We start from the raw sequence: 57,671 nt of genomic DNA on the forward strand, positions 1-57,671 counted from the left end.
CCGATGACATTCGAGAGTCGCCAGCGCTCTCCATCGTCCAGGCACTACTCGACAAGGGAGCGCATCTGCAGGCATATGATCCGGAAGGCATACCCGCTGCACGCCAGATGATGCCGGAGCTGGATTACAAGTCCGACGTTGATTCCGTTGCTGAAGGGGCCGACGCTCTGGTGATCATCACCGAGTGGAAGCAATTCCAGCACCTGGATTTCGACAAGCTCAAGTCGCTGATGGCCTCTCCGGTACTAATTGATCTCAGAAACATCTACAAAGCGGAAGATGTGCGTGCCAAGGGTTTTGTTTATGATGGCGTGGGGCATGGGTGATGAATAAACTGAATGCAGCCTTATTGGTGGGCAAATGAAGCGGATTGTTGCGGTATCATCATCTGGTGGCCATTGGGAGCAGTTAATGCTCCTCAGCGGGAGTTTCGAGGGACATGATGTCACTTATCTGACTACCATGGCGGGCCTAGCCGAGCGTAATAGCATTACTGACGCGCTTTTGGTTCCGGACTGCAATCGCAATACACCATTCCAAACTGTGGTAAGTGCCTGGAAGATCTTTAAGATCATCGCCAGGGTTCGACCGCAAGTGATAGTGACCACCGGAGCCGCACCTGGAATAATTGCCATCGCGATCGGGAGACTGTTCAAGGCGAAGACGATATGGATCGAAAGCGTTGCCAATTCGGAACAACTTTCGATGAGCGGCAGAATTGCGGGCTATCTGGCGCATGAGCAATTTACTCAATGGGAACACCTGGCCCGCGAGAATGGTCCGAAATATGTAGGAGCTGTACTGTGATCCTCGTTTCTGTTGGTACACAACTGCCATTTGACCGGTTGATCAAAGCGATGGACGATATTGCGCCGCAGTTAGACGAACCCGTGATTGCTCAGATCGGTGTTTCCTCGTACAAACCAAAGAACATCGCCTTTCACACAGCAATCGCACCAATAGCCTACGATGCGTTGGTCCGGTCTGCGCGAGTACTGGTAAGCCATGCGGGTATAGGGACGATTTTAGGTGCTCAAAAACACGAAAAGCCTATTATTGTATTCCCTCGCCAAGCACGCTTCGGTGAGCACCGCAATGATCACCAGCTTGCGACCTGTGAGCAGCTCAAAGACCATCCAGGAATTTACATCGCATATTCTGATACCGAATTACTTCAGTTCGCGAGCCGAACCACCTTAATACCTACAAGTTCTGCAGCCTCTGCATTCCGTCGTTCCGCTTTTGTAGCCAAGTTAGCTTCACTCTTGGCTGAACCGAATTAAATCGGTTGTAGAAATTTAACGGTGCTGCAGCCGTGTACCCAAATGTCGCTGCTCTTTCGAGATAATGCCGAATCTAACCTATGTTTAAGCCTTTTAACCTATGACGAAAGTCCGGCTGAGAAGGGTGGCTGTTCCGCCTTCCCGTTGCTTAGACCAAAGCTTCCGTGAGAAAAAAGAGGCAGTCCTGTAAACGCATTCTTTCAGACAAACAGACGAATGTTAACTATATTTGATATGATGTGCATCATGGACGTTAAATATTACTCATATTAATTTGATATCGCGTAGCAAACACGCTGTGAGAAATCAGAGACCTGAAGCGGATTTACAGAGTCTTTGTTTCCTGAGTCACTGAATTGCAAATGCGGAGAAGTAGTGGCTGTGAATAAATATATGTAGAGCGCGGGAAGCCCATCCACAGCCACCGAAAACTAGGAGTGAATGCGATATGGTAAAGTCCTATTTATCAAGGTTTTTGGCTTCGCTAAGTCAATCAAAGCAATGCAGATCCCGTATCTTTTATCCTCAACTAATTGTTTTTCTGTCATTTTTTGCCTATGGAAATAGTGCTCTAGCGTCGGAGTGTGACCCATTTGAAGTGGCCCTATCAACGACGCCCGTGCCGCCCCAGTATGTTCACTCATTAAAACAAACTGCAAAAATCAGGGAAACTCTTGCGGATGCCAATCCAGATGTATTGCTGGTCGGAGACTCACTGATTCAAAAATGGCCTGCGAACGACTTGAAAAATCAATTCAAAGGTATCAGCGTTTATAATGCAGGAGTCGGATCAGATCGCGTTCAGAATGTAAATTGGCGACTTAAGGACGATGTCTTCACAAAAGTTTCGCCGAATTTCGTTGTATATCTTGCTGGAACAAATAATCTTTCCTCCCAAAAATCTTGCGCAATTATTGAGGGAATAAGGATTACCCTAGTTGAGATAAGGACACTATGGCCAAATGCCACCGTCGTTATCTTAACAATTCCACCGCGAGGTGATGAACTAGAAGAGTACGCGAGCATTATCGAGGAAGTGAATTATGGTATACGCACTGAGATGCCAGACAAAAAGATAATTGCTTTAGACTTGCATAAGGCATTCTTGGAAGCATGCCAAGCTACGACCTTTTCCAAGCTGCTATATCTTGTTGGTATAGGGTCCAGGTGCGAATTGTTGAGTTCAGACATGCTGCACTTTAGTCCTGCCGGCTATGCATTAATAGCGGAAAAACTAACTCTTTACTTCGGCTCCGGACAAAATGCGTCAAATTAGAAAGCTGCTCGTTTTGAGATCATCGGATAGATTGGCGGCCATTTTCGAGCAGGGTGTATTTTCAGTTGTCGCCCTGTCTCAGTCGGTGCTCTATGCGCGGAGTTTTGATTCCACTGAATTCGGTCTGTTCGCGCTGATCGTAAGCTTGGTTCTGGTTATCCTGGGAATTCAGCGCTCAATAATAATCCTGCCCATGATGCTATCCGAACACAATCATGATGGGCGAGAAGATATTGCATGGCTTCTTCTGAACTTGATCTATTGCGTTTCGGTTTCAACTTTACTTGTTGTGGTTGCCTTGATTTTCATAGCTGAAGAGGGGGTATGGCGGAAAGCTTTAATTCTGTCCGCCATTCTTAGTCCATGCATGTTATTAAACGAATTTAATCGTCGTCGGCTTTTCATGCAGCGCCGGCCTCTTTCAGCCGCAGCAGCCTCGGTGGTTTACGCTGCTACACTACTCTGTGGTCTGGCGTATACGCTCGCGTTCAGGCCCGAAATTGAACTGGCGATAGCGACTTGGGCGGGAGCGGCAGTTGTCAGCGCAGTTGCATCGACATTGCTGGCGAATAAATACTCAAGCTTCCACAAAATCTCCAACCAGCGAGAAAGATTGTTATTCGCGACCTGGAGCTTTCTGTCTTATCTTCCCTATGCAGCCTACAACAACGCAACAGCTCTAATTCTGGGGTTGGTTTCGACTATTCAAGATGTGGCAACTTTTGCGACGGCTCGTATTTTCATTACTCCGATAATTGCCTTGATTCAAGCGGTCGATAGTGTGGATAAGCCAGCCTCCAGGAGGGCCATGTCTCAGGAGGGGTTACCCGGCTTAACAAAGTCGATCAGCTCTAGCCGTTATTTCTTGCTCGGACTTGGCCTGCCTTATGTACTGGTAGTTCTGGGTACTTCTGGTGTCCTCCCTTCCTTGTTGTTTCCAAAACATGGTGAGGATCTTATGCTGCCGGTCATTCTTTGGGCTTCGGTTGGAATTTCAATGATGATGGCTCAGCCTAGTGAGACCGGACTGCTGATTTTAGGTGAATCTAAAACAGTTTTTTTGTTAAGGGTACTTGTTCTCTTGCTAGCTGCTCTAACATTCAATTCATTCCGCGATGGCAATAATGTGCAAGCGGCGATTGCTGGCCTCACTATTGGCTGGGCTTCTTCATGTGCGCTTGCGTACGCGCGGTTACGGTATCTAGGGGTTAAGAAGTGAAGCAAATTTATCTGGCTTGGACGAAGTTTCAGCGACGCCCGGAATCTATGCAGGATTACTTTGGGTACGAACTGATTTACGTACCACCGACAGGCTCATCTATATATACAAAGCCATTTTCATATATCTCGCAATGGATCAAAACTCTGGAGCATATAAAGCGGAGTGATCCGGATGTTGTGTGGATACAAACACCGCCAACATTTCTGCCTCATATTTTGCTTTCATATCGCTTTTATTCACGGCGAAAATTCAGAATAGTATTTGATTGTCATAACAGCACGTTTTATGAACCTTGGGTGAGGATCCCAGGCCTTTCTTGGGCGCTGAGAAGAGGCGATGCTGTCCTCGTCCACAATAGTGAAATTGCTCGGACAACGCGTCATATTGGCTTAGGAGACGAGAGGCTTGTTTTGCTGGAGACGCGACCTGCACAAGTCAACCTGCTGGAGAGTGCTAATCATTCGTCGCGAGAAGTTCTGGTCCCGTGTTCTTTCAAGAGCGATGAACCGGTTGAAGCAATAATTGATGCCGCGAAACTGAGCCCTGACATCACATACATACTCACCGGTAATTATCGGAGGTACTCCCAAGCCTGGCGCTTTGAGGAAGGCCTTCCGCCCAACCTAAAGCTGACCAGCTACATTAGCACGGCCGAATTCAACCGTCTTCTTTCTACTTGTTCAGTAGTATTGGGCTTAACGACAAGGGAAGGTGTGCAGCTTTCTGTTGCCAATGAAGCGGTAGGCGCAGGTAAGCCGATGGTTTTAAGCGATACAAAAATATTGCGCGATCTATTCGGAGAGGCAGCGTTGTTCTGCAATAATACGGGGGTGTCAATCGCGCAGGCTCTGCAAGAGGCGCTATCGGCCCGAAGTCTGCTGGCCAACAGATCCGTGCAACTCAGATCAGTCCGTGAGGTGCGCTGGACCGCTCAAGCCAATGCGTTGAAACTAAGTTTAGATGTTCTGGATAGAAAATCGAAAGAATGCTGATGCGTAATAGCGGGAAAATAGAAGGTTTAGAATTACTTCGTTTCATTCTCGCTGCCGGCGTGATGTTCTATCATTATCTGTATTACGCACCAGCCACAAATTTACTTCCTGTCAGCGCTGAACCCGTTAGCGGTTTGCTTTATGCACGTTTTGGCGTGTCTGCATTCTTTATCTTGAGCGGTTTTGTTATTGCAATGTCTGCGACGTCGAGAACGGCGTATGAATTCGGCGCGGCGCGCGTGTCACGTCTGTGGCCGGCTCTCGTTGTGTGTGCAACGGTCACATTTGCTTGCACATATTTTTGGCCAGGTCCGCGACCGGCGCCTGAGGTCATTTCTTACCTAAGATCCGCGTTTTTGCTTCCTATGCTGGCAGGGGGGGAGATGGTTGACGGGTCCTATTGGTCGATTGTGATTGAGATGAGATTCTATTTGGTTGTCTTCGCAATCATGCTCGTTATGCGAGGATTAAAAAAACTAAGGCTTCTGATTGTATTGTGGATGTCCGCATCATACCTGTCTCTTTTAGTGAACTCCGAGATGTTACGGATTCTGGTAATGTCGCCCCACAGTGGCAATTTCATAATCGGCGCCACGTTCTATATATGGAAGATACGCTCAGAAGCGAAATCTGCAGCAATTTTGATTGGCCCAGCGATAATTCTAACGATAGTCCAGACGCATATCGAATTCGAGACAATTGACATGCTGGACGGAGAACGGGCCTCGATCCTGCAGTCAATTGCCATAGTTCTAATATGCATCTCTCTGTTTATTGCCGCATTCTTCGAGATTAAAGGGAAGCGTCTTGCGAAAATCGCACGGCGTCTCGGCGCAATGAGCTATCCGTTGTACCTTATTCACCAAGAGCTTGGATATTGGCTGATATTTCATTTAGGTAATTCGGTTCACGTTCTCTCTTATACTACTCTGTCTTTCATAACTGGCGCTTTCATGATAATTTTCTCCTACGTAGTGGCGAAATTTGCCGAACCCGCCGGTAAGCGCCTATTGACAAGCTTTTTGGGGGGCACGGCGAGGGTTATGGCGTCAAAGGTAGCTAAATGACCACCATTATGGCTCAGCGACGTAGCACCCAAACCAGTCCGGCAATAATCCTCTCGCTAGCTTACCTAGTATGGTTGCTCTCAGCATCTCTGACCGCCTATACATTTTGCACGGTGGCGCTAGTTGCGGTAGTTTCAGTATCGGTTATAAAAGGATGGGCTGACTGGCCTGCTGCCGGTTTTTCGGACACCGAGTTAGGCTAATCCCACTTTGTTTTCAAATTCCATAGGGCTGAGGTAGCCCAGTGTCGAATGGCGACGCTTTGGATTGTAGAAGCGCTCGATGTAATCGAACACGTCCGCCTTTGCATCGTCCCTGGTCCTGTAGACCTTGCGAGCTGTCCTTTCCGTTTTGAGTGATGAGAAGAAGCTTTCCATCGCGGCATTGTCCCAGACATTGCCGGATCGGCTCATCGAGCATGTGATGCCGTGGTCGGCCATGAGACGCTGGAACTGCTCGCTTGTGTATTGGCTACCCTGGTCCGAATGGTGGAGGAGCGCATCTGGCTTGCCTCTGCGCCAGATGGCCATGATCAACGCATCTGTAACGAGCTGGGCTGTCATATTGGTGCTCATCGACCAGCCAACAACACGTCGCGAGAACAGGTCGATGACGACGGCCACATAGAGCCAGCCCTCAGCCGTCCATAGATAGGTAAAATCGGCCACCCACTTCTGGTTCGGTCTTGCTGCCGCGAACTGTCGGTCTAGCACATTCGGCATGATGACAGGGCGCTCACCGTCGTCTTTCGGCAAGCCACGCCGTCTCGGCCTTGCTCTCAATGCATTTTCCCGCATGAGACGCTCGACGCGATGCAGGCCACAGGAGAGGCCTTCGGCGAGGAGGTCGTGCCAGACACGCCGCGCGCCATAGGTGCGGTCGCTATCCTTGAAGCTGTCCTTGATCTTGTCGAGCAGAGCCTCGTCATACCGGGCATGCTGGCTCGGAGACCGGTTTAACCAGGCATGAAAGCCGGAACGCGATACACCCAGCGCTTCGCAGAGCCATGCCACCGGCCAGATCGAACGGTGCTTTGCAATGAACGCGAACTTCATATCACGTCCTTCGCAAAGTAGGCGGCGGCCTTTTTTAAGATGTCACGCTCCGCCTTCAGCTTGGCCACTTCTTTCCGAAGCCTCTCGATCTCAAGCTGCTCAGGCTTCATCTGTCCCTGACCAGGAAACGCCTGTGCTGGGTCCGAACCATATTCCCTGACCCACTTGCGCAGGACATTCTCATGAACATCCAGATCGCGGGATGCCTGCGCAACGCCGACCCCACGCTCTCGAACCAATCTCACCGCCTCAAGCTTGTACTCGCGGCTGAACTTCCTTCGTTGCATTAATGCACTCCAGTTTCATTGGAAGCACCTTAACTCGGTGTCCAAGAAACCGGCAGCAGGCCAGACAGAGATTTTGTTCGGCCATCCACATTAATGCCGTTGATGTTAGGTAGCTATGTGCTTCTTGGAGCCGGCGACTTTTCTACATATCGAGGAACGATCTCTCTAGAGACCTTAAGTTACATGACGTTCTCCGTTCTAGCATTTTGGCTGGGAGCACTACTTTCTGAGGGCGGCGGTGTTGCGTCCAAGTTCGGTAACGTTGTCAAGGTCGAGTGCGCTGAAGTTAATGAAGTCTCCAAAGTTCAGATCGCCATTTCTGCGTTGCCTGGCTTGATTGGGGTCTTTTGGATAGTCGCCTCGGTTGGCATACCACTCTTCGACCAAAAGATGCGATTCTACGCGCCCTTCAAGGCCACTTTTCTGGCGGAGTTCTTGAGCGTACCAATCATGCTAATCTACTCTAACATTTCGCAACGCGCTCGGTTTAAGATATGGGAAATCACGTCTATCTTCTTACTGCTCGTTTTAATTGCCGTCCCTGGATATCGAAATTTTCCGGTAATGGTTGCTCTATTGCTTCTAGTCTCCAGCGTAATGACGGGGCAGCTTAAACTTACGCTTGTGCGGATGCTCGCGTTTGGGGCGCTTGCCGGCGGCTTCTTCGGCTTAGTTAATATTTATCGGAGAAGTTCAATAGAAGAGCTATTAAGTGCGGAAGCAGCCGCTAGCGCATTTAACACCCAGCTTCCATCTGTATTGGCTCAGCTTCACTACAATCTCCGCGAACCAATCGGAATTGGACAGATTCTTACAAGACATATACCGGAGGGATCTGCCCCTGGATTTATCTGGACAGATCTCCTCTCAATATTGCCATGGTATAGCGACACTGCCGGCAAGATTATATCCGGACTTATTGGCAGCTCTCTAACTGGGGGTCTCAATATGTCATTTCCGCATGTTTTATACTTTGAATATGGTGCTAACTTTTCTTATTTTACGATGGCCTCCATCGGGCTTTTAATTGGCTTGATATGGAGAAACGCCACGGAGGGCGGCAATATAAAGCATATTATAATTTATGGATACTCCGTTGTGGCATTCGTTTTGCTATTTCAACGAGGAGTACCAAAAGCTTCGATTTTTTTAGTTCCAACGTTTTTTATCATAATGTTCCGATACAGGATTAAGTTGTGAATCGGCAGCAACACCTGCTCTGCTCTGATCCCGATGATTTTGAGGGGGTGCGGACAAAAACTTGGACTGCTTCAAAAGTTCAGGCCGAGGCTCTTACGGTATTTGACCGGGCTTAGCGAGCCCAGCGATATCTTGATGCGCTTCTCGTTTTACCAGCGGATGTAAGCATCAGAGCTGGCTCGGTTTGTGGAGTGCACCCCGTTTCACCGGACATGTCGGCTAGTTTGATTTAGCCCTGATGAACTGCCGAGGGGAATGAACCGCACCGGGTTTGCCGGAGGCTCCAACTTCTGAGAAAGTGGAGCCTATATGAGCAAGATGACTTGAGACCCTGAACTTCCTCCAGAATTTGGTAGAGTCCGTCACATCAAGGAGACGGACGGATGAAGCGTTCACGGTTCACGGAAGAACGTGAGCGTCCGGCGAACGCATTTCCGGATGTGGAGAGATGGAGGCTATAGCCCGCGTTTCATCTCATCGACCATGATGCGGTCGATTATTTCAGGATCGCATTGTGTCTCGATGAGGAACTCGCGGATACCGCCGTCCCACGTTCTGATGTCGGCAAGTAGGCTTTGAAGCTCTTCGATTCCGTTCTCGGTCAGACCCTTCGTGCCATCCTCACTGCCATCACTGACATAAACCAGTTCGCCTTCGGAGATGTTGTCCGAGTTCGCGGTGATTTCCTCGATCAGTTCGAGGTTCTCGCTGATCATGCCGGCGACTTGGCTGAGTGTGTAGATGAACCGCGAGCGAGCCATCAGGCGGCGGCATCCTGTCGAGCTTCTGCCGGCGTCCAATGCCAAGGCAGCAGGTCTTCAAGTCGATCCTTAGGGTGATCCTGGATCCGGGTCAGGACGTCTGTCAGGTATATCTCCGGATTATGGCCTTGCAGTTTGACCGTCTCGATGATGGTCAGGATGTTGGCGATGCGCTCGCCGCCCTTGTCCGAGCCGGCAAACAGCCAGTTCTTCCGGCCAATTCCAAGCGGACGCATGGCTCTTTCGGCGATGTTGTTGTCGATTTCAACCCGGCCATCATCGATGTAGACGCTCAAAGCGGCCCATCGCGACAGCGCATATCGCATTGCCTCGGCCAGCTTCTGCTTTTGTGGCAGCGTAGAAAGCGTGGCTTCAATCCAGCCCTTGAGCTCGTCCAGAACGGGCCGGGCATGGTGTTGGCGCAGGGTACGCCGCTCGGCGGCCGACATGCCGCGGATCCGGTTCTCGATATCGTAGAGCGCTCCAATGCGCGACAGCGCTTCCTCCGCGATCGGTGACGGCTTCAGCTTGATCACATCATGGAACTTGCGGCGCACATGCGCCATGCAGGCGGCCTCAACGATCTGGTTGCCGTAGAGTTTTTTGTAGCGCCCATAACCGTCGGCATGCATGACGCCGCTGAAGCTTGCCAGGTGGTCAGCCGGATGCGCCCCCTTGCGGTCAGGGCTATAGTAATAGGCGATGGCTGCGGGAGCGGCGGATTGATAGCCACTGCCGTCGAAGACGTAGACCCAGACCCTGCCGGTTTTTGTCTTGCCCCGTCCGGGGTCGAGAACATCGACCGGGGTATCGTCCGTATGTATTCGGTCGAGTGCTGCGATATGGGCCCTGATCAACAAGACGAGTGGTGTCAGCAAGGCGGATACGCGGCCGACCCAGTCGGCCATCACGGATCGGGAGATGTCTATCCCTAACCGGTCGTACATCTCGGACAGGCGGTAGAGGGGGATGTGATCGTCGAATTTGGCGATCATGATATGGGCGAGCAGTCCCGGCCCGGGTTTGCCGCGCTCGATCGGCAACGTCGGCATCTCGCCAGCCACCGTCGTGTCGCATTCCCGGCAGATCATGCGCTTTTCGACATGCCGGACAATCTTGACTGACGCCGGCACGTGCTCGAGCACCTGGACCACCCTGTCTGGCGCCTTGAGGAAGGATGTGCCACCGCAGGTCGGGCAATTGCAGGGAGCCGCATAGACCAATTCTTCGGTGGCGAGACCATCGGGCAGAGGTTTACGCTTCGGCTTCTCGGATGCGTCCTCCAACTCCGGCAGAGGAGTTTTCCCGGAGCGCAGTTCAGCCTCGGCACGGGAGGCCTCGATCTCCTCCAGCATCAGCTCGAACTGCTCGATCTTCCTGTCGATCTTTTCCGAAGAGGCGCCATGCTGCCGATGTCGTAGCAGCTCCAGTTGCGCGCGAAGAAGCCCGATTATGGAGTCACGCTTGATGACTTCGGCTTCCTGGCTCTCAAGTTTCGCCGCCTGTTCGGCGACCAGTGCGCGCAAAGCAGTAAGCTCGTCCTGACTGTCTAGCGGCGCTGTTTCCATACCGCAAATCTAGCCGATTTGCCTCTGACGCGCCAGCGTTAAGCCTCGGATGCCCCTGCAAAATATGGCTTTTATCCCGTTCGGGCAGGAGCAGATGTCCATGCTGGGCGGCGCCAATCGATCCCTTCGACGAGCATGGAAAGCTGCGCCTGCGTCAGGTGCGCGGCACCTTCTTTCGCCGTCGGCCAGGGAAAGTACCCGCGCTCCAAAATCTTGTAGAACAGGCAGAACCCCTGACCGTCCCACCACAGGAGCTTGATCCGGTCGGCGCGCTTTCCGCGGAAGCCGAAGATCGCACCGGAGCCCGGCGCCTCCTTCACGACCGTCTCGACCAGCGCGGACAGACCATCAATGCCACGCCGCATGTCGGTCACCCCGCAGGCCAGATAGACCCGCACATTTCCCGATGGCCCGATCATGCCGCCTCCACGCAAGCGACCAGCGGACCAAGCAGCTTTAACTCAACGTCAGCCGGAACCTTCAAGAGCCGACCGTTTCGGAGCAGGATCTCGACGATCGCCGGCCTCGTTGCCGCGGTAGAAGCCTGGCCTACGCCAGCCTCCTGAGTGATCTCCACCGGGAGGAACACCGTCGGCCGATCGGCATAGCTGAATGATTGCCGCCACAAGCGGATCTGCCCCGGATGAATGTCATGCCGGCGCGCCACGTCACCAATGCGAGCACCGGGCTCATCAGCTTCCGCAAGTATCCTCAGCTTCGCCTCGTCCGACCAACGCCGTCTGCGTTCGGTGCCGGACATGATCTCCATGCGAGCCATGAAACCTCTTTGTTCTGGTATTAATGTCAGCATTAATGCTGGTTCGACTGCCAGAACATCGCCTGATTTGCCCGATCAGCAAAAACAGCTCACCGGACGCTCACCCTCAAATGGTGCCAGGAGACCAAGGTCGAATGGCACTACATCGCCCCAGGCAAGCCGATGCAGAACGGCTTCGTCGAAAGCTTCAATGGCAGCTTCCGTGACGAGTGCCTCAACGAGACGCTGTTCTCGACGCTCACTCAGGCCCGCACCGCCATCACTGCATGGAAGGAGGATTACAACAGAAACAGACCGCACTCCTCGCTGGGCAATATCACTCCCAGCGAGTTCGCAATGAAAATGGCTATGGAAAAACAGGCCGCATGAGGCCAGATTGAAAACCCAAGACTCTCCCAAAAATTGGAGGGAAGTCGGGTCTCAGGTCAATCGAGCCGACGTGCAATCGCTGAGACGCTCGAACCAGGCTCAAGTGTCTCTGCCACTGCCCGCGCTTTGAAATCATCCGACCAGCGTCGACGAAGCTGCCGGGGCGCGCCCTCAAAGCGGTCCGCAACAGCCTCGATCATATGGAAAGTTCTAGTTCCAGAGCTGAGCGCAGACATAGAAGCTCACAGCGGTTCATCTTGTCCGCTACCGATACCCGACCGCTAAGCTGCTTCGCCAGATGGGGTCTGCTTGTCGCTTACCCTGAGCACTTAGAACAGTCCAACTTTTTGTCCGCACCCTCCATGAATGGCTCGATCTGTATGTTTTTGCCAGCATAACGGAGGTGCAAGAGATCGGCACGGAATGGCTTTGGACGTATAACCACGAACGGCCCAACATGGGCATTGGCGGCATCATACCCGCTCAGAAACTGAAAATGGCTGCGTGAATTCTACCGCTGAACCCCGTCAAACGGGGAGGATTACCAGAGGACGCACTGCTGCGGTTTCAGTTAAGCGCCCTCTGATCGACCATAGTATGCGGCATAGGCGCTATACTTCCCACCAGACGGCTTTTCCTTCTGGTTTAGAACGAGAACGTGTTTGGTCTCCGGTCCGCTCTGCTCCTTAAGCGCTGCGAGTGCCTTTTTGGCCATGGTCTGGGGTGTGCTTGCCCATTTCAAAACGAATACGACCATATCCGTGAAACGCGCGAGATAAAGCGCATCCACAACGGCACCCACCGGAGGGGTATCTATCACAATGTAGTCGAAATGCCGCCTAGCAGTCCTCAAAATCTGGTTGAAGCGATCGCCCATCAGAAGGTCGTCGGTGGCAATATCGGAGACGCGCGATCCGAAGATCATCGATAGATCACTCAAAGGGTCAGTCAGCGCCTGCTTCGATACAGATGGAGGCAGTTCCTGTCCGCGCAACACTTCGCTCAGCCAAGGCGCGGCGTTGACGCCCGTCAATTTGCTAAGACTTGGCTTGCGAAGGTCGCAGTCGATGATTAGCGTCTTTCTTCCAGACCGTGCCAGAGTACGGGCGAGGGCGAGGGCCGTTGTCGACTTCCCCTCATTCGGCTCTGTCGAAGTGACCATGATGACGAGGCCGCTCTTCTCATCAGCACCCTCCTTCGTCAGGTCTGCCTTACGGCGCTCGACCAGTACGCGCAAGCGCCTGATGCTTTCGGAGAAAACAGATAGTGGCGCGGAGACCACCATGTCGGCGACGCCTATCTTGATCAGGTTCGAGGATCCTGTCTGCCGCGGTATTGTGGTCGCAAGCGGTATCCGCAAGATCTGCTCGACTTGCTCCTCAGAAATGAACCCGCCGATGAAAAGCTCTCGCAACACGGCAATTGCGCCGCCGAGACCCAGCGCGAAGACAGCGGCAATGGCGAGTATCAGGCGCTTGTTCGGAAAAGACGCCGATGTTGGGGTCGAGGCTTCATTGACGATCCGCGCGTCGGCGACTTGCAGTTGGGCCTGAACATCGAGCTCACGGAGACGCTGCAACAGGCTCTGATACTGACTTCTCGCAATTTCCGAGGACTGTTGGAGGGAATAGATCTCGGTCAGCACTTCTGGTGGGAGATTGCTATTGAGCATGGCGGTCCGCATCTCGGTGCGCACCGTATTTCCACGATCCTCGTATGACGCGACCTCCTGCTGAAGCTTGGTCAGCTCGCGCCCTGCCTCCTCGACAATCCTGGTTTGAATCTGTTCAAGTTCCGAGCGGAGATTCGCCGCACGCTGACTGCCTTCTGTCGCCGCCGCCAAGGCAGTGTTCACTTCATTCTGACGCTCCTGCAACTGCCGGATGGCATCCGCCTGTAGATTGCTGGTCAAAGCCGCGATGTCGCCAGCATTGAGACTAAGCTCAACGATTTGCGCAAGCCCGCTTACCCGTTCGCGTTCCCCTTTGATCCGCTCGAATTCAGCGCGAAGCTGGGCGATCCGCGGCGACGCTGATTGTTCTTCGATACGGCCGAGGTTCTCACTTAAGTAGCGATCGAAACCCCGTTCGCTGTCTATCAGAGAATTATTGGCCTGACTGAGCTGAGACTGGATAATGTTGCGAGACGCGAGTGTTCTCGAAATCTTGGACTGCAGCTGCAGGTCAATATAAGTTGAGGCAATAGCGTTGGCGAGCCTCGCAGCCTTTGCTGGATCCTGCGAGGTAACCGAGATCTCCATTATGTATGTCAGCCCCTGGCGCCTAACCGAGACTGCGTCTTGCAGCCGGTCTACCGTTTGACCGAGTAACAGCTCACCGGAGGGCGCCGTGGATGCACTGAGATTGAGATAGGATCTAACCCAGTCGAACCGACCGGGGCGCACACCAAATTCCGGATCCGCGAGAAGGTTTTCCCGCCTGATCACTTCAAGGTAAATATTATCGGAACGCAGAATCGAAACCTCGCTCTCAACGCGGGCATTCGCGTCGCTGACCGAGACATTCATCCGCTCATCAGGCTGTAAAAGATCCTTGTTGGACAAGTCGACCATTATTTTGTTGGTCGCAGTATACTTGGGGGTGAGAGTGTAGAGCACGCCACCGGTGACAACCAAAACGGCCACTACGATCGAAACCATCAGCCATAGCTGGCGCCTGAATAGACCGATGATGGACTTCAGATCGATCTCTTGCTCCATGTAGAACCCCTAGCCATAACAAAAAGTGTTCGTCCATGTACCAGTATGGTACTTTTAGGCAATGCAAAATGGCTGCCTTGGTTAACTTGACAAGATCACATCCAGCTTGTCGTCAAGCATCCTGAGGGCGGCCAGCTGCCCGGTCTCATAAACTTTCAAGTCAAGATTGATCGAGGGCGCCGAGAGATCGACCTCTTGCACAGGTGTGTGGCCATGAATGACAATCTCGCCTCTTGAGTATCTATTCCAGGCAAACTGATGTGGCCTGCTCGTCAACAACACATCATCGAGCTGCTCGTCGAGGGGCAAAGATGGATCTATCCCTGCATGGACGAAGCAATATCTTCCGACACGAAGCATCACAGGAAGTTGGGCCAGGAATTCGATGTGCTCTTGGGGCACCAAAGCGTGTAGTTGCGAAACAAGCGGGTGGTTACCATGATCGGCGAGATAGATCCCGTAGGACGCCAGGGTCTCATCACCGCCCAACCCAAGCCATTGGGCTCTTATGGAGGGGGCGCGCCAGAACTCCAAGAACATTTGATCGTGGTTACCCATCAGGCAGATGCGACGAAACGTCTCCGGTGGCGGTTTGAGCAAGTGCTCGATTACAGACGCTGAGGATGGGCCACGGTCAATGTAATCCCCAAGCATCACAATAAGTTTCTCGCCGCCAAATTTTTGACCGTCGGCGATGATCTTGCGTTCAATAGCGAGCAATTCGTTGAGGCAGCCATGAACATCACCGACTGCGTAGACAGCAGCGAAGTGCGGTTCTGCCGTAACCCGTGCAAGCGGGTTGGGGGACGACGTATGTTTCCTGTCAAACAAGGAGGCAAGCCAGCTCTTCATTGGGATTGCCGCTGATCGAGTGTGAGCCTGGATGCCCCTGTGGCCAGGATGGCAGTAAACAGCAAGGCATAACCTTGGATCTCCAGACTAAAATCAACCAATGCGTGGATCATGGCAATGATTGCGACCACGATGGCTGAGGCTGCCGCGTAGTCAGGCGTCGAGCGAGACAAAAAGCAAATTGCAAGCCTAACGAAGACAATCAGGAGGATCAGCCAAGGCATGGTGCCGAACACCAGCCCGTAGTCTGCCCAAAGGCCCAGATAGGAATTATGCGCCTTTTGCCAAAGGAGATCGACACTCACTTCCGGCTGGTGAAACAAAGGAAAGGCAAGTTCATAGGCACCTCCGCCAAATCCGCTCCAAGGACGTGCCATTATCATGCTCCAGGTCTGCTCGTAGAGCTCAAAACGCACATCGCTGGCTCTTTCAACCGAACCAAGACGCTCGATCGTTTGGCCGCCGTAGCCCCAGAGTATGACGGCCAAAACTGACAGAGCGATAACAACCATGGCCAGAAGTTTGGCGACCGGTCTCCCTGCACCGATTTGTTTTGGTAGCACAATGAAAATGGTGAGGAAGACACCCAGCACACCGACGAACAGGCCCATTCGCGATCCGGTACCGAACAGCACCGCCATAATCAACAACAGACCCATGAGCTTGAATAAAGACGAGGCGATTTTTGCCCCTGTCCTTGGCCCGGAGTCGCTTTTCAGGTCACGGAGGACGAGGGCCGTGCCGACAGCGGCTCCGCTGGCGAGAAAGGTTGCAAAGGTATTGCGGTTGACAAAACCACCGGTCATCGAACCGAGATAGGCCCATTTCGGGCCAATGATCGTCGCATCTTCAAACTCATGAAACAGCACAAAGCCCAGAGCGGCATGAATGACGACGACCCAAAAGAGGAGATTAAGAAACTCGATTGAGCGGGTTTCGTTGCGGGTGAACTGCAAAACCAGATAGCCGAGAATGAAAACGTTCAACCAGGTGAGCAAAAACAGAAACGATTCTGCCGGTGCAACGCTTAGGGTCTGGTTGGCGGGCAAACCATACGCATCAAGTCCAGAGAGATTTCGTAACGGAACTATCTGCAGGACTGCAAAACAGAGAAAAGTGATGATCAGCAGAACTTCCAGCCTAAACGACGCCAGAGATACGGCCGGCTTGGCAGAGATCGCCATCAGCACAGCAGCATTCAAGACCAAGGTCAGGGAAAGGATAGCCAAAACGATTGGCCAGACCAGCGGCCTGTTGCCGCCGAGGGCAAGGGGAGTGCAAACCAGGATAGCAATAGCTACCCACATGGAAATTGAATTGACGAAGGGCCTTGTCATCATGTCCATTAGTTTCTGCGCATCGTTACTTTACTAAATCATCGCGAGCGATGATCCTCAGTTATGTGCCGCTCGTCGTACACTCGACACGAAGCGTCGCTGATCCTCGTTGGGCATCTTCTCCACGACTGCTGTTATGCGCTCACGAAATCCTTCATTGGCCCAGTATCTGCCGGCAATGGCAGAGATACCTTTCCGGCTCAGGACCATCAGTGACAGATCCTGATCGTGTTCAAGCCTGTTGATGTCAGAAAGGGCGGCGAGCGCGTCTTCAGCAAGATTAACCCGGAGCCCGGCAACCCATTGTTCATTGGGTGCTGACCGTCGCGCATATCCAAGATAGCGGTTCAGTCCATCATGGTCGCCGAGAACGAATGACGCGCGTGCGGCCACAGTCCAGGTCAGGGACTCAAGAGGGGTGTTTTCGGCATAGGACAACGCATGGCCAAGACAATTTTCTGCATGCGCCTTACGTTGCTCAGGGGCAGCCAGAGAAAACCAAAAGCCAGTCATGCCCTGCATACAGGCCGCCATCAGGCGTTTTTGTCCGTAGAAAGAGAAGCCGCTCCCAAGCTCTCCTCTTACAATTGCCATCGTTGTCGTCAGGCTCTCCTGATCACCATAAGTCAATACAGGCGCCTCCTTTGCGATGGCATACATCGACAAAGAAAGGGCAGCCAATCCGCCCAAAAGAGGACCAACTGCTCGCATCAGAATCCACTCCCCCCACGAAGGATGACTTGCAAATCAACAAGAAAAAAGGGGGCGCAACACGCCCCCTTTCCAACATAGATCGGGAAAACCTCAGACCGGACTTGCACCAACGCCGCCAATCGGACCAGCAGGCGGCGTCACCGGCGTCACCGGCGTCACCGGCGTCACCGGATCCGGCGCCCCAGGGCCACCAGCACCTCCACCACCCGGCGGCGGCGGAGTAGCGCCGATTGCGGCAGTGGCAACAGTTCCACCACGCACTACGGTCTGCGCAATCTGGCGAATTGCAGCGGCGCGAGCAGGATCAGTAGACGCTGCCGCGACGACACCCAGGCAGTCCGAGACGCTTGCGCGGACCGGCGCGGAAACACCTTCACCAGCAGCCTGCCCCAAGGCAACCGCCAACTGGGTGATGAGATCTTCGTTCAACGCTCCGGAAATCCGGGCCTCGTTCAGAAAACTCGTAACGCCCTGGGTTCCCGCGTTCGGCACGGTGCATGACGCAACAGCACCATCAATACCCGACTGCGCCTGCGCCACTCCGGACAACGCGAACGCGGCAAAAGCTGCACTTAACAGAACTTTTCTCATCTCAACACTCCTTACCTTTACCATTCATATACCAAAGCAATCAGGTCTTCGCAAGTGCAGAATAGACATCTTTTTCGGAGTCGAAATCTCGTCTGTATTGCCCGTGCAGGGATGCGACCTCGAAAAAACAACAATAGCTAGAATTTTACACATCCACTTAAACGGGTTTCAGGAACTGGTCGGTAAGTTGACCCCATCGACGGACTTCCCGGGCGAAGAAGAAAAACAACCAATACCGAACAGGGACAACTGAGATGATGAAGAAGACGATTATGGCAGTGGCCACAATGCTCGCGATCGGGGCGGGGACTGCTGGACAGTCTCATGCTTTCCAGGTTGGCGGCCTCGCACGGCAGTTGGACGTAGAAGCAGCGCGTGCACCAGCCCCCCTGCAAATGCAACTGTTCTGCCTGCAGCACCCGAAAGAATGCAAGCCGTCAAAGGCTAAAGTCGTTACCTATTCTCCCCGCATCGAGAAGATCATTCGCAGCGTCAACGCGTCCGTCAATCGCGAGATAACCCCCACCCGTGAGAAGCGCGACATCTGGTCGGTCAACGTCAAGAAGGGCGACTGTGACGATTATGTCATGACGAAGAGGCAGCGCCTCATCCGCGCCGGCATCCCGTCCTCCGCTTTGAGGATTGCAGTGGTCCGCACGCGCATGGGCGAAGGTCATGCTGTCTTGATTGTCAAGACGACTGAAGGTGATTTCGTCCTCGATAATCTTCGCAAGTCTATCGTCAAGCGCAATGTTACTGGCTACCAGTATGTGAGCGTGTCGAGCGGCAATCCGCTCAAGTGGACGCGTTAACAGCACACGCTGTTGATTGAAAGGGACGATCAGCCGCGAAAAGATCGGCTGATCGGCGCTGAGCAGGCCCCTGACCGGGCAGCAGTACCGACCAATTACGGTTTCCATCGAGGCACGAAAGCCATGCTTGATCTGGCATCTCGGCTCTCGCGTGTTTGATGCACGTGGCCGCCGATCAACGAAAAGGTTCCCACATGACGTTGCGCATGAAGTCGGGTCTGGCGGCACTCGCTTTCTCAGTAGCGTGCTGGTCCGCCATCATAAGCACTGCCCTGCACTTGGTTGAGAGCCCTGAAGCCAATCTGGATCACATAGTGACGGCCAGTACGACGCTCGGCAATAGTCTTTAACGCAAGCTCAGGACCCGTCTGGCAACCCTTGCCGGCTGCTATGATCGTGAGAGAACACGCTGCGCGGATTTACGATCTTGTCTGTAAGTCTCGTCGCATTGTTTGGATCCAATTTCGAGCTTATCCGGCACCAGATTGACGGCGACGGGAATCGAAACATATTCAAAACGGCTATGCTGGTTGGTCACTTCTAAGTTGACGAATTCGCCCCCTGAAATCGCCCCGCTCTTGGTTCGCGCAATGAGCATTATGCAGACCATATCGGTATCGGTGAGATCCTGGTTATCCAGATAAAGTCCAAGCTCAAGTTTCCCCTTCCGCTCGCTGGAGCGCAGGCTGATCGTAAAGAATTGCGGACGCTTCCAATCCCATTTTGAAGTCAAAAGCTTGCAGTCAGACACCCGCTTGCCGCTGCATTGCGCAAGATCGGCGACGTGCCAGACATAACCGGACAGACCAAGCTGCGGGCCTATTGCAGACGGATTACTCGCAAGCAAACCCAGGGCAATTGTCAGCTCTTTTAGTGCGGTCGCCATAAGGCTTGCTCCTTCGACGCCATGATGCGTCGGCCTTCATATCGATGATCATCGACGGACTTCACCCTCTAGCATCAGGGTAACTCTTAGCGTGTTCGAGCGTTTATAAACGCGCCGCGCCCGAATCGTCTTTTATCGCAGCATCTGTTTTGGTCTTGCTCGTTCCGGCCCGCCTGTCAACAAGCCCACAGATCCAAAGCGCCGGACCTTTTTTTTCCGCGTGCGGCATCGGCAACAAGCGACTTCCAGCCAGACGAGAACCTCCCGTCGGGATCAGCACTCGTAACCTCCGAAATCAGGCCATCCAGCGCGTTAATCAAAGACCCGCGTACGAAGCGCCATAATCATCCAATCTGAATTTCTCTTCCGGAGAGCCTGTCGCAAATTTTATGGGGCCAATCACCGGGCAAGCCCACGAGGAAGTACGCTCCGTTCTCCCTGCGGAAAGTTGCCAGTCGGATCGACCTCCTTGATCGGCGAGTGACCCAGCTGGCGCAGCGAAAATAGGGACGCCCGGACCATGAAAGCTGTGAGGCGCCCGCAGCGATCCCACTCAAGCGCAGGCTTTTCCCGTGTCGGACCTTGATCGAATTTGAATAAATACCTTCTAATTCTCTTAATTATCTGTTAATTAAGGATATTAATTCTGTTTTAACATCAAGATTGAAAACAGAACTAGAAACTTTATGTTCGTACCATGTAGAGTAGAAAGGAACGATCATGAGTTTTAGTGAAAAACTCGAAGCAGCACTTGGCTCTCTCAAGGCAGGTCCAGGCGGCGAGGATACCTGGCTACGCCCCCTGGAAGTCGATATGTCGTTGGGATATGCGGTCAGCCTGCTGACACGCCATGCCCTTTCGTCAGGTTATACGCGAGATGAGGTCGCGGCTGTCCTGACGGAGATCGCGGTCAAGGTCTTGAAAGACGCAGGAACCAGTCATTGACGACGTGAGGACGTCCGTTCGAAACGGGATGCGTTGGCAGGCTGCGCGTCTTGGTCCTCATGGATGAGCAAGGCTTAGCTTTCAGCATCACGAGCACAAGCCTGCGGTCCTTTATGTCGACACTCCATGGTCCCCACAGAGTCCGGATCAACACCTGCGCCCGCCCTATACGAACGGGTATGTGCAGTCCAGATGCGACGGCACATAGCAGATGTCAGAATAAGCCGACGTCCAGCAACTGTGCGGTTGCGCCCGATCCTAAGAAAAGGGGCCGGACATTATCAGCCGACCCCCGCTCTGCCTGGATGTAGAGTGCTACTTGACCACCGCGCTTCGGGCGGCGTACCGCGCTCCATCCTTGCGGATGATAGTGCGGCGGGTCACACCTTCCTTGTTGGTTCTCATGCCTCGAACGAAGGCACCCTCTATCTGCATTGTGTCAAAGGTTGTGAAATTGACCTCTTCTCCTCGCGGATGGGAGTTTTTGCACCCCTTTCCAATTGCATAAGCTGTGGTCCTTTTCGACTTACGATTATAGGTCGTCACCAGAGCTTCACCGTTGTAAAGCGCGCCACACTGGCCGGAATACTTAATTCCATAGCTGGCGGCCTGTCCTCCGCCGGTCGATGTGCAGGCTGCAAGCCCCATGGAAACAAATAGCGTTGATACAACAATACGAAAACTCATATTCAACTCCTGACATAAAAGATTTCAGTTTAGTAGATGGCCTCGAGGCGGGCGGACACAACCTTGGCTGCTGCACTGTGAAGGGGCCCCATCCGGCAACGATCGCCAGACGGTCCAGCCTCGCAAATTTCGCGTATGGCTCTGATGGTCGATGCAGTCAGGAGGCCATTGATCGGGCCGTCATAGCGACCAACCTTTTTCAAACCCTTCTGAACCACATAGACATAGGCGTTCTGGTTCGCGGATCGCAGCGCCTCGATGTATCCGCGCCTTTGAGACACGGGCACGCCCGCAATCTTTTCGTCGAGCTGTTCGTACTGAGCAAGACTTGCAGCAATACGAGCGTCGATCAAAAAGGCCTCGCGCGTCTTTTGGGTTTCGTTTAGAAGGGCCGAATATTTCTCCAATGCCGCGCGTGCGCGGGGGGCAGAGGCTGGAAAGCTCTTTCCCTTGCCAGAACGATAGGCCTCGATCAGAGCCCTGGCGGCGGCGGCATTCCCCTTGTCCGCCTCCTCGGTCAGAATCCGGACGGCCTGGCCCGCATCGCGCCCTACACCACGGCCGCGAAAATAGACTTCAGCAAGGGTTGTTGTTGCGGCGGAAATTCCCTCTTGCCGCCCGTCCTGAAGCAATTTCAGACCGAGCCGCGCGTCGGACTGTCTGCCGAAGCTGCCACTCAAATGCGCGTTTGCTAGGGTAACGATACTTGCTTCGTCACCCTTGTCGATCGCGGCGTTGAGGTGATCCCGTGCCCTGATTTTCTGCGCGGCACCATAGACACCCGCCAAGTATAAGCGGGCCAATTGCCGGTGAGCATTTACCTTGCCACCTTCAGCAGCGTTTTCGTAAAGCGTACGTGCCGCTACGAGATCCGCATCTACATAGTCTCCCGCAGCAAGAATATCAGCAAGGTAGATTGAAGCGTCGAGATTTCCCTTGTCAATTTCTGCTCTCAAGATTGAGACAGCCTTGTCAGGATCTGCATCTTCACCAAAACCGCGGAGAGCCGCTTCTGCAACGCGCCTCCAGGCCCGTGAACTGCCGCTTTCTTCTGCAGCTTTAAAAAACTCCAGGGATCGCGGAAGGTCAGCCGGCACGATGATCCCGTCGCGGTAGATTTCGCCCAAGCGGACCAGCGCGTCAGCATCGCCTGCGTCCGCCAGTCGCGTATGGAGCTCGACGAGCCGCCCAGCATCCGCTGAAATCTCACCCCCCGAGTAAATCGAAATCAAGGCCTTGGTGGCTTTCGAATTGCCACCGGCACTCAGCTCTTCAAACATGCTGATACCCTGGGGTAAATCAAGCTCTATCAGTTCTCCGCTCACCAGGAGCTCCGCCAGGCGCATCTTTGCTTTGTCATCGCTTTCAGCCGCCTCTCTCAGGAGTTGAGCACCGCGTTCTGGATCAGCCCTTTCTCCGTCACGCATGAGCAAACCAGCAAGCTCGATCTTTGCTCCCGCATTTCCCTTGGCGACAGACTTCTCCAGGAGTTCAATCGCTCGAGTCTCATCCTGCGGTATCAGCTTCCCATCCGCTAAAAAACTTCCCAAACGGAGTTGAGCGGTCGCATTGCCTGCAGCTGCAGACTTCTCCAGCCAGGAAATCGCGGTTTCAATGTCCTGGTCGACACCATCACCCTTTCGAAGTGTATCCGAAAGGGACAACTGCGCCCACGAGTCGTTCAGCTCTGCCGCACGTCTAGTAAGCGCCAGAGCCTTGCCCCGGTCCAGCTCGACAATATCTCCTGACCTGTAAAGCGAGGCAAGCTTTCGCAAGGCGACCGTAGAGCCATCGGCACCCGCCTCTTCCAAAAGTCTAAGTGCCTTGGCGGCATCGCCATCTACACCTTCACCAACAAGATAAAGCTCAGCGAGCCTGCGTTTTGCGTCCGGATCAGAAATTGCAAGCTGCTCAAGCCTTGTAAGCGCATCAGAACGCTTATCGGCGCTTGCCTCGGATTTGACAATCTTCACCAGCTTCGTCGGGTCCTGATCGGAATCAGTAGACGAAGCCCATGCCATTCCCGTGGCGGGGCCTGCAAGCGAAAGAGCAATCAAGACGGCGGTGCCGCTAAGTAGCTTTGACCGGTTCATGGCAAGTCTCCCGTTTAATGCTTCGGTAAACCTGTTTTCCTCCAGTCAGTGGGCTTGTGTCCAGTCAAAAGCGGAGGCTGGTTTTGCATTGCACAAGCGTAACCAGATCTTTGTCTTTCATAACGATTGAAAACTCAATAATCTTCGCGCTCGATGAAGCGTTCAACTTCCAGTTCACGATTTCGTGAGGCTGGTTGTATTTGGAACTCGACTTAGGGCTAACGGCTGCATCCTGCAAACTTGTATTATTCGGTCCTGGGCTTTATTCGCCTGGTCGATCTCATCGGGAGCAACGATCTTTTTCGGATTTGCCGACTTGCAAACAGCATTCTTGCTGGACGAGTGTGCTCCAGGGTCTGCAATGGAAAAGCGCTATCCCGGTCAAACAGATATTCGGGTCCAAGACTTATCTGGCCCAAGGTCGACTTCCGCCAAACCTAAACAGGGTAAGCCTGCCGCTCGTCCCAGCACACCGTGCTATTTCGCCAAGGCTCTTGTTGCACCAACCCATCGCACCAGCCTCTGAAGATGCGCTGTATTTTCAGCCGCCGGTCTGACATTTTGCCGAGCCAGTCTCACCTCGCCGGTAATCTGCTATCTCGATGTCACAGCGGATCCCGCCTATGAACGAACGAACTTCAAGACCGGCACCGACAACAGTACGGTGACCGCATTGGTGGGCCTGACCGCCAATCGCTGAGCCCGGCGGTCAGGGATTTCATTTCACTTCAGCGCGGCGAGCAGCGCCTTCAACTGATCCTCGATGGTCGGACGAATGTCGGCGCGCTCGATCGCGAAAGAGACATTGGCCAGAATGAAACCGTCCTTGGAACCACAGTCAAAAGTCTGGCCCTTGAAGTGGTAACCGGCAAACGGCTGGTCATTGGCGAGCTTCAACATGCCATCGGTCAACTGGATCTCGTTGCCCGCGCCACGCTCTTGGGTCGAGAGGATCTCGAAGATCTCGGGCTGCAGGATGTAGCGGCCGTTGATGAAGAAGTTGGAGGGCGCAGTCCCCTTCGCCGGCTTCTCAATCATCTGGGTGATCGTGAAGCCACCTTCGAGCGCTTCACCGGCGCCAACGATGCCATATTTGTGGGCCTGTTCGGGCGCACATTCCTCGACCGCCACGATATTGCCACCGGTCTTCTCATAAAGTTCGACCATGCCCTTGAGGCAGGCCTTTTCGCCGCGCATAATCATGTCAGGCAAGAGGAGGGCGAAAGGTTCGTGCCCGACGATGTCGCGGGCGCACCAGACCGCATGCCCGAGGCCCAGTGGTTCCTGCTGGCGGGTGAAGCTTGCCTGGCCGGCGGTCGGCTGGAGTGAGTCGAGAAGCGAAAGTTCAGCGTTCTTATTGCGGGCCTTCAGGGTCTGCTCGAGTTCGAACTGGATGTCAAAGTAATCCTGAATCACCGCTTTCCCGCGGCCGGTCACGAAGACGAAGTGCTCGATCCCGGCTTCGACGGCCTCGTCAACCACATACTGGATGACCGGCTTGTCGACGACGGTAAGCATTTCTTTCGGAATCGCCTTGGTGGCGGGAAGAAACCGCGTACCAAGACCGGCAACGGGAAACACTGCTATACGTATTTTTTTCTTAGCCTCAACCACAATTATCCCCAAAATTGGTCTTTTGATGCTTTCTATCTTGGCCTGTATGGGCTGAGGTACAACAGTTTATATAAAGAATGGTAAGGATGGAGCCGAAACACGTGTCCGTTTTGGAAACAAGTAGAAGTTGGCAGGCCGTTGCAACGGCACAACGACGTGACGAGCATAGTATGCTATCGACGTCAAATAAGTGATCGGCAGCACAACGCTCGATGCAATTCTCTCTTCCTCTGAGTGTATTCGGCATTTCGCATATGACATTGGTCATGGGCGCAAGAATTGGTTCATCAGGTGCAGCCACAAACCGAGCGCCACTCCGACGGCGCGCCGCCCTTTGAGGCAGGCACCTCTACTTTGCGGGGCCTTAACGCGAGACAAAGGCGATTTCGCCCAGAGCAATTCGGCCCGCCCTTGCTGTATTTACTGAAAGGCTGCGTTGCTCTTTCTTGGCTTTTTGCCTTGAAGGCAAGTTGCAGCGTAACAATACGCACATCCGCCTGCCTGATACTGGCGGCGATCACCCACTCCATATGCTTGTTCATACGATTGGACCGACGGGGATGGCCAGGAAGCCGAAGCCAATGATGGCATCAGCACTATTCTTGCAACATCGCTGCCTGCCTCATTTCCGCGCCAACTTTAAGTTGGGTACATGTCAGTCTACATGGCCGCTTCCGTCGTTAACCTTTCCGGCTAACTCTATTTCTACGTCTTACTTGATCAGAGACGAATTAAACCGGTAGATCTATTAAAAATAGGAGGAACGATATGAGCAGATTTGTGTCAAGAAGCACGTTTGAACGTCTCGAGCGGGAGTGGAGGATGATCGATCCCGAGCGCCCGAACATCGCCTACCCGGCGCCAATAGAAGAACCTGGCGCTCCGGTGCGCAGATTGCGGATGGGACGGTTTGATGAAGCGGACCTTGTACGTGACTGAATACGCGACGGGAGCGGGCGGCCTATCAGCGCAATGTCAAATCATTCTTCAGGCGCGTTAATCCTGATCGCGCGATCAGTGGCACTGCGTTGCGGCCGAGGATAAGTGGTGCAGTTCAGATTATTTTTCTCCATGGACAGCTGCTGCACCCACCTTTGTACTTCGGCACGAAAGTGAATGAGCTTGGCGTTCTGCGCGTTTACTGAGATCAGGATGCCTAGGTCGGGACCATGTTTCACGGCATCGCGCTCGCATCGGCAGCCTTCAGCTATGCTGCGGGTTCATAGGGGCAGCGACCAGCCTTTCCGACCGCACAACCAAAATACTTCCAGCTGAGACCACGCATTCATCGAGGCCGGCTGTCCTGAACGCATCTTCAACAGCCCAACCGAAAAAACAGAGATCTTCAAGGCAACTATCCTCGGGTCCGACACATAGTGGCTGAAAAGCCAGAGTTGAGCATTGTTCTTGCGACATGCCCATTGTCCGAGCTTGGATCCCGAATTCAATTGCCGCAAGAGATACATCCAAGAACTCAGTCGAAGCTCCATTCTTCATGCTCTATGCACCCCCCGCCGCCTTCAATCTAGCATTTGCTCAAACTAATATGCGGTCAACATGCGTTGCGGCTGCCTTTCACGAAAAGTTTGCAACGTGGTTAACGGAACCAATGTTTTAGGGATCTGGGAAATCGGTTCACGCCGCGCTCACTCTCGCGATTGATCGACCTTCACCTCTCGTCATAAGCGGTCGGGATGCCCGGCTAGGCCGCATAACGGGACGGACTTTGGTCAAAAATCACTTCGAAATGGGCGCGCCTGCGGTGACTGGCACTGGTGCAAGTGCGGGCCCTGTTCCTTGGAAATTTCAGGGCAAACTAAACGTTGTCCTCGACAGCGGGCTCCGCAAACAGACAGAAAAGACCTCTCCCAAATTGAAACCTGACCGTTCCGCCTGAGCGCTTTTTGGTTTGGTTGAATGCCAGCATGTTGAGTGAATACGCTAGAAGGAGCCCAAGAGATGGAAAGCAATGGATCGATTATCAGCGCGCTCGTGCTCGGCGTCATCGAAGGCCTGACCGAATTCGTGCCGGTGTCCTCCACCGCGCATGTGTTGCTGGCCGGCCATTTCCTCGGTTTCGAATCGCCGGGCAACACGTTTGCGGTGTTGATCCAGCTGGGTGCGATCCTGGCCATCCTCAGCGTCTACTTCGCCAAGCTCTTGGGGATCGCGCTCTCGCTGCCGACGAGTGCAGAAAGCCGGCGCTTTGTCGGCGCTGTCCTTCTGGGCTTTCTGCCCGCTGCCGTCATTGGTGTTGTTGCCCATGACTTCATCAAGACCGTGCTCTTCGAGACGCCTATGCTGATCTGCGTGGTGCTGATCCTCGGCGGCTTCGTGTTGCTGTGGATCGACCGGATGCCGCTGAAGCCCCGATATCACGACGTGACCGAGTATCCGCTGTCGCTCGCGCTCAAGATCGGCTTCTGCCAGTGCGTGGCGATGATCCCCGGCACCTCGCGGTCGGGCGCCACGATCGTCGGTGCGCTGCTGCTGGGTGCCGACAAGCGCTCGGCGGCGGAGTTTTCCTTCTTCCTCGCCATGCCGACCATGCTCGGCGCCTTCACGCTCGATCTCTATAAGAACCGTAACGCGTTGACTGTCGACGATACCCTGATCATCGCGATCGGCTTCTTGGCTGCCTTCATATCGGCGCTCTTCGTCGTCAGGGGGCTTTTGAATTTCATCTCGAAGCGAGGCTATGCGCCCTTCGCCTGGTGGCGCATCGTCATCGGTACCGCAGGTATTTTCGGGCTTCTGATCGTTGGTTGAAGACAAAAAATTGTGGCCTATGCCCCCTCAACTCTGCCAATCCAGCTTGGAAAGTTGTCGGTAACCACGTTTATACACGATGTCTTCAACATCGAGTTGAACAGACGCCCCATTTGCCTATCCTTCGGCTATGGGAAACAAAGAAGCTGCAGATTTCGCAAGAGATTTGACGAGGAGTTCGGGTACAGCGGAAAGCGCGCCTGAGCCTTTTGACCACTCTGCGCGCGCACCCAGGTCATCCTCTTCCTTCGAAGAAGCTATGACGACCTTGGTGCATGAAGCTCTCCGGCAAGGCTACACCCGTGAAGAAGTGGCATCTGTCCTGAGCGAGACCATCCGCACGATCGAGACTGGCGACACCGTCAAAGACGTTTGAAGCGAACTCTGAACCACGACCACTGCCTAGCCTTGATGGGACTGCCGAGGCTGCCGGGTTCCAATGAACCGTGTCGTTACCATTTGTGGCTCGGGGTTACCGCTGGCTGCGAGACGGGACGTGACCATGCGACTGCAAAAAGGCCGATCATCAGATTCAGTGGCCAGACGAGGCTAAAAGCGAGCCCAACCAGACGCCATATATCCCAATCTCCGCCGTCGCGCTCACCCTCGAAGTAACTCGCCATCAGAAAAATCGTGCAGACGAGGCAGTAGAGGAGGAGGGCGAGGTAGATCATGCGCAGGTCCCGAAGCTACGAAAACGCTAGTATTCGACGATTTTCGTTAAACATCGATAAACCTCCCTCAAGCTGATACGGCAACCGAAGCCGCTTTCAACTGAAGGGAGGATCCCGGATCCTCATTTCGATGTGCGTCTCATCCCCAAGCCTGTTGGTGGAAATGCCAGCTCATGCTCGAGTGATCGCGTCCCTATGTCTCCGAGGTAGGCCCGTAGGCCGACGACCCGGTCAATTGCAACTGTTCGTGGAATCGCTCGTGCTCTAAAAGATGGCGCATAGTGGCGCCCGGGCGAACCGGGTACAAGCTCCAGCCGTTCGTGCCATACCTGCATAGTCAGCCCCTAATGTCCCGATAAGAGACATTGTGGCCGACTTCATTCAGGTCGATGCAATCATGATCGCAGGTAACAGGGGCCTAGACAGAAGAGGTTTTGCCAATGATTGACCCGGCAGGACAATCTTCTGCTCAGCGACTGCACAGCCACAAGAACAACACCTAAGCCTCTGATAAAATTCAGTTATCCTGGGTAGGCGGCCACCTGAAATAGCCATCCGCTTCAAAGGGTTTAAGGGGGCTGAGCCCTGCCCGACGGTCATCACGACTTCGTGGTCATCGCTCACAATCCAAGATCTGGGGGCCGACATGGGTGTCTAAAACCTCTACCTTAGCGTTGGGCTGGTCGAAATTGATTCATGGAAGTGTGAAAAGTACGGATCATGTTGCGTCCTACCCTAAGATTGAAGGCTCTGCTGGCCACGATGATCTTGTCGGCATTCATCTGGTGGCTGCTCTTGCGGAGCGTTGGCCTCATCTGAACATAGCGTTTTCAAAGGTTGGGAAACGCAGCTTCGGGCATGCAATGGAGTAGGGAAGTCAGAAACTGCCCAGTGCTGAAGACCGGACCATCCTCGGAGCGGATCGATGGCGGGCGCTAAGCCCAGCGCTTTGCATCCTGTCCGAGGTGCAAAACTCATGCATGCTGTATTCAGATTTGCGGGGAATGAGAACCGTTCGAACCTTCATATCATGAATGATCTGAAGCAAGCTTCTTGCCCAGTGCCTCGTAGCGAGGCGATGCGGGAACGGTTGCTTTCATCACGCAGCGTGCAGCTTACGCCGCCGCGACCGATGCGGTCGATACCTGTCCGACTGAGTTAAACGTCTTGACCTGGTTTAAACCTTCAGTCCCATGAGAGGTTTCGAAGACCAGATAGCAGCCGCTGCTACGGCGCAGGCTAAAACTGGCCAGATAACGCACATCCCCAAGCCGAGCACGCGGCTCTCATCCCAATGCCCACCAGCGCGCTCGCCTTCCATGTAAGTTTCAGTCACAAAGGCTGCTGCAATGGCAACATAGACAGCGAGACTTAGCACGACATAGAAATCGCTCATTTCAAGGACCTCTTCTATCGAAGCATACATGGTGAATGAAAGGTAAGGATGCCGCGTTCTACGAGGGGATCTGGCCTCCCGCAATACGCGAATTCTTGTAGATCAATGCTCGACCCAAGAAGAAAGATGATCGAGCGAAAACGCAGAGCCGTCGATTGATGGTAGGCTCCTGACCCTCCAGGCAAGGATGGGATCGATCTCATCAACCCCTCGTCAATCTCCACGAACGAGCTGGAAGAAAGGTGCAGGGCTCCGTTTGCTGCAGTACACCAGCGCGTTCACCGGAAGCCGGTTCGTCTCGATGCATCGGGCCATCCTTGCAAAAGCAGAGGAAGACAGGGACGGCGTCCACCTATCAGTAATCGCTGTCTCTCGTCGCCGGCACCAACTTGAACACCATCAAAATGAGCGCCCCCATGATCAAAATGGCAGCGAAACCGACAGTAGACCAGATCGCCGCCGCGACACCCAAACGCCTCGGTTGAGCGGGCCAGGATGCGTTGTCGTTGAGAGGGAGCCTTTGCATATTCGTCTGGATGACATCCAGAAGGGCATCATCCGACAACCCATCCGTCTGAGTAACGGCTTTCTGTGTGTTCAAGCGCTTGTCCAAAGAGACCCCATTCATGCTCACTATCCGTGCATCTCAGAATGATAAATTAACAACGATTAACAAAGAATGCGCAATTTTACATAAATCCGGCCTGCTGCGCAAATGTGAGAGTTTACCATTGACCTTGCGTGAGCCAGGCTTTTGCTCGCCCCCGATCAGCTATTGAAGGCGATGACGAGCGGGATGGAAAAAAGCCTTGCCCAGGCAGCCGCACTGGCTCGCTGAACCGCAACAATCTTGGCTCCTGTCGTCCACCATCCATTCCCGATCGCCACAAGAAGATCGGGATCAAAAATCATGGAATGCAGGACAGGCCAGAGTAGAAGCTGTTCGTAGCAGATCAATGGCGCAACCGTCACCCCATCAAACTGGACCACGGGGTTTTCAAATAACCGTGCCGGCGTGCCGCCTGATTGACCCGTCCATGCATACCAGGGTCGCCACATGGAAACCGGGACCGGCATGCGTTGGCGATAGATGACCCGGCTCCCATACTTGTCGACCGCCAGAATGACATTGTCGTACCCATCAGCGGTGATCACGGTTGCGCCCGCGATCACCGTGATCGCCCGGAATTCCAGGACTTTCGTCCAGTACCGTTCGCGCAACGGGGTCCAGAGCCCCAGGGCACTTTCAGGCAGGATAATGATCGATTTATCCCGACCAGCGGCCTCTACAACTTTCACCACGAGCTCACGCTGATGACGAAGCGACGGATCACGGCCAAGGCTCTTGCCCATATGAAGCTCGACGCCTTTCCAAGCTTTGGGCGAGCCTGTTGGCCCGGCTGTTGGCAAGGCAAGGGGCATCGTTTCAGATGAAGCGGGGACCAAGATTTCGGTCGAAGCTTCAAGCGACACCATGTCGATCTCGCTGGACAAGCTCGCAGTGCTCGACCACAGCCAGCATGCAGCCAACACAAGTCCTGCCATCCACCAGAGCCGTGTGACAAGGCAACAGGCGAGCATCACCGTTGCAGCAAGCCCCCACCAGCCCCATCCGGGAAAAATGATCCCGGCTGCTGTCAATGGATGGGCAAAGCCTGTGATCCCAAGCGGAGGGAAACCCGTGAGAGCCGTGATCAGGCCATAAGATAGGGCGCGTCTTAGATCCGCAGCCTGCCTCCAAAGCAGGATATGCACAAGGACAAAGGAGAAGGCGGCGGCCATCCAGAGGCCAAGACCCGAGAGGATATCGGCTTTAAAATATTCGGCCACACTCAGCGGCAAATCGCGGGACGCGACCAGAAAGTAAGAGGAAGAGACGAGTGCTGCCGCCAACCGGGTTTTTGCCCATGACCAGAAGAGCGGAAAGAAAAGGGCAAGCGGCAGTGAGATAGCATCACCACTCCAGGCGAAGACTGCAATCGCTCCCGCAAGGCTGCTGAGGCCGAGAGCATGGCTCGCGGAAATCCAGACCTTACGGCGCATAGGTCCAGACCTCCTGCGCAAGCCCCAGGATCCCGATTTCCGGCACCGGCCCGAAGTAGCGTGAATCCCAGGATCCGGGATAGGGCGAAAACAGGTAGACCATACCGGGTGGCACGATGCCGCCAGTGTCGTGGAGAAGCGGCCGTCCCTTGGCGTCATTTTTCAGGAGATGCGAGGCCTCGATCCTGACACCATCCACCAGGAGATGATCCGAAAGCGCCACGCGATGCCCGGCAAGCGCCACAACTCTTTTGATGAGCGGTGCATTGCCCCCGGAACACAGGCCAGCGCGAAGGTATCCCCGCTCGCGTGCCACTTGCATGGCAGTGCGATTGGGCAAGCAGACAAAGACGCGCTGGCCGATCGTGACGGGCGACTTCAGTGGCACAATCCTCCACAGGCCAAGGGCTGCACTCGGCGTTAGATTGAGGCGCAGCCCGCCAACCAGACCCAAAAGCGCAATGACTGTAAGGGCGACCATTGCAGCCGACAGAGCCTGGCCTGCAAAGCGTCGTTGTCGGACGATCCTGTCACGTTCCGCAATCGCCCTCATTTCAGGGAAAGCCCCTTGCTTTGTGTCTTGCGCAGCCCCTCCACCTGCCGCTGCCCCTTTGTCAGGCGCTCAGCGGCGGAAAGCTGCTGGCTCGTGCGCATAGCCATCCATGCAGCTTGCACTTCCCTTTTCTGCGCCGGGCTCATGTCAGCAGTCAGTTTTTGAAACACCTCGCCATCAGGGTTTTTGGCTGCCAGTACCAACAAAGTCCGCTCGCCAAAGCGTGTGGCTACCGCCTCCGCAAAGCGTTCAAGCTCACTGCGGACCTTGCCGTCAATTTCGGGAGCGTCGAGACCTCCGGAAGATTGTTGTCGATCTAGTCGAACTTCAAGGCGTGACAGGGTCTCCATGGCGGCCGGAGAAAGGCCCGGAATTTCAAGCGATGCACGCTGTCGGATCGCATGCTCATCCAGCATAAAGCCGATCTCAGCCTCGGCACGGGCCCTCAGATAGCGGTTAAGGTTTCTGGCAAGTGCGGATGCGTTGGCGAGCGCCAGCTCGCGGTCCCGCTTTTGACGGGCGTTGGCAAGGAAGCCCGGCCGGCCCTTGAGCTCTCCGAAACTCTCCGGCGCCTTGGCAACCCTATCAAGCGTCAAGCGCGCGGCTTCCGTATCTTTCATCATGGCGTCGACTTGCAGCGCCCTGAATGCAGTTTCAGGATCACGGTAGACTTTGTTGAACCGCGCCAGAACCTCCTGCCATTGCCGCTTCAAGACAGGATCGACCGCGAGCTTTTCTTCGACAGCCTGGCCGATCGATTTTGCAAATGTCGTCATGCCTGACACCATCGGTCCGATTGGATCAGACGGTGTCTGGACTGGTGCAATGACCAGCTGCTTTTGGCGAAGCCTGCCTGCAATCGCGATGAGGCGTGAGCCAAGCTCCGTCAGCCTTTCTTTTTGCCTGCAGGTCCATTCCAGGCGAGCGCGAACCAGCATGTGAGCAACGTTAATGATATGCAGGCCACGCGCCTCGGCAAAGCGAAGTGCTACGCGGTAGAAGTTGTTTTCCTCATAGTCGAGTGTCGTTTCCTTGGTGTTCTTGCGCGACAGAACTCGCCCAAGGCCACCTGCCTTGCTGAAGGATCTTATCCCGTAATAGACATGAAGCTCTTGCCGGTGTCGGGTCATCGCCACATAGGTGAGATGCCGATCAAGCGACAGCGAGGCGAGTACCTTGACCCGCTCAACCGTTGCCCCTTGGCTCTTGTGGATCGTGGTCGCATAGCCGTGGTCGAGATTGCGGTAGAGACGCTCATCAATCCTGACGAGCCGACGATCTTCACCAGCGCCGATCTCTGCTGTCACGAAACCAGGTCCAGCCGTAACGACCTTGGCCAGTAGTCCGTTCTTGACGCCGAGCGAAGCATCATTCTTCAAAAAGACGATTTGGTCGCCAGCGGCAAAGAGACGAATGCCCTCTTCGGTCTTGAAGCTATGACCCGGTTCAACAAAACCGCGCTCGACCAGCCTTTGCCGAGCAAGCTGGTTGAGCAGTCTGACATCACGACGAAGATGAGCAAGGATCAGACCCGAACAGCCCGGATCATAGTCCCGCTCCCAGTCGGCAATCAGGCGTCTGACGGCCTCTGCCTTGGTCTCAGATCCCATGACGCGCCCGTGTTTGACGTAAGATGAAACCGCGTTTTCAACGTGGCCATGGGCAAGATCGAGTGACGCCTCTCGCATCCAGGGTTCATACTGGCGATAGATGGTTTCAAGTTCGGCATAACCGATCCGGTCGGCGATTGCGCGAAACGCAGCTCCCGCCTCGATTGGCTGCAGCTGCTCAGGGTCGCCGATCAGGACGAGCTTTGCCCCGCGCAGTGTCGCCTGCTCCAAAAGCAAGGCCATCTGCTTGGAAGACACCATGCCGGCTTCATCCAGCACCATGATCGTCTTTTCATCGAGGAGGTTCCGGCCCCTATCCCAGCGCAATTCCCACGACGACAAGGTCCGCGAGGCGATACCCGCCTCCTTCTCGAGACCTTCGGCTGCCTTGCCCGCCAATGCCGCTCCCACGACCTGATAGCCCGCTGCTTCCCAAACCTCACGGGCTGCCTTCATCATCGTTGTCTTGCCAGCGCCAGCACGCCCGATCACAAGGGCAATGCGTGACGCAGCCGTTACATGGCTGATCGCGGCCTTCTGCTCATCTGACAGCCTGGGGAAATGTGAGAGGGCTTTCTCAAGACGTGCCCGGCCGACATCAAACGCGGACTTTTCTGACAACCAGTTCGCCCGGCTGGCCATCCGGGCTTCGAGCCGGATCATTTGGCGTGTGGTCACGCGCGCCGGCCGCCTCATGCCGGAGGTAAAATCGATCCGCTCCTGGTCGAGCCGCAAAATGTCGGGATGCTGTATGATCCGCGTCATCAGGCCCTGAAATCGTGCGGCGTCATCGACATAGCGATGAAGGATCTTGGCGATGTCACGCTCGTCGAAGACGCTCTTTTCACGGGTGACGAGATCAAGAACAATACGAGGGTTCTCCTCGATCCTACGCAGATTGTGTGCTCGGACCTCCTCTTGCAAGGCGATGCGCTCAAGCTCCCGTCGATGCGCTGGCACGCCTGGCGCTTTGAAGGGAGCACTGAGCGGCGCATGCGCTGACGTGGGCACAGGCAAACCAGTTGGTAGAGCGACCGTTTCTCGCGCCTGAACTTCCTTCGACTTCCGGTCGACAGCCGTGGCGCCAACCCCGATGTGAAGTGTCGGCTGAAGCTCGATGCCTTGCTTCTTGAAGGAGCGGCCATCGACATAGAGGTCGAGCCCGGCCAGCATCAAATGCCGGTTCAAACAGGAAAACCAACCATCACGCAGGGCATTGAAGTCCTCAGTGCCTCCAGCCCAAACCTCATAGACAATTTTACCGGCATCGTTCCTCAGCGGTCCTCCATCCGGTAGCAAAACAGGAAGTTTCTTCGCACCGAAGCCACCCTCGGTCAAAGGACGCAAAGTGGTCATCAGATGCACATGCGGATTGCCCGGCACATCGTGATAGACCCAATCGGCGACCATGCCCTTCGAGGTGATCAACGCTTCGACGAATTCGCGCATCAGCTGAATGTTCTCAGCCGTCGACAGCTCGACCGGGAGCGCAATTGTCACATCCTTGGCAAGCTGTGCATCGCCGCGTTTTTCAAAGATCTCGACATGGTTCCAAAAAGCCTCCGATGCCCCGGCAACCGAGCGATCGCCGATCATTTTGCAAAGCCAATCCGGCGCATCGGCAGGGATTACGAATTCCTCGTGCCTGAGGCCCCGCTTTCGGGTGTAGTCGATCCGTCGAGCTTCCCGCTCGAAGTCCATCCGGGCGCAATGCCGATAGGCAGCCGACATCACAGCACTGCGGCCAGAACTACGCCCGACAATGCTGACGGAAAAATGTGGAACTGCCATCAGCGACCCTTTCTTCTCCATAGAAATCAATAGCTTCGCCGTAAATGAAACCGAGGCTGGGGTTTTGAGGATCAACGTCGCGTCAGCGACGTATAATTGCGCCCTTCGGATCCGCTCTCGTCGAGCGGTGGGATCATTGGCCAGATGCCGGTTTTGGGCGAGATACAAATTTGTACCTCGCCCAGTGCGAGAAATTCCGTGAACCTGTCTTTGCGTGATCATCGACACCACGAGGAGAAGACATCCGATGAAAAAGACGACGGCCAAAATCAAGGAAGACCTGGCACGTTTGCAGGAGCAGTTGAGACAGGCAGAAACACGAGACGCCGAGCGGATCGGACGCATCGCCTTGAAGGCAGGGCTCGGCGAGATCGTCTTCGACGATGGCGAACTGCAGACAGCCTTCGAAGAACTGGCAGAAAGCTTTCGGAGCACAAGCCAAGAGCCCCAGCGATTGGGATCGCCCCAGCAAGGGGCAGGGGCCCAGAACAAGGCTAGAGGAGGGGATCGCGAGGCAAGGGCCCCCGCGTTACTCGGTGCTTTCCCGGCTCAAAGCCCAGATATCGAGGATTGAGCGGATGCAAAGGCTAAAGACAGTTGAAGCGAGAAAGCGCGATACCCGCGACAAGATCGAACTCGGCGGCCTGATCGTTAAAGCAGGCTTACGCTATGAAAAACGCGCATTGCTGCTTGGTCTGTTGATCGACGGGGCAACCAGGATGGAAGCCAGTGTCGACGAGAAAGCCCGGCTGCTGGCGATCGGGGTCAAGGCCTTTGGTCATGACCCCGACTAGAATTTTCATCGCTACAGCCGCCGCGGCAATGATCGGTCTTTGCGCGCTTATCCTGCCTTTGGCCATCTCTCCATGGCATCTATCATTGGGTGGAAGCGACAGAACACGCATCATCCTGGAACACTCAAGCGCAATCCTGCCCTATGCGGCAGCGGCTGCATCCGGCCTTGTCATTCTTTTTGCAGCAAGAGGGACACTCAGCATCAAGGCAACAGGCTGGGGTGTCGCAGCAGGTGCGATCCTGGTGCTGCTCTTCGACGTGTTGGCGAAGAGCTTTCGTCATTTCTCATCGAGTGGAGCCGAAGCCTTCGACGCCTCTGGCGTCTCCCAGCTTGATGTGGCAACTTCGATCGGTCCCGTTCTCCTGGCTTTATGTGCAGCCTTTGCGATGCGTGTTGCAATCAGGGGAAACGCTGCATTTCCGCGACGTGAGCCAAAACGCATCCGCGGCAGACGGGCCCTTCATGGAGATGCCGACTGGATGAGCCTGGCCAAGGCTTCCAAGCTCTTCGGTGAGAGCGGTGGCATCGTGATCGGTGAGTGCTACCGGGTCGACCATGACAGCACAGCAAGCCTTGCGTTTCGCACTGACAATGAGGCGACCTGGGGGGCAGGGGGCAAGTCCAAGCTCTTGTGTTTCGATGCCTCCTTTGGCTCAACGCATGGGATCGCCTTTGCCGGGTCTGGCGGTTTCAAGACGACGTCGGTGACGATACCGACGGCGATCAAATGGAAGGGTACGCTCGTCGTTCTCGACCCCTCCAACGAGGTCGCTCCCATGGTCGAAGAGCACCGCAAGAGATACGATCGTGATGTCTTTGTTCTCAATCCCAAGGATCCGACTATCGGTTTCAATGCACTCGACTGGATCGGCCGTCATGGTGCCAGCAAGGAGGAAGATATTGCAGCCGTCGCCTCTTGGATCATGAGCGACAGCAGCCGTGCAAGCGGCCACCGCGACGACTTCTTCCGTGCCTCTGCATTACAGCTTCTGACGGCCGTGATCGCAGATGTCTGCCTGTCTGGGCATACGGAGAAAAGAAACCAGAACTTACGCACCGTCAGGGCAAACCTGTCGGAGCCCGAGCCGAAACTGAAAGCAAGACTCGAGCGGATTCACGAAACCTCGCAGTCTGACTTCGTCAAGGAGAATGTCGCCGCCTTCGTCAACATGACGCCTGAGACCTTTTCCGGCGTCTATGCCAATGCGATCAAGGAGACCCATTGGCTGAGCTATCCCAACTATGCCGCACTCGTTTCCGGATCGACATTTACCACCGATGCCCTCGCCAAGGGAAAGACCGATATCTTCATCGCCCTTGACCTCAAGACCCTGGAAATGCATGCGGGGCTGGCCAGGGTCATGATCGGCACGTTCTTGAATGCAATTTATAGTCAAGACGGGGCAATGCCGGGACGCGCTCTGTTTCTCCTCGATGAGGTCGCGCGCCTCGGCTTCATGCGTATCCTTGAAACCGCGCGTGATGCCGGCCGCAAATATGGCATCAGCCTCATTCTGCTCTACCAATCCATCGGGCAGATGCGCGAGAGCTTCGGTGGCCGCGATGCTGCCAGCAAATGGTTTGAAAGTGCAAGCTGGATCAGTTTTTCGGCCATCAATGACCCGGAGACGGCCGAATACATCTCCAGGCGTTGCGGCATGACGACCGTCGAGATCGACAAAATCAGCCGCAGTTTTCAGGCGAAAGGCACATCGAGAACCCGTTCGACGCAATTGGCAAGCCGACCATTGATCCTGCCGCATGAAGTTCTTCAGATGCGCGCTGACGAGCAGATCGTCTTTACCAGCGGCAATCCGCCTTTGCGCTGCGGCCGGGCTTTGTGGTTTCGCCGCTTTGAAATGGGTGCTTGTCTCGATCAGAGCCGCTTTGGCCAAGCGCGCGAACACCAAAATATCCGGTGAAATCCGGATCACCAGTGATGCGCTGTCTTCGTGTCTTGATACCGTCCGGACAAATGGCCTGCTACTGCTTTCGCGCCCTTGTCGGCCATACGCTGTCCCGCGAATGCAAGATGCGGTGATCTCACCTGAACGACCGCACCTTCAAACCGTCGGAGAGGGGCCCTTTGTTTCATCCAGAAAGCCCGCCTCCTGTCCTCATTTAAGACCCCTGATGACCACAGGCGATAGATCAAGAACATGAATCGGTCGCCACCAACCGATTCATAACTCTCGTTGGACGCATCTCTCAAATTTCCCGATGCTGCCGCCATGATCACGCAGCCCTACCAACTATATATCGAACGGACGGACGCCTCGAGGAACATGGCGCGCTACTATGCCATGGAGATATCGACAAACCTGTTTGGCGATATCTGCCTGACCAGAGCCTGGGGCAGGATTGGCAAGGGCGGACAAAGGAGGATCCACTCCTTCGAACGGGAGGACGAGGCAGTCGGCCTGTTTCTGGAACTTCTCAGACAAAAAAAGGCGAGGGGATATCGGCCAATCCCGCGGCGTGGGCGAGACGCGACCGACACATCAATGAAATCTGAGGATCAACCACAAGCTTTCGACAAAGCCTCAACCTCACGCACCAAGCAGGCGAGGGGGCTCAAGGCCGTCTTTTGAGCCGTGCATTGTATTTATGTCATCCACGCCCTGTCCTAATGACGTCAGATCCGGGGCCGGCAATGGAAATGGAAATGGAAATGCTGCGCTCGTAAAGATCAGATCATTGTCGATATCAGTCGGGTCTATAAGGTCAGGTCTGTTGAGCCCCCGATGGACGACCAAGATATCGAAGGGCTTGGTGCCCTTGCTTTTGTCCGCCCTTTTCCTAAAGGCCCGTTGAGCGGGCAACCTTGGGCTTAACGGGTAAGAGAGTTTACCAGGGATCAGCTGTTTTGCCGGGGAAGCGGAGACTTTCTGTTTCAACTTGACCCAGGAATGTTGTGGGCTGTCCCAGAAACTCCTTATTTTCAGGAAGTGTAAACCATATCGATTAGAACAGGTTTAGGAGTTTGAATATTCGTTTATGCCGAATTTCCGAAATTGAACCACAGAAAACGCCATACTTCTCAATGCCTTAACGAGGAACACCAATTCTGGATGGCCTCCATCCAAGCGGGTTTCGGCCCTCGAAGTCTTAGCAATTTGCTAAGAAATCACCCCTAATTTCCGGCCATTCCTTTTTTGGGGATCACCGCAGATGACGCTGCGGCTGGGTGAAACATGGGGGTTCTGCACATGATGTGCGCTGCGTTGCCTGCAATCATTGCGGGCCTTTTTGGTGTGTTTCTGCTGTGGCTGCCGATCAGCCTCCAGGCGCAACTGGTGCTCAGCCTGGCCATCCTGGCCCTGATGCTCCTGTTCATGATGCGTCCGCAGAACAAGACATTCCGCGTGATGACTTTCGTGTTCTCGGCCGTGCTCGCCCTGCGCTATGCGTTCTGGCGCACGACGGAGACGCTTCCCGACATCAACGAGCCCTGGAACTTCATCCCGGGCATCATTCTCTATGCAGCGGAAATGTATTGCCTGGTCATGCTGGCAATCAATTTCTTCATCGTCGCCGATCCGCTACAGCGCAAGCCGGCGGCGCAACTGGCTGATGAAGACAAGCCGACTGTCGACGTTTTCGTTCCGTCCTACAACGAGTCGGCCGACCTGCTCGCACTGACGCTGGCCGCTGCCAAATCGATGGACTACCCAGCCGACAAGCTGACGGTTTATCTCCTCGATGATGGCGGCACCGATGCCAAATGTCGCCAATCAGATCCTCGTGCAGCCCTTGCTGCCCGTCGACGTCGTGAGGAATTGCAGGCACTGTCGGCAGCGCTTGGGGTCCGCTATCACGCCCGCGCTGAAAACAGCCATGCCAAGGCCGGCAATCTGAACGCAGGTCTCGCGATCTCGACCAGCGAGCTTGTCGTCGTCTTCGATGCCGACCACGCGCCTGTCCGCGAATTTCTCAACGAGACGGTGGGCCACTTCAGAAACGACGAGAAGCTCTTCCTCGTCCAGACCCCCCACTACTTCCTCAATCCGGACCCGGTGGAGAAGAACCTCCAGACCTTCGGCAAGATGCCGTCGGAGAACGAGATGTTCTATTCGGTCGTGCAGCGCGGCCTCGACAAGTGGAATGCCTCGTTCTTCTGCGGTTCCGCTGCCGTTCTGCGACGCAAGGCATTAAAGGAAACCGGCGGCTTTTCCGGCCAGTCGATCACCGAAGACTGCGAAAGCGCGCTCGCGCTCCACTGCCGCGGCTGGCACAGCCTTTACGTCGACAAGCCGCTGATCGCCGGCCTGCAGCCCGAAACGCTCGTCTCCTTCATTGGTCAGCGCGTTCGCTGGGCCCAGGGCATGCTGCAGATCCTGACGCTGAACCGCCCCTTCCTTCAGCGCGGTCTCTCGGCGGCGCAGCGCATCTGCTACGCCGGCACGAACCTCTTCTGGCTCTTTCCCCTGACGCGGTTGACCTTCATGTTCTCGCCGTTGCTCTACATCTTCTTTTCGCTGCAGATCTTCGAGGCCAACATCACCGAATTCATCTGCTACTCGGTGACCTATCTCATCTCATCCTTCGCCATGCAGAGCTACCTCTTCGGTCGCGTCCGCTGGCCCTGGGTCTCCGAGCTCTATGAATATGTGCAGTCGGTGATGCTTTTCGGCGCGATCCTGAGCGTCGTGAAGAACCCGCGCAAGCCGACCTTCAACGTCACGTCGAAGGGACAGACACTGGATGAGAGCAAGCTGTCGCCGCTGGCGCGCCCATACTTCGTGATATTCTTCCTGCTCTTTGCCGCCACCTGCTATGCGATCTGGCGTTACACGACGGAAGCAATGCCCTCCGAACTGCTCCTGATCGTCGCCGGCTGGAACATCATCAACATGGGCATTGCGGGTGCTGCCCTCGGCTCCGTCTCGGAACGGCGCGAACGTCGGCGCAACCAGCGCCTCAGCGTTCGGCGTCATGCGATCCTGCATTCCGGCGGCACAAGCCACGCGGTCATCATCGCGGATGTCTCGAGCGGTGGTCTTGCTCTGCAGTTCATCGACGGACATCCGGTGAGCGGGCTGGAGACGGGTGAAGAGGCCACAATCGAGATCCGCCGCCACGGCCGCGGAATGCGCGTACCCCTTGTTTGCCGCAGCATGCTGCGCCGGCAGGACGAGACGAGCTTCGGCTTTGCCTTTGCCGAGCGCACACCCGAAACCTTCATCGCGATTGCCGAGATGATGTATTGCGAACAGCAGCCGCTTCAGGAGCGCTGGAACCGTGTTCAGAAACACAAGGGCTTCTTCACCGGCACCTTTCGATTTGCCCTCTGGACGATCATCGAAACGCTGCGCGGCTTCACCTACGCCTTGCGTCTGGTTCGCGAAACGACGGAAATCTCGCATCCCGACGCGCCGCTGATCATCAACACATCGAGCAGCGTTTCGGAGCCGGGCGCAACCTATCCGGCAGCCGTAAAAGGGCCGGCCTATGCATAACCTTGAAGTTCGGCGCCGGCTCTCAGCAGCAGCGATCCTCATTTGTCTGTCGGCAAACGCCTCTCATGCGGGTGATTTCGTGCCCGCAGACCTTGGTGCGGCAAGTGTCCAGAGCGCGGGTCAGGCCGTGTCGGACTTCCCCCGCCAGATGGTCGCCTTCCGCCAGACGGCAGCCGCCATGCGCCTGGAAGGCGAAGACGCAGCAAGAGAACTCAGCTTCTATCTCTCAGCGGAGCAGGTCGCGACATCAGGCCTGTTGAGACTGAGCTATACCAATGCGGTCTCGGTCATGCCTGATGACGCCGTGCTCGACATCGAGTTGAACGGCAAGCCTCTCGCGGCCTTACCCATCCGCTCGCCCAATGGTCCGGCGACCCATGACATTCCGGTCGCCGCCAAGGATCTGACGGTCGGCTGGAATCAGGTCCGGCTGCGTGCAAAACAGCACCACCGCATCGACTGCAGCGTTCAAGCGACCTATGAATTGTGGACGCAGGTCGATCCGCTTGTCAGCGGCTTCCTGACCAACGCACGCCCGAAGGACGGCGACCTCGCAGGCCTTCTGTCCGTCGGGCGAAATGGCGATGGCGCCACGGAAATCCGCGTGATTGCCGGAAACGATGCTCCCCAGACGACATTGAGAGACAGCCTGCCCCTCGTGCAGACCCTGGCACTTGTGCTCGGTCGTGAGGACTTGGATATCACCGTCGGCGACGTCGGAGGCAGCGGACCGGGCATCGACCTCTATCTCGGTGACCCCGCAGACGCGAACTTACCGCAACCCGCCCGCGACGCCCTTGCCGCCGCACCGCGTGGCCTTTTCGTTCGGCAGGGCGAACACGGCCGCCAGATCGTCACCATGCGTGGTTCGAACAAGAGTGAGCTTCAGTCGCTCCTGGTTGCCGCCGTCAACGGCCCCCTGCTTCCGTTGATCCGCGCAAACAAGTTCGCCATAACGAAGGCGCGGATCGATGGCGAGAGCCCGGGCTCACACCCGCTGACGAGCATCGGCTATCAGACGACACCTTTCGCCGGCCGTCTCTTCCAGACGAGCTTCGATGTCGTCATGCCCGCCGATTTCTATCCTGGCGACTATGCCACGGTTGATCTTAATCTGAATGCGGCCACTGCGCCCGGCCTGGCACCCGGAACGCAGTTGCTGGTCCGAGTCAATGAACGCGCCGTGGCAAGCCTCGTGCTCTACGATCCCGAGGGCACGACGCTTGAGAACAAGCCGCTGGAACTTCCGCTCCGCGCCTTCCATCCCGGCGTGAACCATGTTCGTGTTCTGGCCGAAGTGCCGCTCGCCTCCGATCTCGTCTGTGATCCGGCCGCCCGCGACGAAGCGCGATCTCGCTTCCTGCTGCTCGAAGAGACCACGGTGACGATACCGCCACTGGCGCGCGCCGGTCGTCTTCCCGACCTTGCGGCCTTTGCTGGAACGTCCTTCCCCTTCAAGGGCCCGACTGCCTTCGATCTCTATGTCGATACGGCGACACCCGCACGGCTGGGCTCGGCGCTAACCCTTCTCACCCGGCTCGCCATGTCGGCGGGGCATCCCCTGCCAGCCGAGCTCAAGATCGGCCGTCCAGACCCGCGCAAGACGACGAATGCCCTGATTGTCGGCGCCGGTGGCGAGCCGCTGGAGCTTGCCGCTCTTGCCGGTCAAAAGGGAGATCGACTGCAGCCGTCTTCGACCGATGATCTGATCACAGCTTCGGTAAAGGCGGGCGGTCAATTGTCGGACTCCCAGGCGCTGCTCGATGCTTTCCAGGTCGAAACGCGGCTTGAGCGCGATCAGCTGTCACTGAAGAGCCGAGCCTCTGACTGGGTGGCAACGGCCTCGACAACCGTCAACCGCTGGCTGGCCTACAAGGATATCGGACGCGAAGACGTCAAGATCGATCCGCGCGATCGCCTGATCAGTGTAAGGCAGGTGGCATCCGCTGAAGGCGCTGCCGTCTGGACCTATGTCAATGCGGCGGATGAAACCATGCTTCAGCAGGGCGTCGCAGCCCTGACCAAGCCGGCAACCTGGACGGCCCTCGAAGGAGGCGAAGCCGTGATCCGCCGTTCGGACCTCGAACTCGTGAACCGCTATCCCGAAAGCTACAGCTTCTTTCCGATCACCGACACGAGCCCGGCCAATCTCAGACGCCTTGCGGCTGCATGGCTCTCCGACAACTTCATCATCTATATCGGTCTTGTTCTCGCACTGATGGGCGGCTTCGGCTGGTGGGTTGGTTATGTCGTGCCGCGCAAGGGCGTGAGGACAGTCGAATGAAGAAGACAATCAAGACAAGACTCTCGGCCGGCACCATCCTCGCCACGCTGTTCGTTGCACTGCCCGCCGGCGCGACCTCGCTTCTAGCACCTGAAGCGGCCGCCATCATGGCGCATCCATCGGACAGCGCGAAAGCCGTTGAAGCTGACACGCGCAAAGTGCCGGTGCCCGACACGGTCGATCTTGCCGCACTCTATTACTATGCCCGCAATGGCGAGGCAGAGCGCGTCGAAGCCGAGACCCGCCGCCTGGAGCTGAAATATCCCGGCTTCATGCCCCCGGCCGACCTCTATGCCCCCGATGCCGGCGACCATGTCGATGAGACGACGCTCTGGCAACTTTACGAGCGCGATGACTATGCCAGTATCGAGCAGGAAATCAGCCGGATCGCCGCAAGCCATGTGGGCTGGGAACCGTCAGAGGATTTCCTCAGCAAGCTCGAGCGGCGCAAGCTGAGATTTGCCATGACGCAGGCCAAGGAAGCGAAGGACTTTGTGGCCGTCATTCGTCTTGGTGCAAAGCTCGACCCTGCGCAGGAAACCGAGATCGACCTGCTCTGGATGATGCTTGACGCTTACCGGGCAAATGAGATGCAGGAGGCACTGACGGCGGTCTATCGCAGCATCCTTTTCCGGACGCCGGAGAAGGCGTTTTCCGATGAACTGGTGCTGACCACCCTGCAAAAGGCGATGGAGGACATTCCGGCAGCCGATCTGCGCGAGGCGATCCGTGTGCTCTCTGCGGATCCCGAACTCGCTCTCTCGATGCGATCGCTCAACCTTGATCTCATGCGCCGCGAAATGGGAGATTTCGCGTCCGGCGTTGCGGGCGCACCTCAACCAGGCCCCGAGGCGATTGCCGCCGTCAGGACGGTTGCCGAGAGCGGTCAAGCGCCCGAAGACCTCGCCCTCATGGGCTGGTACATGCTGAAAATCGAGCAGCCGGACCAGGCAGCAAACTTCTTCCAGCGCATGCTGCAGAACAAGGCGACGCCGGAAGCCGTCCGCGGCATGGCGCTCAGTTTTTCCCACCAATCGAAGGACAAGGAGGCCTATGCGTTTGTCACGGAGCACCTCGACATGCTTGCCGGGCAGGACGCCTTCCTCCTCGATCAGCTATCCTTCCCTTTCAAGGGCGAGGGCAAGACTGACATCGATGAACGTGTCGTGACCCGCTATTCGGAAGCGATCCAGAAGACGGAATCGTCCGATCACGCCCGCCTCATCGGCTGGTATGCCTATAACTCGCGCCAGTTCGAGCCGGCGCGTGCCTGGTTTGCGAAGGCCTTCGAATGGAAGGCCGAGGCAGACAGCCTGAAGGGCCTGGCCCTCACCTTGACGAGACTGGGCGAAAAGAAAACCCTTGCCAACCTGCGGGAACAGCATGGCGACGCCTATCAAACGGTTTTCGCCGAGCTGAAATCAGCAGCGGAACCGCGCGAGCGGGCCGGGAAATCGGTCTCCGCACCTGCAGGCGTTCAAGCCGGCTATCTCTCGCGGCTTCAGAAGAAGGACTATGGTGGCTGTGTTGCCGAGTTGCGGCGGCTTGAAGCCAGGACAGCCTTGCGGCCGGATGCACAGGTGGCCAAGGGCTGGTGTCTTCTGGGTCTTAACCATCTGGCAGAGGCGCGCCAGGCCTTTACAGCTGGCCTGTCAGGCGGTGGCGGCAAGGCGGATGATGCCGCCTATGGACTTGGCCTCACGCTTTTGCGCGCCAATCTGACCGACGACGCAGAGGCTCTCTTGATGCAGCACAGCCTGACGCCACTCCGCGACCGGGAACTGCGCGCCGAGCTTCTTTGGCAGCGGGCGCGCGCCGCCTTCGATCGCAAGCAATACCGCGTCACGCTCGAAGCGCTGAACACCCGCCTGCAGATCATGCCGGAGGCGGTGGGGATCAGCCAGATGCGCGCCTGGAGCCATTACCACCTCGGCAATCTGGCCCAGTCGCGTGCGATCTTCGCCCAGCTCAATCAGGTCATGGCAGACCCGGCAAACAGCAGGGGCATCGCCGCCATCAACGAACGCATGGGCATCAACCGATGAACACACGTATCCTTGTGATCCTGACACTGCTTGCGCTGCACGGCTGCACGACCGTCGAGGATCCCTTCCTTGAGGGCATGACCGGCAGCATCCCCGTGTCTTCGGAAAACCGCGAACTTCCGGTTCATCTCGCATCCGCCTCGCTGGCCGGGGTCGGGGGCATGCCCATCGGTCTGCGCCAGACATCAACGGATGGTGCAGTGAGGGAAGTTCTGGTTTGGGCCAATACAACAACGATCCCAGGCGAAAACACGCTCACTATATCGACCTTCGTTGCCTCGGGGTCGAAGCGCCTGACCGCACCGGACCGCTCAGAAATCGGCCGAGCTCTGCGGCGTGAATTCCCAGGTGTGGCGATGAGCATAGATCCCGGCGTCCGACAGAACGCCTATGGCGCCTATGGCACGGCAACTGGTAAGCTTGGCGAGAAGGGCGGCTGTGTTTACGCTTGGCAGAGCGTTAGCCGCGATATTGAACTTGGCCGCGATAAGGCGGCGGAGGTTCACCTTCGCTACTGCCATGCCGCAATTGGTCCCGATAGGCTTGCAGATCTCTTGAGCGGACTGTCAATGAACAAGACTCGGTCCATCACGTCATTGCCATCTGCCGCTTATGGCTATGCGGATCCTGCCCCGGAAACGCAAGCGAATTCAGGCGTGACAAACCATGACACCCACATCGAAGAACCCGCAGAGCCGGTGCATGTTTCTGGGAAAAGCAGAAGAGATGAGCCGACAATGACCGGCACGGTGGCGCGCATTCCAATGCCCAATTGAGCGGTCGATGTTTTGATCCTTTAACTTGGACGGTCCGATGTGCCCATCACATTGACATGGAAAGAAACCTCCTCGGCGCTGAGGTCATTGACGGAACCGGAAACAACTCTGAGACAAACACTCTCAATCACCGTAGTCGGCGTGACCCAGACAACACGGCATGGTTGACCCAGGCTCAGGGAACAGTTGCTGGTGAGAAGCTTCTGGAGACATGCTGAGATGCTCGCGTCTATCAGCGCCTGTCGCGATTGCCAGTGCGCTTTGCCAGTTGAAAGCAGTTCGTATCGCCACATCCCACGCCAATTTTTGCCCAGCTTCAAGCGCCAGCCGTTTCTCAGTTGCAAAGCCAATCAGCTCAGCATCCCTCCTCAAGCAAGCGCAGGTTCATCCTGTCTTCCCTCATCGGCGGCCTTTCCGTCAGACTGTTTGCGGATATCGCGCCCTGTCAAAAGCACCGATACCCAAAGGTTAGCCAGATCCAGAGCGGCCATGTCTGCTGAGACTGTTGAGAAGGCGGCGTCTGTACGCAAGTATAGCATTCTTAGGACATGAACAAAGAACATTTACAGAGCTCAAAAGACTGTCGCTTTTTCCGCGTGAATGCCCTTAAAATATACATTGGGCGCGGCTCCCCATGACCGCGCGCGCCCGAAGGCGCTACCGTATCCTGAGGATGCGGTCGCCCGCCCCATGCCTTAAGCCGAGTTTAATCGATAGGCTGAGCACCTTACTTCCGGCCATTATGCTGTCAAAGCTCGGAGTCCAATCGCGGGGTAAGGGCCTGCATTGAAGCGCGCGGGGGTAAGCCTAGCCTCCAGCAGCCGAAATCCAAGATAAGGCTGGCGCAAACCGTCCTTGACCAAAGCGCCCAGCCCCTATCTTTGCTTTACATCATATGCAAATATTCAAGCGCGGCGCTGGCGATGGCAAGGGGAATGTAAGGGAGGCAAGTGGGCGGGTACGATGCTGGGGCTTGAGATCTCAAACCTCGTCGAAATTTTTAGCAAAGGCAAACGCCGGCTATCCTTCGACGTCATAGTCTATGGCCATCTGATCGCTACAATCAGTGCAAAATGCGAAGGCCACCGACTTCTATGGCATGAAGCGACTATTGAAGGCTTTGACGACTTCACGCCGAAAGATCGATACCTGATCGAAAACAAAGTCCATGGACAGGGATCGCCTAAAGCCCGAAAATATTCTCTGCACTAGCTGCCGAGGCGACGCTTTATGCCAGACAAATACTGATGGACTCGTTTGTTGCAATTAAGCGCTTGTTCAGACAGAGGCTGCAAGGCAGATCGAAACGTTGAGGGGTTGCTTTTTCAGCAAGAGATCTTCTTGCTGCCCCAGTGTTTCAAATTGACAGAACACGTCGGGAACAGGGCTTAAATGCTTCCAGAAATCAGGCTTGATGGTAACCTTGATGTGGCAGCACTCTCCCCAGTCTTCAGGGGAATGTTGCTCGCGTTGTCCTATGCTGAGACCCATGACGGCATTGGCTTGACACCCGCGGGCGCCATGAACCGCAAATTCGTGCATTGGGCCGCAGTCAGTTTCCAGTGGCCAGGCTTTAGCGAAGCAGATCTCTACAGTGTAAACAAGGTTTTGGACCAAAGTGACATGCCGCCTCTGTGGCCAGTGCGCGACCTGTTGCAACGCCTGAAATTTCTTCGCCTGGACAAGAAATGTCTGGTTCCAAGCAAACGCGGCCTTGAGTTCCTGGCTAATCCTCGACCGCAGTTCAATTCTATCGCTGCGCAGTATCTCTATTCTCACGTAGGCGAGGGCGAAGAGGCGAGGGAGGTGCGAGAGCGCATGCCTTTTTGGAAGCCACTTCTGGAACGGCTCGAAGTCGAGGCAGATCACGGCTGTTCACCAAACGGACTCCTGCGAGCTCTCAATCCCGATCTGGCCTCCCTTTCAGATGTGGAGATCTTTCTGAAAGCCTGGCCTTTGAAAATGGACCTGAAATACGGCTATCTGCGACGCCTTTGCTGGCTCGGGCTGCTATTTGAACAGCGGGAAGACCGCTATTCCATCCAGGACGGCGTCTACCACAAGACACCACTATGGTCGGCCTGCCTGACTTCTCAGCAAGGAAGCGATGCAGGTGTTGTGCTGCACTGACTTTACGATCGTATTGACTGGAAAGAGGCTCCGCCAATGGCGGAGCTTCATGATCTTCGTCAGTCCCTGGCCGCCCGCGACCAGATGAGCTGGTAGCCGTCCTCGCCCTCGACCTCAGTCAGCGTAGCATAGATCGGAGCAGGGAAGCTTGGATCGTCCAGCTTGACCGAAAGATAGTCGCGGTCCGTCTCGCTAGAGCGTTTCTGCCATGCTGCGCCGAGCTCAACGCTTCCAGCATAGACGCGAAACTGTGGGCCCTTGTCGGAGGGGTTCTCGACCCGAGCGAAGCGCGCCTTGACGTTAAGGGCAAGTGTGCGGATGGAGCCAGTAAAGCCGTTCTCGTTTGCAGTGAAGGTGCCGATGGTTGCCATTGTACTCATTCCTTCTTTTCGTATTCGGGCCACGCCCATCGCGGCCTCGATGGCTGTCACAAGGACCGGTGACGATCGGACCGCACCTGATTAAGGCCGCAATGCAATGGAGGGCGGCAAGGTGCAGATTTGTTGGAGGGCGAGGAGGGCCTTGAAGCCTGCCCCGCTCGTCTCGCCGAGTGGGCAAGCTTTCGCTCCGGGGCAAGAAATTTGCGACTGCCGTTGCGGCCAGACGATCGAGGCGCAGCCGATCTGCGGTCAGACATGCCTCATCGAGCCCGCAAAGGGCGGCCAGAGACCATCAAAGGGAAGGGATAAGGGCAGGGCCATTTCGTCACATTCTCGCAGACAAGCTGCAGGCACAACGGTTACGGGCTACTTGCAAGACCGCTCACGCTCGCGTCGCCTGGGGAAACAATCCTGAAGCAGCGCATTGCCCGCTTGCCCCCGGCACGCCTTGCGATAACGATGCTATGGCGAATCGCCGCCTGGAGGATCAATGCGTCAGCAGACAAAATCGTTCATCATTGAGCGCAAACCATCCCGCAAACCCAAACCCGATGCACAGAAGCCTTCAATCTGGGGCCGGCTGGACGCCGATATAGCAAAAGGTCTCAAAGACGAGCGGGAAGGCAATCGCACGGTCGCGAACGATGGTGACGATAAGTCCTGAGTGTCAACTGACCGTTTTCAGTCCAACCGCAGCCATCGAAACGCAAGGCCCTCTGTCGCGTTGGGCATGAGGCGGCGGCAACATTCTCGCCTGCTGGTCATCGCCCTCTGCTGATTTCCAACCGGACAATGTTCGGGCTGATAAGCGAAGCTGAGCGATCGGAAGTTTCGGCCAAGCGCACGGCGTGTGAAGACGCGCGCAGATGTCAGGTCGTGTTAGGCGCGATAAGCACAGCTGAACCGATAAGCGGAAAAGTCATAGTTCGACCTTATCCGCTAAGTGTAGGATTGGAAAGACTAAAGTGCTATCCTCAAGGGCTGACGACATGCGAGAGACGAATGACAGCGGAACAGATACCCGAATTTGTAGCCGAAATCTTGGCAACCGTTTGTCCGATCTATGCACTTGGTCGATCAACCTATGTCATCGCCGAATTTGTCTTGCCTGAAGAGTTGAGCGAAAGCGTCAGTGACGAAGTGAACGCGATCTGCGAGCGATATGGTGATCGAAGTCATCTGCAGCTCGAGATCGCCGCTTACCCCCGCAGTATCGACCAGGGCATTCAAAACCCCTCTGAAATCCTTCACTAGGATTTTAGGATTGCGTGCTTCTGACTCCGACGCAAGTTTCATCCGCACCGGAGGATACGGCAAATCACTCACTGGCCTCCTCGGCAGTGCCTTCCTGCATGAATGCACTGGCATCGTAGACCAGGCTTGGCGGCCGATGCCAGGTTCAAAACGACGAAAACCGGCGAGTTCACTCCAAAATTGTATTTGATACCAAATTTGGTGTCATACCGATTATCAAGGTAGGCCAATCATGCAGCCGTGAGAGCAGCGAGCTTGCTGCCATGCTGCCTGATTAGCCGCATCAACTTAGGGGCATGCTCTCCGATCTGCTGTGAAATTTCCTCAGCCGCGGCGCTGAGCTGGTCAGCTCGAGGCAGATCAGTTGGAGATGAAAACTCATTTAGGTCAATGATAAAGCGATCAAGCATTTCGGATGATGCGCGTATGATATCTGAAATTTCTGCGTCATACTCGTAGGGGTGGTAGACAATTGACGTTAGCTCGCGATCAACGACCGCATCGATCGCAGAGCCCTCGTTACAAATGTTCATTGTTTCCACGAAGAACCTGAAACTTGCGAAATCCTTGCGCAGAAAAGTCGCCACACCGGGAAAATGACCCGATAGCGGATCTGCCACAACGATGAGGGGCTTTAGTTTCGCAGACAGGTTCCGGCGAGTAATCAGCTGTGTGAGCGACTGCCCTGTGCCGACCATGTCGACGAGGAAGGCGACACCATCAGAAGTCTTGTTGAGAAGATAGGCTTCGTAATCGTCACCACCTTCGCGGCACAAGGTTCTGGAAATACCTATGTAATGTGTCGGGGGAAAGCCAGCACGAATGAAGTGATGCGATGACAGTATCCGATGCAAGAGATTGCAGTCGCGTGCGCAGGTGAGTACGCGCTTTGCCTCGAATTTCTTGGCCTCACAGAGAAGCCAAAGCGCACTGAGGATCATCAATGGGATATTGATGGCTACTTGAGCCTTAAGCGCATTGACAATCGCGGGCTCTGCGTGAGGGATCTCAAGCCGCGTCTTCCTCAAAACCTTTGCATATTCTTCTAATCCTATAGATCGCAAGATCTCCTCAGACTTACTCCATTTAGAGATCGATACGAATATAGGCTGAATACCACTCTCCGATGCACCGAGTATATCTGCATGGATATTATCACCGAAATGGCGGCCCAAGTCATGCAGCTCTTTTACCTTCGGCCATATGTGGCGATTATGCTTCCCGTAATTTGAAAGATAAAGTTCGTTTTTCAGACCACACTTCTCAACGAGGATTCTTTTGACGAACTCGTAGGGTAGATACATGTCTGAGATTATAATGTCATTGGCCTCAACATGCGCGATCACCTCGTGAATGGGAAAAAGATTGTCCCATTCCTCCTGCAGCTCCATGCGCTTTAGCACGGCCGCCTGTTGTCTGTTTACGAAGCCGTGACCGATCATTTGGTCGTATATGTCATCCAGTCCATATTCAATTTTGCCAAACATCGACATTTCGACACGGTGTCTTGCCGCCGCGAAATTGGTGAGGGCCGCCTTTGCCTCGACAATTCTGAATATCTCAAGAGGATCAAAGCACTTCCGTGCAACAAGAGTATCGAAGAGGTCGAAGCTCTGTCTCTTGCTGCGGAATGGTGAGGCTGTTTCGATCAGAAGATGCTTCGTTCCGTTCTCAGCGTAGCCGCCGGCCGGGTTCAGAAATGCTCCAACCAGATTTATGCCGCCGTCTGACCGGAGCTCTGGTCGCATGTGGCACGTAACATTTCCCAGATAGTCGATGATATCGACATGGTCATCTTTAAGCGACCAGTACCGTTCATTCGGATGAGAGTATCCGAGGATCAGGCCTTTCTCTTGAAAGCCGAAGGTTTCTGTAATCGGTGCCAAGGCACCCTCTGGAATGAAGGTGAAGGTTCTCGATGTTAGCCAATCGCGATCAATCGACGTTGTGAGAAGGTGCGCCCCAGAAGCCATGTTTTTTCCTCGTTGTCGATCTCCACCTTATCCGGGCCAGCTTGCGTAGACCTGTTCTGCTTGAGGTTCAATGCAGCGGCCAGCGATGCAGCTTCGCGAAAGTTTCGCGCCGTAGAGAGATGCGTTGCCACGCCGCATCAGAGCCAATGGAGCAAATTATGAATGTCCGTCGTACTGGATTTCCGAATCCGTTTATTACGATTGAGTGCCAGACGAATCGGATCGAAGCTGCCTCCATACCGACCCATATTTACGAGACATACGCCCAGTGTAATGAGGACTTGATTGTCGAAGCACTGCTTCGAGCACATTTGTCTCGCACAGGCCGTTCAATGGATAGCATCCGGTACATTGAGATCGGCGCGAACCACCCATTCCAGACGAGCTCAACCTATCTGTTTTACAAGATCCATGGAGCGAGTGGAGTACTCGTCGAAGCAATTCCGGCTCTCGCCGATCGCCTTCGCCAAGCGCGTCCACGTGACGTGGTCGTGAACTGCGCAATCAGCGCGCTGCATGACGAAAAGATCTCTCTTCACATCCATGAAAAGAGTGAGATTTCTTCGGTGTCGACGGAGCATATCGGTCTCTTCCAAAACCTAGGCGGAACCGAGGGCATTGTGCAGACGATCGTCTGCGACAACATGCACATCAACGACTTCTTGAAACGTCATTTCGGGAATTACTGCGATTATATGTCGATCGATGTCGAAGGACTTGATCTCATGCTTGTCACGGAGATGGACACATGCTTCCAACCGTTCCTCATTCAATGCGAACATGAAGGGCGCGTTTCGGGATTTGTCGATGTCCTGAAGCCGCGTGGCTACGTGCTCCTGGCCCTTACAGACGTCAACGCGATCTTTGTGAGAGCACCCATGTCCTGAACGCTCCCCAACAGGCTGGAAGAATTGAGAGAATATCATCGTCCGCATCCATGGGATCGATCGTCGGACATTCCGGGAGAAATGGCTCATGAAGGTTCGCTACGACAGTAAGCTCATTCCGCAAAAGGGTGAAAAACCCAGCTTCGCATTTGTGTTCTTGCATGCCGAGAATGGCGAGGATCTGGATTTGCGAACACTCGCCGAGCGATGGCGGCCACATTTTCCAGACACTCTCTTTGCGTTACCTGTCTTCGGCATTTCTGCGGATGCTGGTGGGCCGGGGCTAGCGACGGTGGGCGGCATAGAAGAAGACACAGGCGTCAAGGAGGCGATCGACGCTTACATTGCCGAGGTCAGACACGATTGGGGACTGCCGAACGAACGAATTGCCTTGATTAGCCGTGGAGAGCTCACGCCACTTACCGCGATCTACGGCCTTGAAGCGGCCGAGCGCTTTGGAGCGATCATCGGCTTTGGGGGGCCTGCGTTCCTGGTGGGAGAAAATGAGGCCCACGTGAAGTCGCGCCCGCCAATGCTATTGGTTCACGGTCAACTAGATCCGAGTTGCGATCCTGCAGCATTCCTACGAATGCTCTTGTCTCTGGAGGGGCAACAGGTACCGGTTTCAAGTTGCTTTAGACCTGGCGTCGGGCAGGAGATCGAAAACTATGGCGCAGATGCCGCAATGTTTTTCTTGAAGGGTGCGCTGTCTAATTCGGCCCCTCTGCCACAAGTCGAAAAAAGTGAAACAACGAGGGCGGCTGCCCCCGTAAAGCTGATCATTTGGGATCTCGATGAAACACTGTGGTCCGGCACGCTCGACGAGGGCGGTGACACCCTGATACTCAACGAGGCACGCGCGCAGACAATTCGCCAATTGAATGGGCATGGCGTGGTTTCTGCGATTTGCTCCAAAAACGATTTTGAGTTGGCAAAACGAAAACTCGAAAAGCTCGGCCTGTGGGATGAATTCGTGTTCCCTCGGATCAGTTTCGAGCCAAAGGGACCAGCGATCAAGGCACTTATTGATCAAATGCAGCTTCGTCCGCAGAATTGCCTGTTCATCGACGACAATGATATCAACCTGGCTGAAGCGAAGTCTGTCGTTCCGAAGCTGCAGGTCCTAAATGCGAAAACTGGTGAGTGTGACCAAAGACTTGCCGGTATAGTCGCCGCCAACTCCCATATATCCAAATCCCGCGTAGCGGAGTACCGCAACCTGGAAAAGCGCGTCGACGAAGCCAAAGAATTCAAAGGCGATCGCGAGCAATTTTTGCACTCATGCAATATTGAAGTTGCTTTCGCCAATAGCTCGGACCTTGTCGATTTTGCCTCACGCATCGAGGAGCTGGTCAATCGTAGCAATCAGTTGAACTACCTTAAGACGCGTGTTTCGCCCGGCTCGATCGTGGATTTCGTGGCAGAGCCTTCACTCCGTGAGGGGTTTGCCGTGTTCGCTTGGGATCGTTTCGGCTACCACGGTCTGGTCGGCTTCATCGGCGTGGACGTGAAGACCGAAAAGATACTTCATATGGCTTTTTCTTGCCGCATTATGCATATGGGCATCGAAAACGCACTGCTGGCACGCGCTGCCCAACGCTTTGATAACTTACTGGTTCCAAGTGAGTTTGGCCTCGATACCAAACTTCCGCCGTGGATCAAGGCACACGCCTTTGACCATTCAATTCGGCAGAAGATTGTCGCAGAAGAAGGCAATCTAAATCGCGCTGGTGCGCAGCCAGAAATCAGGTTCATGGCGAATTGCCAGTCTGGTATCTTCTCTCATTATTCCGGCCTACGTGACGTGGCGGAGATCGATAGCGTCCCACGGATTTTCGCGATGTCCATGATGCTGAACGGCCAGTTCAAGCAGCAGCACTTCCCGCGATTGGTAGTCCATTATCTGGGTACAGACTTGTATAATATTTACTGGCCCCCCGGCACCTCGGCTCTAATTGAAAAGGGATTGTACCTGCATTGTTGCGAGCAGTTTTGTCAGTTCTTAAAAGATCAGGGAAGTGAACTTCTAGTGGTCGGCGGCCAGGGCGACGCAGACGTTGACCATGAGCACATTATCCGGGGCGTTACTCGAGAGAGAATTTCTCTCTTTAACACGATCTGGCAGATTCTCGCTGATCGTAACGATCACGTCAAATTCCTGGACGTTACACCTTTCGTGGGATCAGATCGCATGGCTGATTGCGTGCACTTTAGAGCAGATGCCAGTCGAGATATCGCCGACCGTATTCGGGATTGGTACATTGCGACGTTGAACAGCCAAGCGCGACAGCAGGTTGCATAATCAGGAGCGTCAGATGAAGAAGATTTTCTTAACCGTCTTTCAGCGTGACGCCGACGGCAGAGCCGTTAGCGTCACCAGCCCAAAGGAGCTGGCTTCCATCGTAGAGGCACAAAATGCCGCTTCACTGATTGCTGAATTCAATGTCGGAGTGGCGGTTTGGAGCGAAGAGCCCATGGCTTCTGTCCGTTCGATCAATCTCATTCAAACATATGGCGAGATTGGCGAAATTCCGGCAATGTTCGGTGAGGTACGAACTGGTCATTAAATGCATCAAGAGGCGAGACTGTCGCATCTCTAACTGCCCGCATGTCGCACTTGGAAATAGAATGTACCCCCCTACAAACAATGTGGCGGAGGAGTTGGAATGTCCGCTGTGCTGCAAAGTAGAAATGTCCGCAGCAGTCACCACACAGCATCACGATCAGCCCCGATCTGAGCGGCAGTCCCGCTTGCAAGATCAGATCGGGGCGGGTGGGGCGCACCTCTTCGGCTTTAGCTTTGAGACGGGAAATGTCACTCCGCGGCTTCCATGCGCGCCAAAGCCTTCTTCCTTTTGGCGATGACTTCCGGATCGTTCATGAAATCTGTCCGGCGGCCGGACTTGCGGCCGCGCTTCTGATAACCGTTTCCGATGCTACCGTCCCGAATGCCAAACATATGATCCTTCTGACCCGTCCGGGATGGGCCGCTTCTACTACGCTCAAGTTCGCGCCCGGCCTGTATCTCAGCAACGATCGACAGCATGTCATCCAGCCGCTTGTTGTCGACGACCTCCGCTCGATGCACAGACCGTAATTTGTCGAAGGTTCTGTAGGGCAGGGAATAGCTCTGATGCATGATCTCCAGCCTGCCATCCGGGTAATCACAAACGACGACCTTCTGCCCGGCCAATGGCCGCGAGATCTCGGTCGGATCAAGAATAAACAGCACCTTGTCGTAACGTAGCGTCAAAGCCTGCGACAGGGTACGGACTTCCTTGCGGCACATAGCACCGTCCAGGTTCTCATGATCCGCGAGAGGCCGATGCATGTCCTTCGGATTGCGCGGCAACTTGCCAAAACGTTTATTGAAGTCTTCAATGAACTCAGGTGCATAGGCATTGGCCGCATCGATTGTGCTGATGCCCCGAAGCCGCATCTCTTTCACCAGGCGATCCTGGAGCGTCTGATTGGCCCGCTCAACCCGGCCTTTAGCCTGAGGCGTGTTGGCGCAGATAATGTCGATGTTCAGTTCATAAAGCGCGCGACCGAATTGTGTCAGACCGGTTGTCCTGTCCGTCTTCGAAGCATTCGTCGACCGGAAAACACCATGCTTGTCGCTGTAGAATGCAAGCGGCTTACCCCATTGCTGCAGATAAGCCTTCGTTGCATGGAGATAGTCGAACGTGTTCTCCGACCCAGCAAATCGTAGATGTAGAAGCTTTCCTGTAGCGTCATCGATA

49 protein-coding genes and 3 pseudogenes (2 of these 52 cut by a window edge) are annotated in these 57,671 nt (G+C 55.1%); 27 read left to right on the forward strand and 25 right to left on the reverse strand.

All coding sequences use genetic code 11. The features are described from left to right. From D4A92_RS22655 to D4A92_RS22685, 7 genes are all read left to right on the forward strand, one after another. Nucleotides 1-326, forward strand: partial view of a UDP-glucose dehydrogenase family protein gene (locus tag D4A92_RS22655; RefSeq protein ID WP_203020846.1) — the 3' end only. Its footprint begins 979 nt before the window's first position; only the last 326 of its 1,305 coding nucleotides appear in the window; the start codon falls outside the window, past its left edge; it ends in the stop codon at nucleotides 324-326. 34 nt (nucleotides 327-360) lie between these two features. After that, nucleotides 361-807, forward strand: coding sequence for a glucuronosyltransferase (locus D4A92_RS22660; RefSeq protein WP_203020848.1), 447 nt, complete (start codon nucleotides 361-363; stop codon nucleotides 805-807). Next, nucleotides 804-1,283 (forward strand): glycosyltransferase, encoded by a 480-nt coding sequence (locus D4A92_RS22665; protein ID WP_203020850.1) that lies wholly within the window; start codon nucleotides 804-806, stop codon nucleotides 1,281-1,283. The genes D4A92_RS22660 and D4A92_RS22665 overlap by 4 nt, the downstream gene beginning before the upstream one ends. Before the next feature lie 448 nt (nucleotides 1,284-1,731). Beyond that, nucleotides 1,732-2,559: an SGNH/GDSL hydrolase family protein gene (locus D4A92_RS22670; RefSeq protein ID WP_203020852.1), complete on the forward strand. Its 828-nt coding sequence runs from the start codon at nucleotides 1,732-1,734 to the stop codon at nucleotides 2,557-2,559. 31 nt (nucleotides 2,560-2,590) lie between these two features. Continuing rightward, nucleotides 2,591-3,778, forward strand: coding sequence for a hypothetical protein (locus tag D4A92_RS22675; protein ID WP_203020854.1), 1,188 nt, complete (start codon nucleotides 2,591-2,593; stop codon nucleotides 3,776-3,778). Continuing rightward, nucleotides 3,775-4,773 (forward strand): glycosyltransferase, encoded by a 999-nt coding sequence (locus tag D4A92_RS22680; protein ID WP_203020856.1) that lies wholly within the window; start codon nucleotides 3,775-3,777, stop codon nucleotides 4,771-4,773. Before D4A92_RS22675 ends, D4A92_RS22680 begins: the two co-directional genes overlap by 4 nt. Beyond that, nucleotides 4,767-5,840, forward strand: coding sequence for an acyltransferase family protein (locus D4A92_RS22685; protein ID WP_203020858.1), 1,074 nt, complete (start codon nucleotides 4,767-4,769; stop codon nucleotides 5,838-5,840). The genes D4A92_RS22680 and D4A92_RS22685 overlap by 7 nt, the downstream gene beginning before the upstream one ends. Before the next feature lie 194 nt (nucleotides 5,841-6,034). Here D4A92_RS22685 and D4A92_RS22690 read toward each other — a convergent pair. Beyond that, nucleotides 6,035-7,182 (reverse strand): IS3 family transposase gene (locus D4A92_RS22690; RefSeq protein ID WP_203016721.1). Its coding sequence is split into 2 segments (ribosomal slippage): nucleotides 6,035-6,936 and nucleotides 6,936-7,182, totalling 1,149 coding nucleotides; the frame shifts between segments, so codons are not numbered across the junction. Between the two features lie 183 nt (nucleotides 7,183-7,365). Between D4A92_RS22690 and D4A92_RS22695 the strand changes: the two genes are divergently transcribed. Then, on the forward strand, nucleotides 7,366-8,382 hold the full coding sequence (locus D4A92_RS22695; RefSeq protein ID WP_246754161.1) for a hypothetical protein: 1,017 nt from the start codon (nucleotides 7,366-7,368) through the stop codon (nucleotides 8,380-8,382). Nucleotides 8,383-8,453: 71 nt separating this feature from the next. Here D4A92_RS22695 and D4A92_RS22700 read toward each other — a convergent pair. The 5 genes and pseudogenes from D4A92_RS22700 to tnpA form a co-directional block, all read right to left on the reverse strand. Beyond that, nucleotides 8,454-8,552, reverse strand: a pseudogene (locus D4A92_RS22700) (IS3 family transposase); the annotation flags it as partial. A gap of 285 nt (nucleotides 8,553-8,837) precedes the next feature. Continuing rightward, complete coding sequence (locus D4A92_RS25300) at nucleotides 8,838-9,143, reverse strand: hypothetical protein (RefSeq protein WP_348649900.1); 306 nt, start codon at nucleotides 9,141-9,143, stop codon at nucleotides 8,838-8,840. Beyond that, on the reverse strand, nucleotides 9,143-10,711 hold the full coding sequence (gene tnpC / locus D4A92_RS22710; RefSeq protein WP_203020862.1) for an IS66 family transposase: 1,569 nt from the start codon (nucleotides 10,709-10,711) through the stop codon (nucleotides 9,143-9,145). Before tnpC ends, D4A92_RS25300 begins: the two co-directional genes overlap by 1 nt. 71 nt (nucleotides 10,712-10,782) lie before the next feature. Beyond that, on the reverse strand, nucleotides 10,783-11,130 hold the full coding sequence (gene tnpB / locus D4A92_RS22715; protein ID WP_203020864.1) for an IS66 family insertion sequence element accessory protein TnpB: 348 nt from the start codon (nucleotides 11,128-11,130) through the stop codon (nucleotides 10,783-10,785). Beyond that, entirely contained in the window at nucleotides 11,127-11,489 is a 363-nt protein-coding gene (gene tnpA / locus D4A92_RS22720; RefSeq protein WP_203020866.1) for an IS66-like element accessory protein TnpA, read from the reverse strand. The genes tnpB and tnpA overlap by 4 nt, the downstream gene beginning before the upstream one ends. Nucleotides 11,490-11,594: 105 nt before the next feature. Here tnpA and D4A92_RS22725 point away from each other — a divergent pair. Next, a pseudogene (locus D4A92_RS22725) lies at nucleotides 11,595-11,858 on the forward strand (integrase core domain-containing protein); the annotation flags it as partial. 56 nt (nucleotides 11,859-11,914) lie between these two features. Here D4A92_RS22725 and D4A92_RS22730 read toward each other — a convergent pair. Next, nucleotides 11,915-12,094 (reverse strand): transposase, encoded by a 180-nt coding sequence (locus tag D4A92_RS22730; protein WP_432445038.1) that lies wholly within the window; start codon nucleotides 12,092-12,094, stop codon nucleotides 11,915-11,917. A gap of 116 nt (nucleotides 12,095-12,210) precedes the next feature. Here D4A92_RS22730 and D4A92_RS22735 point away from each other — a divergent pair. Then, nucleotides 12,211-12,366, forward strand: a pseudogene (locus D4A92_RS22735) (integrase core domain-containing protein); the annotation flags it as partial. A gap of 63 nt (nucleotides 12,367-12,429) precedes the next feature. Here the strand turns inward: D4A92_RS22735 and D4A92_RS22740 are convergent. The 5 genes from D4A92_RS22740 to D4A92_RS22760 all read right to left on the reverse strand — a co-directional run bounded on the left by D4A92_RS22740 (nucleotide 12,430) and on the right by D4A92_RS22760 (nucleotide 18,071). After that, nucleotides 12,430-14,577 carry a GumC family protein gene (locus D4A92_RS22740; RefSeq protein ID WP_203020870.1) on the reverse strand — a complete coding sequence of 716 codons (2,148 nt, stop codon included), beginning with the start codon at nucleotides 14,575-14,577 and terminating at the stop codon, nucleotides 12,430-12,432. 81 nt (nucleotides 14,578-14,658) lie between these two features. Continuing rightward, nucleotides 14,659-15,429, reverse strand: coding sequence for a metallophosphoesterase family protein (locus D4A92_RS22745; protein ID WP_203020872.1), 771 nt, complete (start codon nucleotides 15,427-15,429; stop codon nucleotides 14,659-14,661). Beyond that, nucleotides 15,426-16,775 carry an O-antigen ligase family protein gene (locus D4A92_RS22750; RefSeq protein ID WP_203020874.1) on the reverse strand — a complete coding sequence of 450 codons (1,350 nt, stop codon included), beginning with the start codon at nucleotides 16,773-16,775 and terminating at the stop codon, nucleotides 15,426-15,428. Before D4A92_RS22750 ends, D4A92_RS22745 begins: the two co-directional genes overlap by 4 nt. Nucleotides 16,776-16,823: 48 nt before the next feature. Further along, a complete protein-coding gene (locus D4A92_RS22755; protein ID WP_203020876.1) occupies nucleotides 16,824-17,477 on the reverse strand; it encodes a hypothetical protein in 654 nt (217 codons plus the stop codon). 93 nt (nucleotides 17,478-17,570) lie between these two features. After that, entirely contained in the window at nucleotides 17,571-18,071 is a 501-nt protein-coding gene (locus tag D4A92_RS22760) for a hypothetical protein (RefSeq protein WP_203020878.1), read from the reverse strand. 254 nt (nucleotides 18,072-18,325) lie between these two features. On the opposite strand from D4A92_RS22760, the gene D4A92_RS22765 reads away from it, so the two are divergent. Further along, a complete protein-coding gene (locus D4A92_RS22765) occupies nucleotides 18,326-18,883 on the forward strand; it encodes a transglutaminase-like cysteine peptidase (protein ID WP_203020880.1) in 558 nt (185 codons plus the stop codon). A 388-nt stretch (nucleotides 18,884-19,271) separates the two neighbouring features. Here the strand turns inward: D4A92_RS22765 and D4A92_RS22770 are convergent, their stop codons facing one another. Further along, nucleotides 19,272-19,769, reverse strand: a complete 498-nt coding sequence (locus tag D4A92_RS22770; RefSeq protein ID WP_203020882.1) for a hypothetical protein — start codon at nucleotides 19,767-19,769, stop codon at nucleotides 19,272-19,274. Nucleotides 19,770-20,489: 720 nt separating this feature from the next. Here D4A92_RS22770 and D4A92_RS22775 point away from each other — a divergent pair. Continuing rightward, complete coding sequence (locus D4A92_RS22775; protein WP_203020884.1) at nucleotides 20,490-20,714, forward strand: hypothetical protein; 225 nt, start codon at nucleotides 20,490-20,492, stop codon at nucleotides 20,712-20,714. A 315-nt stretch (nucleotides 20,715-21,029) separates the two neighbouring features. Here the strand turns inward: D4A92_RS22775 and D4A92_RS22780 are convergent, their stop codons facing one another. The 3 genes from D4A92_RS22780 to galU form a co-directional block, all read right to left on the reverse strand. Continuing rightward, nucleotides 21,030-21,401, reverse strand: coding sequence for a hypothetical protein (locus D4A92_RS22780; protein ID WP_203020886.1), 372 nt, complete (start codon nucleotides 21,399-21,401; stop codon nucleotides 21,030-21,032). A gap of 29 nt (nucleotides 21,402-21,430) precedes the next feature. Beyond that, nucleotides 21,431-23,494, reverse strand: coding sequence for a tetratricopeptide repeat protein (locus D4A92_RS22785; RefSeq protein WP_203020888.1), 2,064 nt, complete (start codon nucleotides 23,492-23,494; stop codon nucleotides 21,431-21,433). Between the two features lie 723 nt (nucleotides 23,495-24,217). Continuing rightward, complete coding sequence (gene galU / locus D4A92_RS22790; RefSeq protein ID WP_203020890.1) at nucleotides 24,218-25,108, reverse strand: UTP--glucose-1-phosphate uridylyltransferase GalU; 891 nt, start codon at nucleotides 25,106-25,108, stop codon at nucleotides 24,218-24,220. Between the two features lie 1,959 nt (nucleotides 25,109-27,067). Between galU and D4A92_RS22795 the strand changes: the two genes are divergently transcribed. Next, the gene (locus D4A92_RS22795; RefSeq protein WP_203020119.1) at nucleotides 27,068-27,877 is read left to right on the forward strand and encodes an undecaprenyl-diphosphate phosphatase; all 810 of its coding nucleotides are present in this window, start codon (nucleotides 27,068-27,070) and stop codon (nucleotides 27,875-27,877) included. Nucleotides 27,878-28,329: 452 nt separating this feature from the next. On the opposite strand, the gene D4A92_RS22800 is transcribed toward D4A92_RS22795, so the two are convergent. The 6 genes from D4A92_RS22800 to traA all read right to left on the reverse strand — a co-directional run bounded on the left by D4A92_RS22800 (nucleotide 28,330) and on the right by traA (nucleotide 35,944). Next, nucleotides 28,330-28,551, reverse strand: coding sequence for a hypothetical protein (locus D4A92_RS22800; protein ID WP_203020121.1), 222 nt, complete (start codon nucleotides 28,549-28,551; stop codon nucleotides 28,330-28,332). A 1,177-nt stretch (nucleotides 28,552-29,728) separates the two neighbouring features. Further along, nucleotides 29,729-29,947, reverse strand: coding sequence for a hypothetical protein (locus D4A92_RS22805; RefSeq protein WP_203020123.1), 219 nt, complete (start codon nucleotides 29,945-29,947; stop codon nucleotides 29,729-29,731). A 355-nt stretch (nucleotides 29,948-30,302) separates the two neighbouring features. Next, entirely contained in the window at nucleotides 30,303-30,548 is a 246-nt protein-coding gene (locus D4A92_RS22810; protein WP_203020125.1) for a hypothetical protein, read from the reverse strand. A gap of 167 nt (nucleotides 30,549-30,715) precedes the next feature. Further along, the gene (locus D4A92_RS22815) at nucleotides 30,716-31,729 is read right to left on the reverse strand and encodes a conjugal transfer protein TraB (protein ID WP_348649898.1); all 1,014 of its coding nucleotides are present in this window, start codon (nucleotides 31,727-31,729) and stop codon (nucleotides 30,716-30,718) included. Nucleotides 31,730-31,979: 250 nt separating this feature from the next. Further along, complete coding sequence (gene traF / locus D4A92_RS22820; protein WP_203020129.1) at nucleotides 31,980-32,543, reverse strand: conjugative transfer signal peptidase TraF; 564 nt, start codon at nucleotides 32,541-32,543, stop codon at nucleotides 31,980-31,982. Beyond that, complete coding sequence (gene traA, locus D4A92_RS22825; RefSeq protein ID WP_203020911.1) at nucleotides 32,540-35,944, reverse strand: Ti-type conjugative transfer relaxase TraA; 3,405 nt, start codon at nucleotides 35,942-35,944, stop codon at nucleotides 32,540-32,542. The genes traF and traA overlap by 4 nt, the downstream gene beginning before the upstream one ends. A gap of 247 nt (nucleotides 35,945-36,191) precedes the next feature. Here traA and D4A92_RS22830 point away from each other — a divergent pair, with 247 nt between their 5' ends. The 9 genes from D4A92_RS22830 (at nucleotide 36,192) to D4A92_RS22870 (ending at nucleotide 49,434) form a co-directional block, all read left to right on the forward strand. Beyond that, a complete protein-coding gene (locus D4A92_RS22830) occupies nucleotides 36,192-36,518 on the forward strand; it encodes a TraC family protein (RefSeq protein WP_203020914.1) in 327 nt (108 codons plus the stop codon). A 4-nt stretch (nucleotides 36,519-36,522) separates the two neighbouring features. Continuing rightward, nucleotides 36,523-36,738: a conjugal transfer protein TraD gene (gene traD / locus D4A92_RS22835; protein ID WP_203020131.1), complete on the forward strand. Its 216-nt coding sequence runs from the start codon at nucleotides 36,523-36,525 to the stop codon at nucleotides 36,736-36,738. After that, the gene (traG, locus tag D4A92_RS22840) at nucleotides 36,725-38,662 is read left to right on the forward strand and encodes a Ti-type conjugative transfer system protein TraG (RefSeq protein ID WP_203020133.1); all 1,938 of its coding nucleotides are present in this window, start codon (nucleotides 36,725-36,727) and stop codon (nucleotides 38,660-38,662) included. Before traD ends, traG begins: the two co-directional genes overlap by 14 nt. Before the next feature lie 309 nt (nucleotides 38,663-38,971). Beyond that, on the forward strand, nucleotides 38,972-39,331 hold the full coding sequence (locus D4A92_RS22845; protein WP_203020135.1) for a WGR domain-containing protein: 360 nt from the start codon (nucleotides 38,972-38,974) through the stop codon (nucleotides 39,329-39,331). Nucleotides 39,332-39,949: 618 nt separating this feature from the next. Beyond that, nucleotides 39,950-42,199: a UDP-forming cellulose synthase catalytic subunit gene (bcsA, locus tag D4A92_RS22850; protein WP_203020137.1), complete on the forward strand. Its 2,250-nt coding sequence runs from the start codon at nucleotides 39,950-39,952 to the stop codon at nucleotides 42,197-42,199. A gap of 79 nt (nucleotides 42,200-42,278) precedes the next feature. Next, complete coding sequence (locus tag D4A92_RS22855; protein ID WP_203020140.1) at nucleotides 42,279-44,483, forward strand: cellulose biosynthesis cyclic di-GMP-binding regulatory protein BcsB; 2,205 nt, start codon at nucleotides 42,279-42,281, stop codon at nucleotides 44,481-44,483. Beyond that, on the forward strand, nucleotides 44,480-46,528 hold the full coding sequence (locus tag D4A92_RS22860; RefSeq protein WP_203020142.1) for a tetratricopeptide repeat protein: 2,049 nt from the start codon (nucleotides 44,480-44,482) through the stop codon (nucleotides 46,526-46,528). The genes D4A92_RS22855 and D4A92_RS22860 overlap by 4 nt, the downstream gene beginning before the upstream one ends. Continuing rightward, nucleotides 46,525-47,304 (forward strand): cellulose biosynthesis protein BcsN, encoded by a 780-nt coding sequence (gene bcsN, locus D4A92_RS22865; RefSeq protein WP_203020144.1) that lies wholly within the window; start codon nucleotides 46,525-46,527, stop codon nucleotides 47,302-47,304. Before D4A92_RS22860 ends, bcsN begins: the two co-directional genes overlap by 4 nt. 1,392 nt (nucleotides 47,305-48,696) lie before the next feature. Next, nucleotides 48,697-49,434, forward strand: coding sequence for a hypothetical protein (locus tag D4A92_RS22870; protein WP_203020146.1), 738 nt, complete (start codon nucleotides 48,697-48,699; stop codon nucleotides 49,432-49,434). Nucleotides 49,435-49,493: 59 nt separating this feature from the next. Here the strand turns inward: D4A92_RS22870 and D4A92_RS22875 are convergent, their stop codons facing one another. Beyond that, nucleotides 49,494-49,805 carry a DUF736 domain-containing protein gene (locus tag D4A92_RS22875; protein WP_203020148.1) on the reverse strand — a complete coding sequence of 104 codons (312 nt, stop codon included), beginning with the start codon at nucleotides 49,803-49,805 and terminating at the stop codon, nucleotides 49,494-49,496. Nucleotides 49,806-50,304: 499 nt separating this feature from the next. Between D4A92_RS22875 and D4A92_RS22880 the strand changes: the two genes are divergently transcribed. Both D4A92_RS22880 and D4A92_RS22885 read left to right on the forward strand, forming a co-directional pair. After that, on the forward strand, nucleotides 50,305-50,478 hold the full coding sequence (locus D4A92_RS22880) for a hypothetical protein (RefSeq protein WP_203020150.1): 174 nt from the start codon (nucleotides 50,305-50,307) through the stop codon (nucleotides 50,476-50,478). A gap of 338 nt (nucleotides 50,479-50,816) precedes the next feature. After that, nucleotides 50,817-51,068: a hypothetical protein gene (locus D4A92_RS22885; RefSeq protein WP_203020152.1), complete on the forward strand. Its 252-nt coding sequence runs from the start codon at nucleotides 50,817-50,819 to the stop codon at nucleotides 51,066-51,068. A 230-nt stretch (nucleotides 51,069-51,298) separates the two neighbouring features. On the opposite strand, the gene D4A92_RS22890 is transcribed toward D4A92_RS22885, so the two are convergent. Beyond that, entirely contained in the window at nucleotides 51,299-53,041 is a 1,743-nt protein-coding gene (locus D4A92_RS22890; protein ID WP_203020154.1) for a hypothetical protein, read from the reverse strand. A gap of 158 nt (nucleotides 53,042-53,199) precedes the next feature. Here D4A92_RS22890 and D4A92_RS22895 point away from each other — a divergent pair, with 158 nt between their 5' ends. From D4A92_RS22895 to D4A92_RS22905, 3 genes are all read left to right on the forward strand, one after another. Beyond that, the gene (locus D4A92_RS22895) at nucleotides 53,200-53,928 is read left to right on the forward strand and encodes an FkbM family methyltransferase (RefSeq protein ID WP_203020156.1); all 729 of its coding nucleotides are present in this window, start codon (nucleotides 53,200-53,202) and stop codon (nucleotides 53,926-53,928) included. A gap of 88 nt (nucleotides 53,929-54,016) precedes the next feature. Beyond that, nucleotides 54,017-56,230, forward strand: coding sequence for an HAD-IIIC family phosphatase (locus D4A92_RS22900; RefSeq protein WP_203020158.1), 2,214 nt, complete (start codon nucleotides 54,017-54,019; stop codon nucleotides 56,228-56,230). A 13-nt stretch (nucleotides 56,231-56,243) separates the two neighbouring features. Continuing rightward, nucleotides 56,244-56,495 carry a hypothetical protein gene (locus D4A92_RS22905; protein WP_203020160.1) on the forward strand — a complete coding sequence of 84 codons (252 nt, stop codon included), beginning with the start codon at nucleotides 56,244-56,246 and terminating at the stop codon, nucleotides 56,493-56,495. Nucleotides 56,496-56,743: 248 nt separating this feature from the next. Here the strand turns inward: D4A92_RS22905 and D4A92_RS22910 are convergent, their stop codons facing one another. Next, nucleotides 56,744-57,671, reverse strand: the 3' portion of a protein-coding gene (locus D4A92_RS22910; RefSeq protein ID WP_203020162.1) for an ISNCY family transposase. The gene runs 500 nt beyond the window's last position; 928 of the gene's 1,428 nt are visible here — the last part of the coding sequence; its start codon lies off the right edge, out of view; the stop codon is at nucleotides 56,744-56,746.

It is taken from the genome of Rhizobium rosettiformans, from assembly GCF_016806065.1.
Lineage (GTDB): Bacteria > Pseudomonadota > Alphaproteobacteria > Rhizobiales > Rhizobiaceae > Allorhizobium.

Excerpts from the sequence above, each read along its gene's own strand:
- D4A92_RS22870 (WP_203020146.1), top strand. The coding sequence starts at position 48,697 with ATGCTTCCAGAAATCAGGCTTGATGGTAACCTTGATGTGGCAGCACTC.
- D4A92_RS22845 (WP_203020135.1), top strand. The coding sequence starts at position 38,972 with ATGATCACGCAGCCCTACCAACTATATATCGAACGGACGGACGCCTCG.
- traD (WP_203020131.1), top strand. The coding sequence starts at position 36,523 with ATGCAAAGGCTAAAGACAGTTGAAGCGAGAAAGCGCGATACCCGCGAC.
- D4A92_RS22885 (WP_203020152.1), top strand. The coding sequence starts at position 50,817 with ATGACAGCGGAACAGATACCCGAATTTGTAGCCGAAATCTTGGCAACC.
- D4A92_RS22660 (WP_203020848.1), top strand. The coding sequence starts at position 361 with ATGAAGCGGATTGTTGCGGTATCATCATCTGGTGGCCATTGGGAGCAG.
- D4A92_RS22745 (WP_203020872.1), bottom strand. The coding sequence starts at position 15,429 with ATGAAGAGCTGGCTTGCCTCCTTGTTTGACAGGAAACATACGTCGTCC.
- D4A92_RS22900 (WP_203020158.1), top strand. The coding sequence starts at position 54,017 with ATGAAGGTTCGCTACGACAGTAAGCTCATTCCGCAAAAGGGTGAAAAA.
- D4A92_RS22895 (WP_203020156.1), top strand. The coding sequence starts at position 53,200 with ATGAATGTCCGTCGTACTGGATTTCCGAATCCGTTTATTACGATTGAG.
- D4A92_RS22815 (WP_348649898.1), bottom strand. The coding sequence starts at position 31,729 with ATGGCCGCCGCCTTCTCCTTTGTCCTTGTGCATATCCTGCTTTGGAGG.
- D4A92_RS22730 (WP_432445038.1), bottom strand. The coding sequence starts at position 12,094 with ATGTCTGCGCTCAGCTCTGGAACTAGAACTTTCCATATGATCGAGGCT.
- tnpC (WP_203020862.1), bottom strand. The coding sequence starts at position 10,711 with ATGGAAACAGCGCCGCTAGACAGTCAGGACGAGCTTACTGCTTTGCGC.
- D4A92_RS22685 (WP_203020858.1), top strand. The coding sequence starts at position 4,767 with ATGCTGATGCGTAATAGCGGGAAAATAGAAGGTTTAGAATTACTTCGT.
- D4A92_RS22740 (WP_203020870.1), bottom strand. The coding sequence starts at position 14,577 with ATGGAGCAAGAGATCGATCTGAAGTCCATCATCGGTCTATTCAGGCGC.
- D4A92_RS22780 (WP_203020886.1), bottom strand. The coding sequence starts at position 21,401 with ATGAGTTTTCGTATTGTTGTATCAACGCTATTTGTTTCCATGGGGCTT.
- D4A92_RS22830 (WP_203020914.1), top strand. The coding sequence starts at position 36,192 with ATGAAAAAGACGACGGCCAAAATCAAGGAAGACCTGGCACGTTTGCAG.
- D4A92_RS22880 (WP_203020150.1), top strand. The coding sequence starts at position 50,305 with ATGCGTCAGCAGACAAAATCGTTCATCATTGAGCGCAAACCATCCCGC.
- traF (WP_203020129.1), bottom strand. The coding sequence starts at position 32,543 with ATGAGGGCGATTGCGGAACGTGACAGGATCGTCCGACAACGACGCTTT.
- D4A92_RS22890 (WP_203020154.1), bottom strand. The coding sequence starts at position 53,041 with ATGGCTTCTGGGGCGCACCTTCTCACAACGTCGATTGATCGCGATTGG.
- D4A92_RS22905 (WP_203020160.1), top strand. The coding sequence starts at position 56,244 with ATGAAGAAGATTTTCTTAACCGTCTTTCAGCGTGACGCCGACGGCAGA.
- D4A92_RS22775 (WP_203020884.1), top strand. The coding sequence starts at position 20,490 with ATGAGTTTTAGTGAAAAACTCGAAGCAGCACTTGGCTCTCTCAAGGCA.
- D4A92_RS22875 (WP_203020148.1), bottom strand. The coding sequence starts at position 49,805 with ATGGCAACCATCGGCACCTTCACTGCAAACGAGAACGGCTTTACTGGC.
- traG (WP_203020133.1), top strand. The coding sequence starts at position 36,725 with ATGACCCCGACTAGAATTTTCATCGCTACAGCCGCCGCGGCAATGATC.
- bcsA (WP_203020137.1), top strand. The coding sequence starts at position 39,950 with ATGATGTGCGCTGCGTTGCCTGCAATCATTGCGGGCCTTTTTGGTGTG.
- D4A92_RS22795 (WP_203020119.1), top strand. The coding sequence starts at position 27,068 with ATGGAAAGCAATGGATCGATTATCAGCGCGCTCGTGCTCGGCGTCATC.
- D4A92_RS22760 (WP_203020878.1), bottom strand. The coding sequence starts at position 18,071 with ATGAGAAAAGTTCTGTTAAGTGCAGCTTTTGCCGCGTTCGCGTTGTCC.
- D4A92_RS22750 (WP_203020874.1), bottom strand. The coding sequence starts at position 16,775 with ATGGACATGATGACAAGGCCCTTCGTCAATTCAATTTCCATGTGGGTA.
- D4A92_RS22670 (WP_203020852.1), top strand. The coding sequence starts at position 1,732 with ATGGTAAAGTCCTATTTATCAAGGTTTTTGGCTTCGCTAAGTCAATCA.
- D4A92_RS22860 (WP_203020142.1), top strand. The coding sequence starts at position 44,480 with ATGAAGAAGACAATCAAGACAAGACTCTCGGCCGGCACCATCCTCGCC.
- D4A92_RS22755 (WP_203020876.1), bottom strand. The coding sequence starts at position 17,477 with ATGCGAGCAGTTGGTCCTCTTTTGGGCGGATTGGCTGCCCTTTCTTTG.
- traA (WP_203020911.1), bottom strand. The coding sequence starts at position 35,944 with ATGGCAGTTCCACATTTTTCCGTCAGCATTGTCGGGCGTAGTTCTGGC.
- tnpA (WP_203020866.1), bottom strand. The coding sequence starts at position 11,489 with ATGGCTCGCATGGAGATCATGTCCGGCACCGAACGCAGACGGCGTTGG.
- D4A92_RS22695 (WP_246754161.1), top strand. The coding sequence starts at position 7,366 with ATGACGTTCTCCGTTCTAGCATTTTGGCTGGGAGCACTACTTTCTGAG.
- D4A92_RS22785 (WP_203020888.1), bottom strand. The coding sequence starts at position 23,494 with ATGAACCGGTCAAAGCTACTTAGCGGCACCGCCGTCTTGATTGCTCTT.
- D4A92_RS25300 (WP_348649900.1), bottom strand. The coding sequence starts at position 9,143 with ATGGCTCGCTCGCGGTTCATCTACACACTCAGCCAAGTCGCCGGCATG.
- tnpB (WP_203020864.1), bottom strand. The coding sequence starts at position 11,130 with ATGATCGGGCCATCGGGAAATGTGCGGGTCTATCTGGCCTGCGGGGTG.
- bcsN (WP_203020144.1), top strand. The coding sequence starts at position 46,525 with ATGAACACACGTATCCTTGTGATCCTGACACTGCTTGCGCTGCACGGC.
- D4A92_RS22805 (WP_203020123.1), bottom strand. The coding sequence starts at position 29,947 with ATGAGCGATTTCTATGTCGTGCTAAGTCTCGCTGTCTATGTTGCCATT.
- D4A92_RS22765 (WP_203020880.1), top strand. The coding sequence starts at position 18,326 with ATGATGAAGAAGACGATTATGGCAGTGGCCACAATGCTCGCGATCGGG.
- D4A92_RS22800 (WP_203020121.1), bottom strand. The coding sequence starts at position 28,551 with ATGATCTACCTCGCCCTCCTCCTCTACTGCCTCGTCTGCACGATTTTT.
- D4A92_RS22770 (WP_203020882.1), bottom strand. The coding sequence starts at position 19,769 with ATGGCGACCGCACTAAAAGAGCTGACAATTGCCCTGGGTTTGCTTGCG.